The 57,671-nt window shown below is 68.5% G+C and carries 35 protein-coding genes and 1 rRNA gene (1 of these 36 running past the window's edge); 11 read left to right on the top strand and 25 right to left on the bottom strand.

Going from position 1 to position 57,671, the window contains the following annotated elements; genetic code table 11:
• From ACPEH8_RS16905 to ACPEH8_RS16885, 5 genes are all read right to left on the bottom strand, one after another.
• Positions 1-79, bottom strand: partial view of a helix-hairpin-helix domain-containing protein gene (locus ACPEH8_RS16905; RefSeq protein ID WP_017357134.1) — the 5' portion only. It extends 230 nt beyond the left edge of the window; the window shows 79 of its 309 coding nt (coding positions 1-79); its start codon is at positions 77-79; its stop codon lies beyond the left edge, outside the window.
• Between the two features lie 34 nt (positions 80-113).
• Positions 114-1,037 carry a ParB/RepB/Spo0J family partition protein gene (locus ACPEH8_RS16900; RefSeq protein ID WP_017357135.1) on the bottom strand — a complete coding sequence of 308 codons (924 nt, stop codon included), beginning with the start codon at positions 1,035-1,037 and terminating at the stop codon, positions 114-116.
• Positions 1,037-1,834, bottom strand: a complete 798-nt coding sequence (locus ACPEH8_RS16895; protein ID WP_017357136.1) for a ParA family protein — start codon at positions 1,832-1,834, stop codon at positions 1,037-1,039. The genes ACPEH8_RS16900 and ACPEH8_RS16895 overlap by 1 nt, the downstream gene beginning before the upstream one ends.
• A gap of 211 nt (positions 1,835-2,045) precedes the next feature.
• A complete protein-coding gene (gene rsmG, locus ACPEH8_RS16890; protein WP_153165125.1) occupies positions 2,046-2,684 on the bottom strand; it encodes a 16S rRNA (guanine(527)-N(7))-methyltransferase RsmG in 639 nt (212 codons plus the stop codon).
• A 60-nt stretch (positions 2,685-2,744) separates the two neighbouring features.
• Positions 2,745-3,344, bottom strand: coding sequence for a 4'-phosphopantetheinyl transferase family protein (locus tag ACPEH8_RS16885; protein ID WP_136006459.1), 600 nt, complete (start codon positions 3,342-3,344; stop codon positions 2,745-2,747).
• A 90-nt stretch (positions 3,345-3,434) separates the two neighbouring features.
• Here ACPEH8_RS16885 and ACPEH8_RS16880 point away from each other — a divergent pair, with 90 nt between their 5' ends.
• Positions 3,435-3,686 (top strand): GlsB/YeaQ/YmgE family stress response membrane protein, encoded by a 252-nt coding sequence (locus ACPEH8_RS16880; RefSeq protein ID WP_136006461.1) that lies wholly within the window; start codon positions 3,435-3,437, stop codon positions 3,684-3,686.
• 74 nt (positions 3,687-3,760) lie between these two features.
• On the opposite strand, the gene xth is transcribed toward ACPEH8_RS16880, so the two are convergent.
• The 4 genes from xth to ACPEH8_RS16860 all read right to left on the bottom strand — a co-directional run bounded on the left by xth (position 3,761) and on the right by ACPEH8_RS16860 (position 9,297).
• On the bottom strand, positions 3,761-4,528 hold the full coding sequence (gene xth / locus ACPEH8_RS16875; RefSeq protein ID WP_136006462.1) for an exodeoxyribonuclease III: 768 nt from the start codon (positions 4,526-4,528) through the stop codon (positions 3,761-3,763).
• A 47-nt stretch (positions 4,529-4,575) separates the two neighbouring features.
• Positions 4,576-5,991, bottom strand: a complete 1,416-nt coding sequence (locus ACPEH8_RS16870; RefSeq protein ID WP_017356016.1) for a coniferyl aldehyde dehydrogenase — start codon at positions 5,989-5,991, stop codon at positions 4,576-4,578.
• Positions 5,992-6,125: 134 nt separating this feature from the next.
• A complete protein-coding gene (locus tag ACPEH8_RS16865; protein ID WP_313217646.1) occupies positions 6,126-7,781 on the bottom strand; it encodes an MFS transporter in 1,656 nt (551 codons plus the stop codon).
• A gap of 88 nt (positions 7,782-7,869) precedes the next feature.
• Complete coding sequence (locus ACPEH8_RS16860) at positions 7,870-9,297, bottom strand: DcaP family trimeric outer membrane transporter (RefSeq protein WP_423667569.1); 1,428 nt, start codon at positions 9,295-9,297, stop codon at positions 7,870-7,872.
• A 328-nt stretch (positions 9,298-9,625) separates the two neighbouring features.
• Between ACPEH8_RS16860 and acs the strand changes: the two genes are divergently transcribed.
• The 3 genes from acs (at position 9,626) to mntP (ending at position 13,247) form a co-directional block, all read left to right on the top strand.
• Positions 9,626-11,569, top strand: coding sequence for an acetate--CoA ligase (gene acs / locus ACPEH8_RS16855; RefSeq protein ID WP_423667566.1), 1,944 nt, complete (start codon positions 9,626-9,628; stop codon positions 11,567-11,569).
• A gap of 101 nt (positions 11,570-11,670) precedes the next feature.
• Positions 11,671-12,336 (top strand): response regulator transcription factor, encoded by a 666-nt coding sequence (locus ACPEH8_RS16850; protein WP_153165127.1) that lies wholly within the window; start codon positions 11,671-11,673, stop codon positions 12,334-12,336.
• A gap of 332 nt (positions 12,337-12,668) precedes the next feature.
• A complete protein-coding gene (gene mntP, locus ACPEH8_RS16845) occupies positions 12,669-13,247 on the top strand; it encodes a manganese efflux pump MntP (RefSeq protein ID WP_017356021.1) in 579 nt (192 codons plus the stop codon).
• Positions 13,248-13,268: 21 nt separating this feature from the next.
• On the opposite strand, the gene ACPEH8_RS16840 is transcribed toward mntP, so the two are convergent.
• Both ACPEH8_RS16840 and ACPEH8_RS16835 read right to left on the bottom strand, forming a co-directional pair.
• Positions 13,269-16,721: a hybrid sensor histidine kinase/response regulator gene (locus ACPEH8_RS16840; RefSeq protein WP_136006467.1), complete on the bottom strand. Its 3,453-nt coding sequence runs from the start codon at positions 16,719-16,721 to the stop codon at positions 13,269-13,271.
• 63 nt (positions 16,722-16,784) lie between these two features.
• Positions 16,785-18,146, bottom strand: a complete 1,362-nt coding sequence (locus tag ACPEH8_RS16835) for a sensor histidine kinase (RefSeq protein WP_037591210.1) — start codon at positions 18,144-18,146, stop codon at positions 16,785-16,787.
• Positions 18,147-18,281: 135 nt separating this feature from the next.
• Here ACPEH8_RS16835 and ACPEH8_RS16830 point away from each other — a divergent pair, with 135 nt between their 5' ends.
• Positions 18,282-20,207, top strand: a complete 1,926-nt coding sequence (locus ACPEH8_RS16830; RefSeq protein ID WP_136006469.1) for a GGDEF domain-containing protein — start codon at positions 18,282-18,284, stop codon at positions 20,205-20,207.
• A 16-nt stretch (positions 20,208-20,223) separates the two neighbouring features.
• On the opposite strand, the gene ACPEH8_RS16825 is transcribed toward ACPEH8_RS16830, so the two are convergent.
• From ACPEH8_RS16825 to glyQ, 9 genes are all read right to left on the bottom strand, one after another.
• Positions 20,224-21,234: an OmpA family protein gene (locus ACPEH8_RS16825; RefSeq protein WP_423667563.1), complete on the bottom strand. Its 1,011-nt coding sequence runs from the start codon at positions 21,232-21,234 to the stop codon at positions 20,224-20,226.
• 10 nt (positions 21,235-21,244) lie between these two features.
• On the bottom strand, positions 21,245-24,601 hold the full coding sequence (locus ACPEH8_RS16820) for an Ig-like domain-containing protein (protein WP_153165130.1): 3,357 nt from the start codon (positions 24,599-24,601) through the stop codon (positions 21,245-21,247).
• The gene (locus tag ACPEH8_RS16815; protein WP_423667560.1) at positions 24,598-34,149 is read right to left on the bottom strand and encodes an SdrD B-like domain-containing protein; all 9,552 of its coding nucleotides are present in this window, start codon (positions 34,147-34,149) and stop codon (positions 24,598-24,600) included. Before ACPEH8_RS16815 ends, ACPEH8_RS16820 begins: the two co-directional genes overlap by 4 nt.
• Positions 34,150-34,376: 227 nt before the next feature.
• Positions 34,377-35,126, bottom strand: coding sequence for a response regulator transcription factor (locus ACPEH8_RS16810; RefSeq protein WP_136006477.1), 750 nt, complete (start codon positions 35,124-35,126; stop codon positions 34,377-34,379).
• 125 nt (positions 35,127-35,251) lie between these two features.
• On the bottom strand, positions 35,252-37,399 hold the full coding sequence (locus ACPEH8_RS16805; protein ID WP_423667557.1) for a S46 family peptidase: 2,148 nt from the start codon (positions 37,397-37,399) through the stop codon (positions 35,252-35,254).
• Positions 37,400-37,502: 103 nt separating this feature from the next.
• Entirely contained in the window at positions 37,503-41,345 is a 3,843-nt protein-coding gene (locus ACPEH8_RS16800) for a translocation/assembly module TamB domain-containing protein (protein ID WP_423667554.1), read from the bottom strand.
• Positions 41,342-43,126 (bottom strand): autotransporter assembly complex protein TamA, encoded by a 1,785-nt coding sequence (locus tag ACPEH8_RS16795; RefSeq protein ID WP_229296526.1) that lies wholly within the window; start codon positions 43,124-43,126, stop codon positions 41,342-41,344. Before ACPEH8_RS16795 ends, ACPEH8_RS16800 begins: the two co-directional genes overlap by 4 nt.
• A gap of 245 nt (positions 43,127-43,371) precedes the next feature.
• On the bottom strand, positions 43,372-45,546 hold the full coding sequence (gene glyS, locus ACPEH8_RS16790; protein ID WP_017356534.1) for a glycine--tRNA ligase subunit beta: 2,175 nt from the start codon (positions 45,544-45,546) through the stop codon (positions 43,372-43,374).
• Complete coding sequence (gene glyQ / locus ACPEH8_RS16785; RefSeq protein WP_017356533.1) at positions 45,543-46,454, bottom strand: glycine--tRNA ligase subunit alpha; 912 nt, start codon at positions 46,452-46,454, stop codon at positions 45,543-45,545. The genes glyS and glyQ overlap by 4 nt, the downstream gene beginning before the upstream one ends.
• A 198-nt stretch (positions 46,455-46,652) precedes the next feature.
• Between glyQ and ACPEH8_RS16780 the strand changes: the two genes are divergently transcribed.
• The 3 genes from ACPEH8_RS16780 to ACPEH8_RS16770 all read left to right on the top strand — a co-directional run bounded on the left by ACPEH8_RS16780 (position 46,653) and on the right by ACPEH8_RS16770 (position 50,191).
• Positions 46,653-48,491 (top strand): GspE/PulE family protein, encoded by a 1,839-nt coding sequence (locus tag ACPEH8_RS16780; protein ID WP_423667551.1) that lies wholly within the window; start codon positions 46,653-46,655, stop codon positions 48,489-48,491.
• On the top strand, positions 48,463-49,182 hold the full coding sequence (locus ACPEH8_RS16775; protein WP_136006483.1) for a glutamine amidotransferase: 720 nt from the start codon (positions 48,463-48,465) through the stop codon (positions 49,180-49,182). The genes ACPEH8_RS16780 and ACPEH8_RS16775 overlap by 29 nt, the downstream gene beginning before the upstream one ends.
• Positions 49,183-49,297: 115 nt before the next feature.
• Entirely contained in the window at positions 49,298-50,191 is an 894-nt protein-coding gene (locus ACPEH8_RS16770) for a BPSS1780 family membrane protein (RefSeq protein WP_136006485.1), read from the top strand.
• 105 nt (positions 50,192-50,296) lie between these two features.
• On the opposite strand, the gene tatC is transcribed toward ACPEH8_RS16770, so the two are convergent.
• The 4 genes from tatC to ACPEH8_RS16750 all read right to left on the bottom strand — a co-directional run bounded on the left by tatC (position 50,297) and on the right by ACPEH8_RS16750 (position 52,761).
• The gene (gene tatC, locus ACPEH8_RS16765) at positions 50,297-51,046 is read right to left on the bottom strand and encodes a twin-arginine translocase subunit TatC (RefSeq protein WP_136006487.1); all 750 of its coding nucleotides are present in this window, start codon (positions 51,044-51,046) and stop codon (positions 50,297-50,299) included.
• On the bottom strand, positions 51,043-51,552 hold the full coding sequence (gene tatB / locus ACPEH8_RS16760) for a Sec-independent protein translocase protein TatB (RefSeq protein ID WP_423667548.1): 510 nt from the start codon (positions 51,550-51,552) through the stop codon (positions 51,043-51,045). The genes tatC and tatB overlap by 4 nt, the downstream gene beginning before the upstream one ends.
• Before the next feature lie 15 nt (positions 51,553-51,567).
• The gene (gene tatA / locus ACPEH8_RS16755) at positions 51,568-51,798 is read right to left on the bottom strand and encodes a Sec-independent protein translocase subunit TatA (RefSeq protein ID WP_136006490.1); all 231 of its coding nucleotides are present in this window, start codon (positions 51,796-51,798) and stop codon (positions 51,568-51,570) included.
• 75 nt (positions 51,799-51,873) lie between these two features.
• Complete coding sequence (locus tag ACPEH8_RS16750; protein WP_136006492.1) at positions 51,874-52,761, bottom strand: lipid-binding SYLF domain-containing protein; 888 nt, start codon at positions 52,759-52,761, stop codon at positions 51,874-51,876.
• A 165-nt stretch (positions 52,762-52,926) separates the two neighbouring features.
• On the opposite strand from ACPEH8_RS16750, the gene hemH reads away from it, so the two are divergent.
• From hemH to ACPEH8_RS16735, 3 genes are all read left to right on the top strand, one after another.
• Complete coding sequence (gene hemH / locus ACPEH8_RS16745) at positions 52,927-53,889, top strand: ferrochelatase (protein WP_017357584.1); 963 nt, start codon at positions 52,927-52,929, stop codon at positions 53,887-53,889.
• On the top strand, positions 53,886-54,734 hold the full coding sequence (locus tag ACPEH8_RS16740; protein WP_017357583.1) for an alpha/beta fold hydrolase: 849 nt from the start codon (positions 53,886-53,888) through the stop codon (positions 54,732-54,734). The genes hemH and ACPEH8_RS16740 overlap by 4 nt, the downstream gene beginning before the upstream one ends.
• 379 nt (positions 54,735-55,113) lie before the next feature.
• Positions 55,114-56,856 (top strand): methyl-accepting chemotaxis protein, encoded by a 1,743-nt coding sequence (locus ACPEH8_RS16735; RefSeq protein WP_153165139.1) that lies wholly within the window; start codon positions 55,114-55,116, stop codon positions 56,854-56,856.
• A gap of 581 nt (positions 56,857-57,437) precedes the next feature.
• Here ACPEH8_RS16735 and rrf read toward each other — a convergent pair.
• Positions 57,438-57,552, bottom strand: a 5S ribosomal RNA gene (gene rrf / locus ACPEH8_RS16730).
• Positions 57,553-57,671 lie beyond the last annotated feature (119 nt).

Below are 57,671 nucleotides of genomic sequence, written 5' to 3'. Positions count from 1 at the left end.
CCTTCTCGCAGGCCGGCCCGACGTTCGGCAGGTCGGTCAGACGCAACAGATGATTGCGGTCGACCTTGGTGGGATTCATTGCAGGGGGGACATCCTCTGGCGCAGGTCGGGACTCAGCCCTTCTGTGCGCGGAGTCGTTCGAGCACGCCATCCAGCGTGTCCAGGTCGGTGTAATGGATGATCAGCTTGCCCTTGCCGCCACGGCCGTGGTTGATCGCCACGCGGGCGCCCAGCGATTCGGACAGTTCGGTTTCCAGCGATGCGATGTCGGCCTGCGGCGCACTGGCGGCCGGCTTCCTGCGCAGCGCACCGGGCACCTTGCCCGCCGCGAACTGCTGCGCGCGGTGTTCCACTTCGCGCACCGACCAGCCTTCATCGGCGGCTTCCTGGGCCAGCTTGCTGGCCAGTTCCGGCGCCAGCGTCAGCAGCGCGCGGGCGTGGCCCATTTCCAGCCGGCGGGTTTCCAGCAGCAGGCGGATGGCGATCGGCAGTTCAAGCAGGCGCAGCAGGTTGGACACCGCCGCCCGCGACCGGCCCACGGCCTGCGCGGCCTCGGCGTGGGTCAGGGCGAACTCGGTGATCAGCCGCTGCAGTGCTTCGGCTTCTTCGAGCGGATTGAGGTCTTCGCGCTGGATGTTCTCGATCAGCGCCATCGCGATGACGGTGCGGTCTTCCAGCTCACGCACCACCACGGGCACTTCGTCCAGGCCGGCCAACTGCGAGGCGCGCCAGCGACGTTCGCCGGCCACGATCTCGAAGCTGTCCGCACCGAGCTGGCGCACCAGGATCGGCTGGATCACGCCCTGCGAGCGGATCGAGTCGGCCAGTTCGCCCAGCTTGGTCTCGTCCATGTCGCGGCGCGGCTGGTACTTGCCAGGCTGCAGCTGCCCCACCGGCAGCTTGCGCAGGATCTCACCGGGCTGCGGCTCGATCACTGCGGCCGCCTGCACCTGCGTCACCGCCCCCTTCGGGCCCAGCAGGGCGTCGAGGCCACGGCCGAGGCCGCGTTTCTTGCCGAGGGCGGGCTTGGTGCTCATCAGGCGGTCTCCAGGGCCTTGTCGGCCTTATTGCGTTGTTGGTGGCGGCGGATGATCTCGCCGGCCAGGCCGAGGTAGGCGACGCCACCGCGCGAGGCACGGTCGTACCCGACGATGCTCTGGCCGTGGCTGGGCGCTTCGGCCAGGCGTACGTTGCGCGGCACGATGGTGCGGAACACACGATCACCGAAATGCTCGGTCAACTCGGCCGACACCGCATTGGCCAGGTTGTTGCGCACGTCGAACATGGTGCGCAGCACGCCCTCGATCTCCAGTGCCGGGTTGAGGTTGGCACGCAGCGCTTCAATGGTTTCCACCAGCGCGCTCAGGCCTTCCAGCGCGTAGTACTCGCACTGCATCGGCACGATCACCGAATCGGCGGCAGCCAACGCGTTCAGGGTCAGCAGCGACAGCGCCGGCGGGCAGTCGATCAGGATGTAGTCGTATTCGTCCCGGACCGGGGCCAGCGCGCGCTTGAGGCGCTGCTCGCGCTCGCCCTGGTCCATCAGCTGGATCTCGGCGGCGGTCAGGTCGATGTTGCCCGGCAGCAGGTCGAAGCCTTCCGGCGTGGTGACCCGGACGTCGGCAGCGGTGGCTTCGCCGAGCAGCAGATCGCAGGTGGACGCGGCGACTTCACGCTTGTCCACGCCGCTGCCCATGGTCGCATTGCCCTGGGAATCGAGGTCGACCAGGAGCACGCGCTTGGGTGCAGCAGCCAGGGAGGCGGCCAGATTGACGGCGGTCGTGGTCTTGCCGACGCCACCTTTCTGGTTGGCGATGGCGATGATGCGGGCCATGCGGGTGAGCCTCATCGGCAGGGAGTGGGACTGGTCATTATGCGTATATGGGGCGTGTCATGCACTGTGAGATGCGCCGCACCGGGCGCCCGAACGTCCCGGTGCGCGTGTTCGACGCACCCCGGGAAGGGCGGAGCGGCAACGGGGGCGGGCGCTGGCGCCGATGGAGCGGCGGGCGGCAGGCCACCCGGCCACGGTCACGCGTGCGGGCTCAGGGGCCGGCCACGACCACCAGATGCCGCTCGCCGGTCAGGCCCGGCACGTGCAGCGGCAGGACCTGTTCGACCGTCCAGCCGGCCGGCAGCTGGGCGATCTCGTCATGCGGGTACACGCCCTTCATGGCCAGCAGCCGGCCGCCGGGGCGCAGCAGATGGCCGCCGACATCGATGATGCCGGCCAGGGTGTCCATCGCGCGGGCGGTCAGCGCGTCATAGGCACCGGGTTCGGCCAGGGCTTCGGCGCGCGACTCGGCGACGCGGGCATTGCCCAGGCCAAGCTGGCGCACCGCTTCGCGCATGAAGCGGGCTTTCTTGCCGTTGCTTTCGACCAGGGTCACCTGCAGCTGCGGGCGCGCGATGGCCAGCGGGATGCCGGGCAGCCCGGGTCCGGTGCCCAGGTCGGCCAGGGTGCCGCGCTCCAGGTGCGGCTGCATCGCCAGCGAGTCGAGCAGGTGGCGGGTGACCATCTCCAGCGGGTCGCGGATGGCGGTCAGGTTGTAGGTGCGGTTCCAGCGGTCGAGCAGGGCGAGGTAGGTCAGCAGGGGCGGCGCCAGGGCGGCATCCAGCTCCATTGCGGCCAGGCCGCGCGCGAGCGCATCGGCCACGCCGGCCGGAAGGGTATGTTCGGTCATGGAGGGATTATCGCAGGTCGGCGGCATGGGCGACCGCGTCAACCAGCGTCCCCGCGGGCCTCACAGCGCGTGAAACGCCAGCGCCGCGCGGAAATCGGCGGCGGCCTGCCATTCGTGAAGGTGCCAGCGCGCGGGGTCACCGAGCTCGGGATCGCACCAGGCCAGATGCAGGGCGCCGTTGGCGTCCGGGGCCAGCTGCAGGCGGTGCAGGCCAAATGAGATGCCCTGCCCCTGCGCCTTGAGGATGGCTTCCTTGACGCACCACACGCGGAAGAACCACGGCGCGCGGGCGTCTTCCTCCAGGCCCAGCAGCCACGCCACCTCGGCCGGATGGAAGAAGCGCTCGATGATCTCGCGCATGCGCGGGCGCGGGCGCAGGGGCTCCAGGTCCACGCCCAGGCGCACCCCTTCGCCCAGCGCGACCAGCAGCAGGCCGTGGCTGTGGCTCCAGCCGGTGCCCAGGTGGGCCAGCGGCCCATGCAGTTCCGGGCGACCGCGCGAGTCGCGGTGCAGCGGCAGGCGGTCCGGGTCACCGCCCAGCTGCTGGGCCAGCAGCACCCGCGCCTGCGGCTCGCCACGGGTGCCGGGCACGTGCGGCAGCCGCCACACAGTGACCGGACCGAACCGCCACGGACCGTCCAGTGTGACCGGCAGGCTCATGGCTGTGCCAGGTGAGCAGGGCTGCACGACAACTTCACGGGCGTTGCCGTCAACTGGGCCGGTCGCACACGCAAACCGGGAGTCAACGCTATGGGCATCATCATCTGGCTGATCGTCGGCGGCATCGTGGGGTGGCTGGCCAGCATCATCATGAAGCGGGACGCGCAGCAGGGCATCATCCTCAACATCGTGGTTGGCATCGTCGGTGCACTGCTGGCCGGTTGGTTGTTCGGCGGTGGCATCAACGAAGCCATCACCCTCCGTACGTTCCTGTTCTCGCTGATCGGTGCGGTGATCCTGCTTGCGATCGTCAATCTGTTTACCCGAAAAAGCGTCCGTTAGCAGGTACCCACGTCGGGTGGGTATGCACGTCCCAACAAGGCCCGGCACCGCCGGGCCTTGTTGCATGGCCGGGATCAGCCCAGCTGTACCCAGGCCGGCGCATGGTCGCTGGGGCGGTCCCAGGTCCGCGGTTCGCGATCGATGCCCGACGCCAGCGCGCGCGCCTTGAGCGCGTCGGTGACCAGGGTCAGGTCGATACGCAGGCCCAGGTTGCGGCGGAAGCCGGCGGCGCGGTAATCCCACCAGCTGAACACGCCTTCCTCTTCGTTGTGCAGGCGGAAGGCGTCATGCAGGCCAAGCTGCAGCAGCTTGTTCAGCGCGCCACGCTCGGCGGTGGAGGTGAGAATGTGGTTCTCGTTCCACACCAGCGGATCGTGCACGTCGCGGGCGTCCGGGGCGATGTTGAAGTCGCCCATCACCACCAGCTCGGGGTAGCGCTGCAGTTCGTCGGCCACCCAGGCGTGTACCGCCTCGAGCCAGCGCAGCTTGTAGGCGTACTTGTCGGTGCCCACGTCCTGGCCGTTGACCACGTACAGGTTGATGATGCGCACGCCGTTGACGGTGCCGGCGATCGCGCGCTTCTGCTCGTCCTCGAAGCCGGGAATGCCGATCTGCACGTCCTGCGCCGGCTCGCGCGAGAGCAGCGCGACACCGTTGTAGGTCTTCTGCCCGGCAAACACGCTGCGGTAGCCCAGCCCGGCCAGCACCGCGTCGGGGAACTTGTGGTCCTCCATCTTGGTTTCCTGGATGCCGACCACGTCCGGTGAGAACGTGGTGAGCCATTGTTCCAGGTGCGGCAGGCGCACATTGAGTGAGTTGACGTTCCAGGAGGCGATTTTCATGGCGCCATTCTACCCGGGTACTGCCGGCTGCCGGCCGCCGGCCGGCATCAGCGCACCAGCGCCCTGAGCATGCCGGCGATCTTCGCGTACGGCGGCTTGAGCAGATCGCTGGCCGCCCAGCGCGACTGCCACAGGACCGGCAGCTGCTTGCTCATCGCATCGAAACCGGCGCGGGCGTGGTACGCCCCCATGCCGCTGGGCCCGACACCGCCAAACGGCAGGCCGTTGATGGCGAAGTGCAGGAGCGTGTCGTTGACGGTGACGCCGCCGGCCACGATCTGGTCGAGCACCCGCTCGACCGTGTCGCGCTGCTGGCTGAAGACGTACAGCGCCAGCGGCCGGTCGCGCGCCTGCACCCCGGCCAGCGCCGCGTCCAGATCCGGATAGGCGCACACCGGCAGGATCGGGCCGAAGATCTCCTCCTGCATCAGGTCCAGGTCGGCCGGCGGATCGAGCACGATGGTCGGCACGATCAGGCGCTCGCGCTCGGCCCGTGCCGGATCGACACTGGCCAGTTCGATCACCGGCACGCCGCGGGCGCGGGCCTGTTCCAGATACCCACGCAGGCGCTGGTACTGGCCGGCATGGATGATCCGGGTGTAATCGGAGGGATCGCTGAAATCGCCGTAACGCGCGCGCACCTGGGTCTGCAGCTGCTGCACCAGCTCACGCTGGCGGCGACCGTCGATGAGGATGTAATCCGGCGCTATGCAGGTCTGGCCGGCATTGAACCACTTGCCGGTGGCCAGCCGCGCGGCGGCCTTGTCCAGCGGGTAATCGCTGCACACGATCGCCGGCGACTTGCCCCCCAGTTCCAGGGTCAGCGGGGTCAGATGCTGCGCGGCGGCAGCCATGACCTTGCGACCGACGGCGGTGGAACCGGTGAAGACCAGATGGTCCAGCGGCGAGCCAGCCAGCGCAGACGCCAGTTCCGCGTCGCCCTGTACCACCGCCACACGGTGGGCCGGAAACACCTGGGCCAGCAGGTCCTGCAGGAACGCGCTGGTGCGCGGCGTGTGCTCGGAGGGTTTGAGGATGACGTGGTTACCCGCCGCGATGGCGGTGGCCAATGGAATCAGCGCCAGGTTCACCGGGTAGTTCCACGGCGAGATCACCCCGACCACGCCCAGCGGCACCGGACGGGTCTGCGCGCGCGCCGGCCAGAAGCGCCAGCCCACGCCGACCCGGCGCGGGCGCATCCAGCCGCGCAGGTGCCGCAGCAGGTGGTCGATCTCGTTGAGCACGGTCATGCCATCGGCGATCAGCGACTCATGGGTGGAGCGGTGGCCGAAGTCGGCCGAGATCGCCTCGGCCATCTGCGGCAGCCGGGCCTTCAGGGCTGCACGCAGGCGCTGCAGGTCGTCCCGGCGCTGGTCCAGCGACGGACGATTGGCCTGCCAGGCGCTGCGCAGGACGTTCAGGAGCGCCGGAAGCGCGGCGGGATCGGTATGGGTATCGCTCATGCCGCGACTATAGCGGCAGCCTGCGTGACGGCGGAGCGCTGTGCGCGGTTGCCGGCCAGCGGCCGGTCCTGCCGGGAAACGGACAGGGCCGCGATTCGCATCGCGGCCCTGTCCTCACGCCGTGGGGCTCACCGTTACTTGGTGATGTCCACGCCGCGGGTTTCCTTCAGGAACAACCCGCCCACCACGACCGTCATCAGCGCGATGATGATCGGATACCACAGGCCGTAGTACAGGTTGCCGGTACCGGCCACCAGCGCGAACGAAATTGCCGGCAGGAAACCACCGAACCAGCCGTTGCCGATGTGATACGGCAGCGACATCGAGGTGTAGCGGATGCGGGTCGGGAACAGCTCGACCAGGTAGGCGGCGATCGGGCCGTACACCATCGTCACGTACAGCACCAGAATCCACAGCATCAGGATGGTGCCGGGGATGTTGATGCGGGCGTTGTCGGCCTTGGCCGGGTAACCGGCCGAGGTCAGCGCGGTCTTCAGTTCCGCACCGAACGCATCGGCCTTGGCCTTGCCGTCTTCCTTGGTCAGGCCGGCGGCCTCGTAGGAGGCGACGCTGGCGCTGCCGACGTTGATCACGGCCAGCGAACCGGCTGCGGCAGGTTGCACTTCATACGGCACGCCGGCCTTGGTCAGTGCGGCCGTGGCGATGTCGCAGGAGCTGGTGAACTTGCGCACCGCCACCGGATCGAACTGGAATGAGCAGGTGTTCGGATCGGCCACGACCAGCGCCGGCGAGGTTGCACGGGCTTCTTCCACGGCCGGGTTGGCGAAGTGGGTCAGGCCCTTGAACACCGGGATGTAGGTGACAGCCGCCAGCAGGCAGCCGGCCAGGATGATCTTCTTGCGGCCGATGCGATCGGACAGCCAGCCGAAGAAGATGAAGAACGGCGTGCCCAGTGCCAGCGCCGCGGCGATCAGCAGGTAGGAGGTGGTGGCTTCAACCTTGAGCATGCTGCTCAGGAAGAACAGCGCATAGAACTGGCCGCCATACCAGACCACGGCCTGGCCGGCCGCGGCGCCGAGCAGCACCAGCAGCATCAGCTTCAGGTTGCCGCCCTTGAGGCTGTCGCGGAACGGGGTCTTGGAGCCCTTGCCTTCGGCCTTCATCTGCTGGAACAGCGGCGATTCGCTGAGCTGCAGACGGATCCACACCGAGATGCCCAGCAGCACGATCGACACCAGGAACGGAATGCGCCAGCCCCAGGCTTCGAACGCTTCGTTGCCCAGGAAGTAGCGGCAGGCCAGGATGATCAGCAGCGACATGAACAGGCCCAGCGTCGCGGTGCACTGGATGAAGCTGGTGTACAGGCCGCGCTTGTCCACCGGTGCATGCTCGGCCACATAAGTTGCCGCACCGCCGTACTCACCGCCCATCGCCAGGCCCTGGGCCAGGCGCAGGATGATCAGGATCACCGGAGCGGCAAAGCCGATCGAGGCGTAGTTGGGCAGCACGCCGACCAGGAAGGTCGAGATGCCCATGATCAGGATCGTGACCAGGAAGGTGTACTTGCGGCCGATGCGGTCGCCGAGGCTGCCGAAAAACGCCGCGCCGAACGGACGCACGAAGAAGCCGGCCGCGAAGGCCAGCAGCGCGAAGATCATGCCGGTGGTTTCGTTGACGCCGCTGAAGAACTGCTTGGCGATGATCGCCGCCAGCGAGCCGTACAGGAAGAAGTCATACCACTCGAAAACGGTGCCAAGGCTGGACGCGAAGATGACCTTCTTGTGGCCTTGGGTAAGTTCAGCTTTTGCAGGTACAGGTGTAGTGGACATTGGACGATTCCCCTCGGTAGTGCCGACTGTTCGTCGGCAATCGTTCTAGTTCTTCCGGCAGGTGCCGACCATCGGTCGGCACGCTCATTCAGAAGCTGTACTTCGTGGTGAACTGCAGGCGGTTGATGTCGCCCTTGCGGCCATCCTCGATCTCGCGGACGCCGTACATGTACTCGGCGCCGATATCGACCTTCGGCATCGGCGTGTAGAACACGTTGCCGCGGATGCTCTGCACGCTCTTGGTCACCAGGGGACCGAGCGAGCCGCTGTTGTCGTAGTCGCTGCGCGCATAGATCAGGTTGGTACGCAGCTTGGGGCTGAAGGCGTGGCGCCAGCCGACGTAGCCGGCCAGCACGCCGGTCGGGTCGAGCTCGTCACCGGCGATGTCGTAGGCGGTATCGGCCGTCACGCCTAGACCCACGTAGCGGGCGATGCCTTCGCCGCCACTGAGCTGGTAATGCAGGGTGTCGCTGTCGCCCATCACCCACTTGCCGCCCAGGGTCAGGCCGCCTCCGATCTTGTCGGCGTCGGCACGGGTGGCCTGGTTGTCGACCTTGAGCTGACGCACGATGCCGCCCACGCCAAAGGTGCCCCAGTCGCCTTTCCAGCCGTAGCGCAGGGTCAGGTCCGGCAGCGCGCCGCGGTCGGCGTTGCTGGCCGCGTTGGTCCACGCACCGGTGACCGGGTTGCGGGTACCGGTCAGCACGGTGGTTTCAGGGTTTTCCAGCGCGACGCTGAAGCCGCCACGGGTGTAGCGGATCTGTGCCTGGCGCACGAACAGCACACCATCGGTCGGGCCGACGAAGTCGACGGCTTCCGGCAGCGAGGCGGCGTCCATGAAGTTGGACCAGGTCTGGCCGGCCATCCAGTTGTTCCAGTACATGTACGCGTGACGCAGGGTCACACCGTAGGTATTGGTCGCGGTCTGGTTGCCCAGCGAGTTGCCGAAGAAGTCCATCTCGAAGAACGCACCGGACTTGTTGCCCTTGTCCGACACGTTGTCGATGCCCAGGTTGAAACGCGAGAACTTGGCGTGGGCGTTGAAGTCCACGTCGGACCGCTGGCCGCTGCCGCCGGCACCGGCCACCGGGGTCTGGCCCGGCAGATACAGCGCGCGGCCCGTGGCATCGTCGGCGAGCTGGCCGTCGCCGGTCTGGGTGGCCAGGAAATCGGCCTTGATGAAGCCGCCGATCTTGACGGTGGTGCCCGGCGCGGCGCCCGGGGTGATGGTGGTGACCTGGATCGGCTGCTTGCCTGCCGGCACGGTGGCCGTGGCCGGCTGCTGGGCCTGAAGGGTGCGGACCGCAGTGACATCGGTCTGCGCCTGGCTGATCTGGGTCTGCTGCTGCTGCGAGGTGGACAGCAGCAGCTGCACCTGGCGTTCGAGCTCGGCAACGCGGGCTTCCAGCTGCTTCTCTTTGGCGGTTTCGGCAAACGCCATGCCAGGCGCCACCAATGCGACCAGCAGGCAGGTCGCCAACGGCGTGCGCATGGTCTTCAACATACGGGTACTCATGTTGCCCTCTCTCCCGGGTGGCAAAGTGATCGCCGCGTGTGGGGTCACGGTCGAGCCGAGCGTGCGTCAGCCTGACGCACCCCGGTATTAGCCATTGGTAGTAGCCGCGACGTCGGCGCGGGCACCTGGAGGCCGCAGGAGGGCAGCAAGGTGCCGCAGGCAACCGGGTGGGTACCGGCTGTCTGTCGGTACGCCGACCGCCGCTGGTACGACCAAGGTCTAACCGTCCCGATAACGCGAAGGCGGATGGATGCGGCAAACTGAGGGGGATGAATCGCGGGTTATGCTGCGATCGCACAACCCAAGTCCTAGTGCAAGTGAGGGTGTCATGGCCGATATTTACCCCGTCAAGGCGGAGTTCGCCGCCAAGGCGCGCATTGACAAGAACACCTACCAGCAGCTCTACCGCGCGTCGGTGGAGAATCCCGACGCGTTCTGGGGCAAGGCCGCAGAACGCCTGGACTGGTATACCAAGCCGTCGACGATCCGGAACGTGAGCTATCAGCTCGACGATTTCCGCATCAAGTGGTTCGAGGACGGCGAACTCAACGCCAGCGTCAACTGCCTGGACCGGCAACTGGCCACGCGCGGCGACAAGGTCGCGCTGCTGTTCGAGCCGGACAGCCCCGATGCGCCCGCCCAGGGCGTGACCTACCGCGAGCTGTACGAGCGCACCTGCCGCCTCGGCAATGCCCTGCGCAACCTGGGCGTCAGGAAGGGCGACCGGGTCACCATCTACCTGCCGATGATCGTCGATGCCGCCGTGGCCATGCTGGCCTGCGCACGCATCGGCGCGATCCACTCGGTGGTGTTCGGTGGCTTTGCACCCAACTCGATCGCCGACCGCGTGATCGACTGCGGCAGCAAGCTGATCATCACCGCCGATGAAGGCCTGCGCGGTGGCAGGAAGATTCCGCTGAAGGCCAACGTCGACGCCGCCTTGAAGCTGCCCGGCACCACCACCGTGGAAACGGTGCTGGTGGTCCGCCACACCGGCGGCGCGGTGGACATGCAGGCGCCGCGCGACCGCTGGTTCCACGATGTGGTGGATCCGCAGCCGGCCACCTGCGAACCGGAGCGGATGAACGCCGAAGACCCGCTGTTCATCCTCTACACCTCCGGTTCCACCGGCAAGCCGAAGGGCGTGCTGCACACCACCGGCGGTTACCTGCTGTACGCGGCCTACACCCACGAAGCGGTGTTCGACCTGCGCGAGGACGACATCTACTGGTGCACCGCCGACGTCGGCTGGGTCACCGGCCACAGCTACATCGTGTACGGACCGCTGGCCAACGGCGCGACCTCGCTGATGTTCGAAGGCGTGCCGAACTACCCCACCACCTCGCGCTTCTGGGAAGTGATCGACAAGCACCAGGTCACCCTCTTCTACACCGCACCGACCGCGATCCGCGCGTTGATGCGCGAAGGCGAGGCACCGGTCAAGCGCACCTCGCGCGCCTCGCTGCGCCTGCTCGGCAGCGTCGGCGAGCCGATCAATCCGGAAGCCTGGCGCTGGTACTACGAGGTGGTCGGCGACAGCCGCTGCCCGATCGTGGACACCTGGTGGCAGACCGAAACCGGCGGCATCCTGATTTCGCCGCTGGCCGGCGCGATCGATCTCAAGCCCGGTTCAGCCACCCTGCCCTTCTTCGGCGTGCAGCCGGCCCTGGTCAACGCAGAAGGCGAGATCCAGGAAGGTGCCGCCGAAGGCAACCTGATCATCCGTGATTCCTGGCCGGGGCAGATGCGCAGCGTCTATGGCGACCACCAGCGCTTCATCGACACCTACTTCCGCACCTACCCGGGCAGCTACTTCACCGGCGACGGCTGCCGCCGCGACAAAGATGGCTACTACTGGATCACCGGCCGCGTGGACGATGTGATCAATGTATCCGGCCACCGCATCGGCACGGCCGAAGTGGAGAGCGCGCTGGTCTCGCACCCGAAGGTGGCCGAAGCGGCCGTGGTGGGCTTCCCGCACGATATCAAGGGCCAGGGCATCTATGCCTATGTGACCCTGATCGCCGACGAGACGCCCAGCGATGAACTGCACAAGGAGCTGGTCGCCTGGGTGCGCAAGGAGATCGGGCCGATCGCCGCGCCTGATCACCTGCAATGGGCACCAGGTCTGCCGAAGACACGCTCGGGCAAGATCATGCGCCGCATCCTGCGCAAGATCGCCGAGAACGCGCCCGACCAGCTCGGCGATACCTCGACCCTGGCCGATCCGTCGGTGGTGGCGTCGCTGGTGGAAGAACGCAAAGTGAAATAAGGGCCGCAGGCAGACCGTGGCAGCCCCCGGTTCCGGGGGCTGCCAGCCCGCTACACGCATTCCGTTCCCTCGCGTTACTCCTCCGCCACATGGCCCCCACCATGACCACCCTCCTGATTGCCGATGACCACCCGTTGTTCCGCGAAGCCCTTCGCGGGGCCGTGCAACGCGTGATTCCCGGCGTGCAGCTGTACGAAGCGGACAGCGTGGAAGCGCTGTACCTGCTCGCCGACCAGCACACCGATGCCGACCTGGTCCTTATGGATCTCAACATGCCGGGTGCACAGGGCTTCAACGCGCTCGTGCACATGCGCGCCCTGCACCCGCAGCTCCCGGTGGTGGTGGTGTCCGCACGCGAGGAACCCACGGTGATGCGTCGCGCGCTCGACCACGGCGCGTTCGGGTTCATTCCCAAGTCCGCCGACTCGGACACCATCGGCCACGCCCTGGGCACCATTCTCGATGGTGAGACCTGGGCGCCGCCGGAGGCGCACAACGTGCCGCCCACCGAGCGCGAGGAACGCGAGATCGGCCAGCGCCTGCGCGAACTCACCCCGCAGCAGTTCCGTGTGCTGCAGATGCTCGGCGTGGGCCGGCTCAACAAGCAGATCGCCTACGACCTCAACGTATCCGAAGCAACGATCAAGGCGCATGTCACCGCGATCCTGCGCAAGCTGGGCGTGACCAACCGCACGCAGGCGGTGTTGATGGCCGGCAAGCTGGCCATCGATGAAGAGCCGATCGTATTGCCGCCGGAAGAGGATTGAATCGCGGGGAGCAGGAGCAGCTGACCGACAGTCGGCGCACCCCGCTCTGCCCCTGACGCCTCGCGTTATAGCCAGAGCTATAAAACCCAGCGCTGCCTGCGCAATTGGCCGTGGATGCGCCACGCGGCGATGCCGGTGCTAAGCTTCGCGTCCCCTTGGGGAGTAGCCTGTTTCCTGCGATAGGAAACGCCCGTATCAACATACTCGGCCAGTGCGCCGTGGTGCGGGCAGCCATCTTGGTTGGCGAGACCAGCGGTCCGCGTGCGCAACGACAGGTTGGGCGCGAACGCGGTCCGTTGCTCGCAATCGCCCGACCTGCCGTGTACGTCCCCATGTCACCCCTTTCGATCCTGCTGATCGGCTTTGCCATGTCCACCGATGCCTTCGCCGCGGCGATCGGCAAGGGCGCCGCCATGCGCAAGCCGCGCCTCCCCGATGCCCTGCGCGCCGGCCTCATCTTCGGTGTCATCGAAGCGATCACCCCGGTGATCGGCTGGCTGCTCGGCCGCGCGGCGCTCCAGTACGTGGAGGCGTTCGACCACTGGATCGCGTTCGGCCTGCTCGGTGCGCTGGGCGTGCACATGATCATCAACGGCATCCGCCCGGACAGCGACGACGGACAGGACGATCCGGACAGGCACCACGGCTTCTGGCGGCTGGCCCTGACCGGCCTGGCCACGAGCATCGATGCGATGGCGGTCGGCATCGGCCTGGCCTTCCTGGACGTGAACATCGGCGTGATGGCGCTGGTGATCGGCCTGTGCACCTTCAGCATGGTCACCGCCGGCATCATGCTCGGCCGCGTGCTGGGCAACATGGTCGGCAAGCGCGCGGAGATCATCGGCGGCCTGATCCTGATCATCATCGGCGCCACCATCCTGTACGAACACCTCAGCGGCGCGATGGCCTGACCCGGCGCCGCTCACCCGCGGCTACATGTCGCCGCGGGTGTCGTGGAACGCCGCCAGGAAGGCACGCAGCGACGCCGGCTTGATCGGCTTGGTCAGCAACCGGTAACCCCGTTCGCGGGCCATGCGCTTGAGCTCGTCGCGTCCGTCGGCGGTCAGCAACGCGCCGGGAATCGCCCGGCCGGCCTTGTCGCGCATCGCCACCAGAGTGTCCAGTCCATCCAGGCGGTCGTGCAGGTGGTAATCCACCAGCATCACGTCCGGGCGCTCGGCCACCTTCTCCAGCGCCTGATCCACGGTGCTGGCGGTGATCACCTCGACCTGCCAGCGCCCCAGCAGCGCGCGCATGCCGTCCAGGATCTCCTGGTCGTTGTCCACGCACAGCACGCGCATGCCCGCCAGCGAGTCGGTCCGGGTAGACGGGCTGGCAACCGGCAGGGCCACCGCCGAGGTGGGCAGGTCCGGCGCATCCACCCGCGGCAACAGGATGGAGAACATGCTGCCGCTGCCGACCCGGCTGCGCGCGTTGAGGCGGTGGTCGAGCAGGCGGGAGATGCGCTGGCAGATCGACAGGCCCAGCCCCAACCCCTGCTCGCCCCAGTCGAACGGCTGCTGGTAGCGGTGGAACTCGTCGAAAATCTGCTGCATGTGATGCTCGGGAATGCCCGGACCGGTATCCCACACCTGCAGCTCCACTTCCTGCCCGCGCTGACGCACCGCCAGCACGATCCGCCCCTGCCGGGTATAGCGCAGCGCATTGGCCAGGAAGTTCTGCAGCACCCGGCGCAGCAGCCGGCGGTCGCTGCGCACCCAGGCCGGGCGCGCGAACAGATCCAGACGCAGGCCGCGGCCGGCGGCCACCGGCGAGTACTGGGCGGCCAGCTCGCGCATCAACAGGCTGACATCGAAATCACCGATCAGCGGGTGCAGGCCACCGGCATCCAGCCGCGATACGTCCAGCAGGCCATCCAGCAGCTCTTCGGCCGCGCGCAGCGAGGCATCGACGCGTTCGGCCAGATGGCGCTGCTCCTCGTTGTTCTGGTGGCTGTCGCGCAGCGCCGAGGCGAACAGCCGCGCGGCATTGAGCGGCTGCAGCACGTCATGGCTGATCGCGGCCAGGAAGCGGGTCTTGGACTGCTGCGCCACCTCGGCCTCGTGCGAGCGCTCGGCCACGCGCTGTTCCAGCGTTTCATTGGCTTCCAGCAGGGCTTTTTCGGCGTGCTTGTAATCGGTGATGTCGTTGTAGCTGGTGACATAGCCGCCGCCGGGCAGCGCCTGGCCGCGCATTTCGATCACCTTGCCATCGCTGCGGGTCCGCTCGAACACATGCGGTGAGCCGGCGCGCATGTAGCCGATGCGGCGGTTGATCTGCACGTCGATGTCGCCCTCGCCCAGCTCGCCGCGCTCGGCGTTGTAGCGGATCAGGTCGGCAACCGGGCGGCCCACGTACAGCATGCCGTCGGGGTAGCCGAACATCTGCTGGTAGCGCCGGTTCCACGCGGTCAGCCGCATGTCCGGATCGACCACGCTGACCCCGGCACTGATGTTCTCCAGGGTCGTGGAGAGGATCTCGCGGTTGAAGCGCAGCTCCTGCCCGGCTTCATCGAGCACCGCCACCACTTCGCCCAGGTCCATGCCCGAACCCCGCAGCAGGCTGGTCAGCAGCAGGCGTGCCGAGGCCGCACCGATCGAGGCAGCCAGCAACCGCTCGGTGAACTGCACCCACGCGCGGTCGGCTGGCGCGGAGGCCTGCAGCTCGCGGCCCATTGACTGTGCCTGCTCAAAGAACGAGCGACGCGCATGGCGGTCGCCGACCACCCGCGAGGCCAGCGCCAGCAGATCGCCGACGTGCACGTTGCCGGGCCACGCACCGGCCACCGAGGGCCGCTGCGCATAGGGGTCCAGGAACGGCGCGGCACGCAGGCGCTCGTCCACACCGGGGCGCCAGCGCACTGATACCAGCACCATCGCCGCCACGTTGACCAGCAACGACCAGAACGTGCCGTGCGTGAGCGGGTCCCAGCCACTCATGCCAAACAGATGCTGCGGCTGCAGCCAGCCGATCCCGAACGGGCCCTGCACCAGCCACGCCGCCTCCATCCAGCCGGCGTGGGTCAGCGCCGGCAGCAGCAGCGTGTACGCCCAGGTGCCGAAGCCCAGCAGCATGCCGATCTCCACGCCCTTGCGGCTGGCACCGCGCCAGTACAGCCCGCCGATCAGCCCCGGAGCGAACTGCGCCACTGCGGCGAATGCCATCAGCCCGTACGAGGCAAGGGTGCTGTCATTGCTGCTGCCGCGGTAATAGCTGTAGGCCGCCAGCGCCAGCAGCAGAATCGCGGTACGCCGGATCCACAGCACCCGCGAAGCCACATCGGCCGCTTCCTGGTGATCGCCGCTGCGGCGCAGCAGCACCGGCATCACCAGATCGTTGCTGACCATCGTGGCCAGTGCGATCGACGCCACGATGACCATGCCGGTGGCGGCGGAGAAGCCGCCCACGTAGGCCACCAGCGCCAGGAACTTGCGCCCTTCGGCCAGCGGCAGGGCCAGTACCATGCTGTCATCGGCCACGCTGCCGCCGGTGCCGAACAGGGTCACCCCGGCGGTGGCGATCGGGATCACCATCGCCGAGATCACCACCAGGTAGGCGCCGAACATCCAGCGCGCGCGGCGGATGTCGCGCACGTCGCCGCACTCGACCACCGCCACGTGGAACTGTCGCGGCAGGCAGATGATCGCCAGGAAGCTCAGCAGCGTCTGCGAGATGAAGCCGACCGGCGGCAGGCCGCTGAACAGGGTATGCGCAGACTCGATCACCGCGTCGGTGCGGTCGTTGAGCCACAGGTAGGCGAACAGACCCAGCGCGACCATCGCGATCAGCTTGATCATCGACTCCAGCGCGATCGCCAGCATCATCCCGTGGTGGTGCTCGGTGGCGTCCACCTGGCGGGTGCCGAACAGCGTGGCGAACAGCGCCATCAGCAGCGCCACGTACAACGCCGGATCAGTGAAGAAACCGGTGGGGCCGACGTTGCCGGTGAGCACCTGCAGGCTCATCGCGACCGCTTTGTACTGAAGCGCGAGGTACGGCACGATGCCGATCAGTGCGATCACCGCCACCAGTGCGGCCAGGCGCCGCGAGCGGCCGAACCGTGACGAGATGAAGTCGGCGATGGAGACCACGTTCTGGCTGCGCGCGATCAGCGCCAGGCGCTCGATGATGCGCCAGCCGAATACCCACAGCAGCAGCGGGCCCAGGTAGATCGGCAGGTAGCCGATGCCATTGCGTACCGCCGTGCCCACCGCGCCGTAGAAGGTCCACGACGAGCAGTACACCGCCAGTGCCAGGCTGTAGACCACCGGCCGCAGCCAGGGACGGTCCGGATACATCGGGCGACGGTCGCCCCACCATGCCACGCCGAACAGCAGCGCGGCGTAGGCCACCGAGACCAGCAGCAGGATCCAGCTGGAGACCACAGGATTGTTTCCGCGGGAGCAGCCCGCAGTGTAGCGGCTGCACGGCCCCGGACGCGCCCCGGATCAGCCCTGTGCCGCCGCCCGTGGGCGCGTCGGCAGCCGGATGCACACCTGCGTGCCGCGTCCCCTGGCGCTCTCCACGTCGATGTGCCCACCCGCTGCCTGCACCAGGCTCGCCGTCACCGCCAGACCGAGTCCGGTGCCCTGGCCCATCGGTTTGGTGGTGAAGAACGGCTCCAGGCACCGGGCGCGCACCTCCTCGCTCATGCCGTGGCCGCTGTCGCTGGCCCGCAGGACCACCTCGTCCACGCGCGACGGCTGCGTCACGGTCAGGCTGAAGTGCCCACCCTCCGGCATGGCCTGGTTGGCATTGACCGCCAGGCTGATCAGGATCGACTCCAGCTGGGCCGGATCGAAGTGGATGAGGCACTGCACCTGGCCGCTGTCCACCTCGCACCGCACGCCGGGGTGGAAGACCTGCTGCAGCATCGGTGCCATGTCCGAAACCACCGTGGCCACATCCAGCAGGCAAGGCCGGCTGTCTTCGAGCCGGCTGAAATCCAGCAGCCGCCTGCTGACCGCAGTCGCCCGCCGCACCGCGGAATCACCGCCCTGCAGGGCGGCCTGCAGCTCACTGCCCTGACTGCGCCGCGCTTTGGCGATGTAGCTCTGGATCAATGCCAGCAGGTGATTGAAATCATGCGCGATGCCACTGGCGAGGCGGCCGACGTTCTCCATCTTCATCGCATGCACCAGCTGGCCGCGCGAGCGCTCCTTCTCCTGCATCTCCAACTGCAGCTGATCGCGCTTGCGGGCCAGATCGCGGCCGTGGTCGCGTGCCACCTGCAGGCTTTCGCGCAGGCCGGTGACACTGTGGTGCAGCAGCCAGGCGGCCAGCAGCGTGCCGAAGACGCAGACCGCCAGGTCGTTCACGGCCGCCAGCAGCCGATCGGGGTGGAACATCACGCTGGACGCGTCCACCCACGCACCCACCACGATCAACAGGCTGATCCAGGCGGCCACCCCCGCCAGCGGGCGCCGCCCGAGCACGGCCGAGACCAGCATGACCGGCATCAGCAGCACCAGTTGCAGCCGCAACTGTGCGGCCAGGCCCCAATAGACATAGGCCGCCGTCAGCAGGAGCAGCTGGCCACAGACAAACACGGCAGCCGCACGCAGCGACCGCCCGGCCCGCTGCTCCCACAGGCACAGCCCGCACAGCAGCGCGTGCAGCGTGGCGATGACCGGGACCATCGGGTCCAGACCCACTCCCATCCGCAGGGCGGTCCAGCCGGCCATCAGCAGATGGAACAGGCCCACCAGGCACAGCAGGCCCCGCAGCATGGTCTCGGTACGCCGCCCAAGCGACTGTGGCGCGGTGGCAGGGCGCGGACCGGTCCGGGCGGTCGATGCGGTAGTGGACATGCGCGGCAGGCTCCAGGCCGGTGCGACGGCGACCGGCGGCAAGGAGGGTATAGTAGCCACGCACAAGCTGGCAGTACCGTCGCGGGCGCTCCGCATCGCCGCCGGCCTGCACTCGACCGGGAAGTCGTCGCTCCTATGCCCAAGTTGTCACGTGTCCGTCGCGGCGTGTCCGCGCTCGTCTGCCTGTTGTCGGTCGCTGCGCCCTGCGCACTGGCGCAGCATCCGATCAACAGCGCACCGCTGGTCGCCCAGGTCCAGCAATGCCATGCCCTGCTGACCAGCGCGCCACGGACATCGCTGCAGATGGCGCGTGCGCTGCTCGCATCGCCGTCGCTGCCGACCTCGATCGAGATCGGTGCCCTGGCGTGTCTGGGCGTGGCATTGCGCTCGCAGGGCCAGCTCGACCAGGCCGCAGACCTGCCGGCGCGGCTGCAGGCCGCGGCTGCCCGCCCCGATGCGAATCCCGAAGACCGGCTCCGCGCCCAGTCGATGGCCGCGCACCTGCTGTTGTGGCGCGGCGATCATGCGCAGGCACTGGAGCTGACCAATCTGTTCCTGGAAGAAGCCGTCCGCCAACGGGACGTGCAGGGGCAGATCGGTGCGCTGATGCAGATTGCCATGATCCGCGGTGATGCGATGGGCGACCCGCAGGGCGCACTGACCTATCTGCAGAAAGCCACCGCCCTGAACCAGCACATGCGACGGCCGCCCAACCCGGGCGATCTGATCCTGTACTACAACTACGGCTTTGCGCTGCTGCAGATGCATCGGCATGAAGAGGCCTCCACCGCGTTCACCCGTGCCGAAGCCATCGGCACGCGCCTGGGCGGCCAGGAGCTCTTTCTGCACCGCATCGTCAGCCATCGTGCCGAGATCCAGCGACTGGCCGGGCAGTTGCCCGAGGCTGAGGCGAAGTTCCGCAGCGTGCTGGACTGGCAGGCCGTGCAGGACCCGCAGGGCCACATCGTCACGTTGCAGCGGCTGGCGCGGCTGACCCTCGACCGGGCAGGGGCCGAGGCCGCGTTGCCGCTGGCGGAGCAGGCCCAGGCCGCGGCGGAGCGGGGTCGCTTCACCGACGAGGTCCGCGCCGGCCTGGATCTGCTCGGCGACATCCACACCCTGCGGGGCGAACGCGCCCTGGCCTTGCGGTACGCGCGCGAGGCCCGCGACATCGACCGCGCGCGCAGCAAGGGCGACACCCTCAACCAGCTCGCCCGGCTGCAGGCCACCGCGGAGCGCAGCATCGACCCGGCCGAGGTCAATGCAATGCAGGACCTGGGCCGCGTGCGCGTGCTGCGCAACAGCGCGCTGGTGGCGCTGCTGGTGGTGGTGGCCGTCGCCACCGTCATCGTGCTGCGCATGCGCCGGCAGCGGCGGCGCCTCACGCTGCTGAGCAGCACCGACATGGTGACCGGGCTGGTCAACCGCCGGGAAGCCGAGCGCCTGCTCGCCGCGGACCGGGCCAGGAGCGGTACCGAGCAGCGCAGCGTGGTGATGCTGGTGGAACTGGATGCGTTCAAGGCGCTCAACGAACGGCATGGCGAGGCCGCCGGCGACGCCGTGCTGCGCGCGGTGGGCCGGTGCCTGCGCCAGCACTGCGACAGCCATGACCGGATCGCGCGATGGAGCGGCGCCACTTTCCTGGTTGCGCGGCATGACACCGCCGCGCCGGCTGCGCAGGCGTTGGCCAGCCATCTGCGCGCGGCGATCGAGCGGCTGGTGGTGGACACGGGCCCCGGCCAGCACCTGACCCTGACCGCCAGCATCGGTATGGCACCCCTGCCCCTCTTCGCCGGTGCGCCGGACGCGCTTGACGACAGCCTGCGCGCGGCCGACCGGGCGCTGCAGAGCGCGCGCCGCAGCGGCCACAACGCCTGGGCCATGCTGTGGGGCGAGGACGCCGGCCGCGACGTCGATCTGTACAGCCTGCTGCACGACCCCGCACGGGCCATGACCTGCGGCTGGCTGTCGCTGGCCGGAAGCCGGCCGATGGCCTGGCTTCCGCCGCGCCCGGAGCCGGTCCGTTCGCCCGTGGATCAGGACGTACAGACCGGCACTTGATGTCCGGACCGACCGGTCAGCGCGTTACCTCGAACCGCACCTCGACCCGCCGGTTCGGCAGCAGGCATTCCAGCAGCGCCGCGCGTGGGCGCACGCCATCGCACTGCTGCACCTGCTGGGTATCGCCCCGGTACTCGTAGCGGATGCGGGCCGGATCAATGCCGCGGCCGATCAGCAGTTCGCGTACCGTGCGTGCCCGCCGTTCGGAGAGCGACTGGTTGGCGTCGAAGCCGCGGCCCTGCATGCGATCGGCATGGCCAACCAGGGTGATGCCCTGCAATTGCAGGCCTTCGTCGGCGATCCGGGCCAGCGCGCGGTCCACGCTTTCCAGGGAGTAGGTGCGGATGTCACGGTACGCATCGCGGTCGAACTCGAACAGCACATTGGCGACCAGCGGCCCCGGTGCGGCGGCGATGGCCGGCACGGCGCCGCACTGGCGGGCCAGCGCTTCTGCTTCGTTGACCAGTTCCTCGGCAATCTGGATGTACGGCTTGGAGTGCCGCCACTGCTGCTGGTTGAACTCGTTGCCGGCATGCACCAGCTCGACCTCGCCACAGGCGACCTGCTGCTGGGCGCAACTGAAGCCCGGCGCACCGTGCAGCACCCGCAGGCGCTGCCACAGGTCATCGCGCAGGTACTTGGCCTTGTTCACCAGCGGGGTGTCGATGGGCAGCGGCGAGACGCCCTGCTCCATGCCCACGATCAGCTTCTCCGACTCGGTGAGCGCCTGCTGCGGGAACGCGCTGCGGTCGTTGCGGCTGTACTCGTGGAATGACACGTCCAGCCAGCACTGCGCCTTGGACAGGTGGTAATCGCGGATCGGGCGGCCCCCATCGTTGAGCGCCTGGATCCGGCCCTGGGTCGCCTCGTAGGCGCCGTGGTCGGCATGGATCGCCTCGTCGGTGATGCGTTTCTGCTGCGGCAGCAGCTGTGTCTGCTGTGCACCGGCGGGCGCGACAACGCTGGCGAGCAGCGCGGCGGCGAGCAGCGAGGGGACAGCACGGTTCATCGGGGAAAGAGTGGTCATCAGGGCATCCTCAGCGTGCCGGGTCGCGGTAGCGGACGGGGTCCGGCCGGAAAAGGTCTTCATCGAACTTGAAGCGCAGGCGCAGGAACACGCCCTGCTGGGTGTACTCGTACCCGTTGAGGTCGCGGTCGCCGTCGAAGCCGGTCCAGTTGTAGCCGGCCGACAGCCACAGGTTCTGCCGCAGCAGGCGGCCGACCTCCATGCCGTAGGCGTACTGGTTGGCGCCGGCCTGCCCGCGGAAGGTGGAGGCAAGCACGCCGATGTCCCAGTTCTCGGTGATGTCGTACACCACCCGCCCGGACAGCAACACGGCCCGGAAGCGGCTGTTGACGCGCGCACTGTCGGTGTAGGCGAACTGGTCCTGCTGCCACTTGCCTGCCACGCGGCCGGTCAGCCACCACGGCCGCGACGGGTGCCAGTCAGCATGGGCCGAGACGATGTGCGCGCGGGTGCGCACGTCCTGGCTGGTGCCATCAACGGTGTTGCCGTCGGACAGGGTCAGGCCGCTTTCATCGCGTTCGAGCTTGTATTCGTAGCGCGCCAGCGCGTTGATCCGGTTGCGGTCGGTATCGCGGTAGGCGACGCCGAGCTGGAAGCGGTCCTGCAGCACATCGCCGCGGGCATCGTAGCGTGTGCTGAGCAGGTAGTTGCGGGCCAGCAGGGTCCAGTCACGGCTGAGCTTGCGGGCAAGCATGAACTGCAGCAGCGTGGTGTTGAAGGCCTCGTTGGTGGCCGTGTCGGGCACGTCCTCGGAGATGCGGTGCTCGGCCCGGATCGCGCCGCGCCACAGCGGATTGGCGCTGTAGTCCAGGGCCAGCGCCAGGCCGGTGCTGTCACCGGTGCTGCCGTCGATCACCTTGACGTGCTCGGCCGAACTGGCCAGGCGCAGGCCTTCGCGGATGTCCCAGGTGTTGCGGATGCCCGAGGCAGCCTGTACATCGCGGCCACTGATCGAATCGCGCAGGCGGTACTCGCTGAAGGTCTGGGTATCGCGCAGATAGCTGCTGTCGATACCGAACACCAGTGCGTCGGCCTCGCGGTCGGTGGTGGTGATGCCGTACGCGCTGGTCAGGCCGGTCTGCTTCTCGTAGCGGCCATACACCCGGCTGCGCTCGAACACCTGGTAGTCCAGGCCCGCGGCCAGACGCCGGCGATCTTCGCCACTGACGCTGTGCTCCACTTCCGCGCCCGCGCTGAGGCGGTCATTGAGGCGATAGCCCAGGCCAAACCGCGCACTGTCCGATTCGAGCTCGGTGCCCACCGGCAGGTCGCTGGTGATCGGGCTGCCGGTGCTGCTGCCGTTGATGACCATCAGGCCGGTCAGCGGGTCCAGCGCCTGCTGCCCGTACCCCAGCGCGCCACCGCCGGAACCGGTCGCAAACCCGCCGGTCAGGCCGCCGGCATTGCCGAACGGCACACCGGACGACCACGGCGAGGTCACGCCGATGGTCTCGCGGATGCTGCGCACGCCCAGGTCCACGGTCAGGCGGTCGGTGGCGCCGATGCGCACGCCGGCGCCACCCGCGTCGCGCTTGCCGCCGTCCGGATTGCGGTCCTCGCTGCGCAGGCCTTCCACATACAGTTCCAGCCGCGGGCCGACCCGGTAGGCAACGCGCGCGTTGTACTCGCCACGGCCGCCATACAGCGGGGCCGCCGGGTTGTTGAACGCCGGATCGGTGCGGGCGGCAAACAGGCGCGCGTCCAGCTTGTCGGCACGGTGCGCGAACTCCACACGCCAGGCATCGCCTTCAACCTCGCCGCTGATGTCCTTCAGGCCCTGCGAGGTGATCTGGTTGATCGAATTGGTGTTGACCTCGCTGCGGGTCCGCGCGAACTCGGCCACCAGCAGCGTGTTGGCCCCGAACCGGTAGCTCGCGTTGGCGCTGCCCATCTTGAACTCGGCATACGGGTTGCGGTCCTCGACCGCCGCCGCGCCGACTTCGAGCTGGTCGGTCAGTTTGACCTGCGCATCGGCGCCGACCACCCAGAACTTTTCGGTGCCCTGGTCCAGCTCATAGGTGATGCGCAGCGAGACCGGGTTGAGATCGCTGTCGAAGGCCGGCAGGAACTGATTGAGCAGGATGCGGCCGGAGAACGGCTCGAAGCTGTAGTCGACCAGCCGCGCCAGCGAGCGCACCGAGGTGATGCGCGTGGGCTGGTTGCGGTCGCGCACGATCACTTCCACGCGTTCGCTGCCTTCCAGCACGGCGTTGTTGCGCAGTGCGTAGGGCCCACTGCCCTGGCTGCGGAACTCCTCGATCACCTGGCGCAGCGAATCCTGCATCGCAAACACATTGCTGCGCACGCGCTCGCTTTCGAAGTGCCAGCCCAGGCCGGTGGCGGTCCGGTTGTAGGTACCCAGGCTGCGCTGCGGAATCGCGCCGCTGCCACCGATACCGGTGGCCGTGGCCAGGGTGTCGCCGGTCTGGAAGTCGCCGTACAGCAGGTAGCTGCGCCGGTTGTCGATGCGCACGTACAGGCGCTCGGCCGAGCGCGCATCGAAGCCACGCAGCGACGAATCGCCATAGACCGGATAGAACTCTTCAGGCTGGATATCGCGCAGCAGGCGGCCGCGGGTGTCCTTGTCCGAATCGTAGGCGGCGGTCAGCAGGTACTCGCCCTTGATGCGCCCCTTGACGAAGAACGCGGTACGCGCGGCCGCATTGGCCTTGCCGTTGTTGAACTGGCGCTCCCAGCGGCGGATGTCGCGGTCGAACGCGTCGTGGTGCTCCACCGGGGAGATCAGACCGGCATTGCTGCGCCGGCGGAAGTTGACCACGCCCTCGATCAGGCCGGTTGCCAGCAGCTCACGCATTTCCGGCAGGAAGCCGATGGTGCCCTGTGCGGTCTCGGCGCCGGCGGTGATGCGCAGCACCACGTCCTGCGGGTCGTGCGGCGCGAGCAGGTCGAACTCGGCCACGCCGTCCACTACCTGCAGCTGGATGCCGGGGGTGACCTTGTCGGCGTCGAGCGCGCCCGGTCCGAGTTCGTCGGTGCGCGAGCCCGGCAGGCGGATGCGGCCACCGCTGGTCTCGATCGTGGCGTAGGTGGTGCCGGCCAGCGCGCGGCCGGCGGCATCAAGCAGCTGCACGCGCACGTGCACCGCGCTCTGGCCATCGGCCGGTACGCCATCCCGGTCCAGCTCGACCAGGATGCGGTCGAGCGTACCGGGCACGGCGCTGTCCAGTGCACGCGGCGCGGCATCGGTGCTGGCAGGGCTGCGCGGGTACAGGGTGCTGGCATCGCCGAGAACCGGCGTGAAGCGGCCAGCGCTGCCCACGCTCTGCGCCATCGCAGGTACGGCGGCCAGGGCGCAGGCCAGCAGGCTCAGGCGCGGCAGGCGGTACAACGGGTGGGCGCGGCTCATGGCTGCACCTCCGTCGAAGCGCCGGCAGCGGGCGGGTTGGCTCTGGGATGCACGATCGGTCTCTGGTTGGCCGAGTCGGTCGCCTGTTGCGGCGCCCGCGCGGGTTTGCTGTCAAAGCGCAGCGGCGCCTGCCCGGTTTCGGTCTCCGGCGCACGTACCTCACCCTGGGTGCGGCGGGCCTTGACCTGCTCCAGCACCGGGTTGGCACAGCTGCCCTCGATGAAATCGGCGCGGTGCAGTTCGCCGTTCTTGAGATCCAGGAACAGGCTGTCGGCATCGCCCAGGTTGCGGTTGCTGCTGGTGGTCAGGCGCGCGCCGACCGGCAACGTGCTGGCATCCACCTTCAGCGTGTGGCTCTGCGGCGGCAGACCGCAGTAGCTGTACTTGCCTTCGGAGTCGCTGATCACCCACGTGCCGTCGGAGAAGTACAGCCGCACGCCCGGGATGCCCAGTTCTTCGCGGTCCTGCACATGGTTGTTGTTGCAGTCCATGAACACCTTGCCCAGCACGCAGGCCTGGTCGGTGAACACGCCACCGGTGACCCGCACGCGGTATTCGGCGCGGTTGGACGGGAGCGCACCGGGCAGCGGAGTGATGCTGCCGGTATCGATGCAGCCGCCGCTGAAGGCACAGCCGAACGCCTGGGCACGGTTGATGCCGTCGCCCTGCTGCGCACCCACGCCCACCCGCACGCGGTAGGTCAGGACGATCTGCCCGCCGACCGCGATCGGGCCGACATCGAAGCCCAGCAGCGGGCCCGGCTTGCCGGAGGGATCGGTCACGGCGCGGCCATCGGCACGTGCGGTGCCGTCGATGTAGGTGAAGCCGCGCGGCAGACGATCGATCACGTTGACCGTGCGCAGCGCGCTGCCCGCGGTCTGGCGGATGGTGATCGTGTACTGCACGGTGTCGCCGATCTCGGCGGTCTGGCGGTCGCCGTTCTTGCTGATGGCCAAGCCCGTTGCCACCGCAGTGTCCAGCGGCAGGTGGTTGTTGATGATCGCGGCGGTATCCGAGCCGGCGAACAGGCCCAGGTAGTACTGGGTCGGCAGGCCGACCGCACCGGTCGGCGCGAGACGGTTCGGCTGCACCTCATGGTTGGCACCCGCGCCGCCTGCCGGCGACAGCGAGCCACTCTGCGGCGGGATCAACGTGGACACGAACTGGTAGCTGCCCGGCGGCGTGACGGTGAGCTTGAATTCGCAACGGGCCGGCGCGGCCGGACCGAACGCGAACTGGTAGAAGCCCTCGCTGCCCACCGTCATCGAGATCGCACTGCCCTCGAGGCGATAGCCACCGCTGCCGGCATTGAGCACCGCGGTGCGCGGGTCGTAACCGGTGCACACGCCCACCGGGCTCAGGGTCACGATGGAGCCCGGGACCGGGTCACGGGTGGTGGCGTCGTAGACCACGCCCGACGGGTCCACCGGCAGGCTCTGCTGCGGCAGGTGCTGGCCGGGGCGGAGCACGACTTCCAGCTGGCTGATGCCATTGTCGTTGACCCGGCAGGCACTGACCCCGGCGCGCGCGATGGCGGTCGCCGCGTCGCAGGCTTCCAGGACCCCGGACAGGGACTCGCGGGTGACCGGATTGGGCCACAGGATGTTGGAGGTCGGATCGCGGAAGCGGATGTTCCAGGTCACGCCCGGCACCACATCGGCGAAGCGGTAGCTGCCGTCGGCACCGGTGGTGGTGGTCTTCACCACCTGCCCGGTGATCGGATCAACCAGTTCGACGCCCCACGACGGCAGGCGCTGGTCGCCCCCGTCGAGCAGCTGGTCATCGCTGCCGATGTCGTACCACACGGTCCCGCCGACCGACGCGGCCAGCTGCACGGCATTCGGCACGCGGCAGGCGTTGAACTGGATCGCCTCCACGCACGCGGGCAGCTGGGTCACGTCGCCATCGAACGCCGAGCGCTCGGCGGCGGTCGGCGCGCGGAACTCGTTTTCGCCACCGCCCTCAACCAGCACGGCGTTGTGCACGGTGCCGGCCTCGGCGGCGGCGGCACCGACCAGCGCCTGCACCGCGATGGTGTCCGGCGAGGTGGCACCGGCGGCCAGTACCTGCTGGCTGCGGCAGGTGAAGCGCGTGTCGCCCACCGCGCCGGTGCAGACCCAACCGGTACCGGTCGGGGCAGCGGCGAGGGTCAGGCCGGCAGGCAGGCGGTCGTGCACGACATATTCGCCGCGCGACGGCTGCTGTCCGCCATTGCGCACCTGGAGGGTGTACGCGGCGATGTTGTTGACGGTGAAGCGCGGGCTGGCGGCCGACTTGCTGACCAGCATGTCCGGTGAATCACCAATCTCGCCGAAGTTGTTGTCCAGCGAATCGCCGCCCAGCGGCAGCACGATCTGGCCGATGGTCGACGGTACGGTCTCGCGGCCGCTGGCCACGCCGGTGACCACGCCACCCACGGTGCCGGCACGGGTGATGCCATTGAGGGTCTGCGGCGGCTGGGTCGGCTCGGTCACCGTATAGGTGCCCGGGCGCAGGCCGTCGAAACGGTAGCGACCGTCGGCATCGGTGGTCAGCGTGATCGAGACCGGCTGGCCCAGATCGTCGGTGCCGGTCAGCACCACGGTGACGTTGGCGATGCCGCCCTCACCCGGATCGACCAGCCCGTTGTCGTTGCTGTCGTTGTAGACGCGCCCGGCGATGCTGCCGGTCGGAATCTCGCCAAAGTTGTTCTGGACCGACTGCTGGTTGACCCCCAGCACCAGGCCGGTGATGGTCGACGGCGTCGTGCCCGGCGCGGTCGCCGTGCCACCGGTGCTGCCGGCCACGGTACGGCCATCGCGGGTGCCTGTCGGCTGCTCCGGTTCGGTCACGGTGTAGGTGCCCGGCGGCAGGTCGCCGAAGCTGTAGTTGCCATCGGCATCGGTCACGGTGTCGCGGCTGATCGGATTGCCGACCAGGTCGGTGCCGGTCAGGGTGATGACGACGTTGGCCAGGCCGGTTTCACCCGGATCGACGACGCCATCGTTGTTGCGGTCGATCCAGACCTTGCCGCTGATCCCGCTGTTGAGCGGAATCTCGCCAAACAGGTTGTCCACCGAGGCGCTGCCCGGCGTGGACAGATCGATCGTGCCGATCCGGCTGGGCACCGTGGTCACCGGCGTGGCGGTCCCGCTGCTGACGCCATCGATGGTGCCGGCAGTGGTGATGCCGTTGCTGGTGCCGGTGGGCTGCTGCGGTTCAACCAGCGTATAGATGCCCGGGCGCAGGTCGGCAAAGGCGAAGCGGCCATCCGCATCGGTCTGCACGGTGCGCTGCACGCTGGCGCCGGTATCGTCGGTACCGGTCAGCTCGATGGTCACGCCCTCGATGCCGGTTTCGGCCGCACCCTGCTGCGTGCCGTTGTTGTCGGCGTCGAAGAACACCGTGCCGGACACGGACACGGCCAGCACTTCACCGAAGTTGTTGGCGAGCGACGCCTTGCCGGCCGGCAGCACGATCGCGCTGATGGCACTGGGCACGCTTGCCACGGGGGTGGCGGTACCGGCCGGGGTGCCGTCGATGGTCCCGGCGAGGGTGATGCCGTTGATCGTGGCGGCGCCATTGAACACCGGCTGCGCCACCTGCTGGGTCACCGTATAGGTGCCCGCCAGCAGATCGGCGAAGCGGTAGTGGCCGTCGGCATCGGTGGTGATGGCGGCAAGCGGCTGGCCCAGCGCATCGACCGTGCCGGCCGGCAGCTGTACCTGCACATTGGGCAGGCCCGGTTCGCCGGCATCCTGCACGCCATTGTTGTTGCGGTCCAGGTACACGGTGCCGGACAGACTGCCGGCGCGCTCACCGAAGTCGTTGCCGGTCGAGCCGGCCACCGGCAGGTTGACGATGTTGATCACGTTGCCGGGGGTCTGGCGACCCTCGGCCAGCCCGGTCGGCTGGGTCTCGGTGATGCGGTAGTCCTGCCCGGCCACGGCGCCGGGATAGCTGTAATGCCCATCGGCGTTGGTCAGCAGGGTTTCGCTGGTGTCGTCGCCGGTGCCGAACACACCGTCCGGACCTGCGCCCACAATGACCACCTGCACGCCGGGAATGCCGACGTCGCCGGCGTTGTTCTGGCCGTCATCGTTGCGGTCCAGGTACACCGTGCCACTGATGGGCGCGTTGGCCAGCTCGCCGAACAGGTAACCGGTGGCGTCCTGGCCGGCGTCGATACCGATGCCGGAGATCACGTTGGGCACGGCGGTGCTGCCCGGCGTGGTGGCCGTGCCGGCGGTGTGCTTGCCGTCCAGATACGCGGCCGGCTGGGTTTCGGTCAGCGTGTGGCCGGTGCCGGCCTGGGCCGGCAGCAGATCGTTGAAGCGGTAGGCGCCCGTGGCGTCGGTGGTCGCGGTCAGGCTGACCGGATTGCCGAGCACGTCGGTGCCGGTGAGGGTCACGATCACGTTGGCGATCGGGTTCTCGCCGCTGTCGCGGACGCCGTTGTTGTTGCCGGCGGCCACGTTGGAGAAATCCTCGTAGACAAGGCCGGCCAAGGAACCGAGCTTCTCGCCGAAATCGTTGCCGCTGGAGCCGGTCAACGGCAGCGTGGCGATGTCGATCCGGTTGCCCGGGTTCTCCGTCGCGTTGGCATACCCCTGCGGCTGCGTTTCGGTGATGCGGTAGTGCTGGCCGACGACCAGAGTGTCGAAGGTGTAACGGCCCTGCGCGTCGGTCTGCACGCTGACCGGCGGCAGATCGTCGGCGGTGCCGTAGACGCCGTCCGGGCCGGCGCCGGTCAGGGTGATGGTCACGTCCTGCAGGCCGCCGTTGGGCTGCGAGCCGCGGTCGCCGGCATCGCCGGCGTCGAAGTCGCCATTGCCATTACGGTCCAGATAGACATGGCCGGAGATGGCGGTGACCGCGTCTTCGCCGAAGTTGAACACGGTGCCATCGTCGCCGTTGGACAGATCGATGCCGGCGATGCGATCGGTGCTGGCGGCATCGCCGCCGGCACCGGTCGCCACGCTGCAGCTGGCGCATGCCACGCCGCCGATCAGGCCAGGATTGATCGCACTCGGACGGTTGCGGTAGCTGCCGTCCGGCAGCACTTCGCGCAGCGTGTAGATCTGCGGGTCCAGCCCCAGGAAGCTGTAGCTGCCATCGTTGCCGGTGGTACGGGTGGCCACGACAGTGCCGGTGGCATCGAGCAGTTCGAGGGTGGCATTGGCGATCGGGGCGTCGCCGGCGTCGCGCACGTTGCTGTAGTTGCCGTCCACATAGACGAAGCCGGACAGCGAGGGACGCCGCACTTCCGGGAAGTCGTAGCGCACCGCATCCACCCCCGCGCCCAGCGCGATGGTGGTGTAGACCGAGTCGGCGCTGCCGGGCGGCGTCACCGCCGCGAACACACCCCCGACCGACGGCGCCAGCGGACCGCTGGACGGCGGGGCGACCGGGCCGTTGGCGTAGGTCGGCGGCTGGGTCTGGGTCAGGGTATACCCTTGGGCGCCTGCCGGGGCCAGGTTCTCGAAGCGATAGGCGCCCTGCGCATCGGTGGTGGCATCGAGTGCAACGGCATTGCCGTAGGCATCCTCACCGCTGAGGTGGACGCGCACGCCGGAGATCAGCGGCTCGCCGCTTTGCAGGGTGCCCCCATTGGCACCGGCGCGGTCGCGGTCCTGGAACACCACGCCGGCCAGCGAGGAACGGAGCACGGTGTGGGTGGTGGTGTCGTCGTTGTTGCCCGGGTCCGGATCGAGCTGGTCGCTGGTGGCCTTGGCACTGTTGATGCCGGTGCCGTTGGCCGGAAGCGTGGTCCAGCGCGCGGGAATCAGCACGCGCACCTGCCCGTCCAGCGCCAGATCGCCCATCCGGCAGGTGACGGTGCGGCCCACCAGCAGGCAGTTGCCCAGGCCGGTGGTCTGCACGCCCGGGTCCGCGGTGGCACCGCGCTTCTGCCAGGTGATGGCCGCCGCGCCGCCGAGCACCTCAAGCCCATCCGGCAGGGTATCGGTGACAACCACGCCGTCGCCGTTGAGGGGGTTGGTCCCGGTGCGGTCGCGCGACAGACTGTGGCCGGGGCCGTAATTGACCACGTCCAGCACGAACCAGAACGGCTGGTGCAGGCTGACCGTGCCCGCCGCCGCCGGCAGGGCCTGGCTGGGATCGGCACTCGGGGCGAGCACTACGCTGGACTTGCGGATGGACAGGTCCGAGCGCGTGCGGATGCTGGTTTCCTGGGTGGCGGTGTTGTTGCTGGTATCGCTCTCGGCTTCGGCCGAGCGCGCGGTGACCGAATTCTTCAGCGTTTCGCCGGTGGCCGGCGGGGCGGTCATGTACTGATAGATCAGGTACAGGTAGCTGGTCTGGTTGTTGGTGATGACGCCTTCGTCGGTGGTGGTGACACCGGCGCTGGGCAGGGTGCAGGAAATGGTCTGCGGCCCGGTGCTGGGATTGGTGCTGCCAGCGGCCACCGAGCAGCGGGTGCCGACCGGTTCCAATGCACCCTGCGGGCCGGCGGCGGTGCCGGTGCGGCTGCCGACCAGGCTCACGCTGGCGCCCGGCGGCGGGGTGATGGTGTCGTCGATCATGGCGCGCGTGGCCAATGACGGGCCCGCGTTGCGCACGCTGATCTGGTAGTAGATGTAGTTGTTGACCTCCATCCCGGCGCGCGAGTCGAAGCCCAGCGGGTCCACCGCGCCGATGAAGTTCTGGTCGATCTTGTTGACGATCAGATCGACGCGACCGGCATCGAACGGCAAGGTCGCGTCCTTGCTGTCGTCGTCGGTGCGGTTGTTGTAATCGTAGGTCCGGCCGTTGGCGTCGGTGCCGCTGGACGGGTCCGGCGTACCGTCACCATCGAGGTCGAAGTGGAAACTGCCGGTATTGGTGAACTGGCGGCCGGTGTTGCCACTGTTGACGTTCGGGCGGATCTCCACCGTCATCGTTTCGGTGGAGTTGTTGGCCATGTCCTTCGGCGTGCAGGTCAGGCGCAGCGTGGCCGGCGCACTGCCGGTGTTGAACCAGGAGGTGCCACCGGGCGCCGGTGCGGAGCTGATCGACGGGTCATGTGTGGTCACCGTGCAGGCCTTGCTCGCCGCGTCCGAACCGGTACGCAGCGCGGAGAGCAGTACGAAACCGGCATCGTTGGCAGGCAGCGTGAACAGATCGCTGAAGACCACGCCACGCGCCGTCGACGGACCCCGGTTCTGGTAGGTGATGCGGTACGAGGTGTTGACGCCGGCACGCCCCGGCGTGCCCGAGGTGATGTCCTTGCGGGTGGTGGCGACATTGGCCACCGCATCGATCTGGACCCAGTCCGAGGCGGTGTTGTTGCTCTGGTCGATCTCGCCCAGCGCGCCGGGAATGGCCGGATTGATGCGCACACCGGCCGTGTTGCAGAAGCGGCCCGGCAGCAGCGGCTGCCCGCCGCAGACGCCGGCCGGCTGGCCCTGGCTGTCGAACAGCCCGCGATTGACGGTGAAACGCACGGTCGCGGTCTCGTTGCGGCCCAGTACGCTGGTTCCGGCATCGCACACCCACGCGCTGCCGCTCAGGCGGCAGTTCCAGCCCGCCGGGCTGGCGTTGCCGGTCACCGTGGTCACGCCGGTGACGAAGCCCGGAATCGGGTCGTTCACCACCACGCCGGGGGTGGCTTCGCCGTCATTGTGGATCAGCAGCGTGTAGGTCACCGAATCATCGCTGTTGCGGATGATGTTGTCGGCGTCGCCCGGCCCGTTGGTCTGCTTGGTGATCGACAGATCGGCACGGTCGTCGGTGGCGCGGCTCTCGCCGCCGGCACAGTCGTTGGTGTCGTTCGGATCGCGGTTGATGCCGCCGGCGGTCACCGGCTCGAGCGAGCCGCCGCTGCCGCCGGTGCAGGCGTCATTGCGCAGCGCACCGGCGGTGCGCGCCAGCGTCTGCAGCGCCAGAGCGGGCGCGCTGGCATTGACGGCCACCGGATAGCCGGTGACGAGGGTGCAGGCCACCGTCTGCGCCTGGCCGGCGGCCCACGCACGATTGACGCTGCAGCTCCAGCGCCCGATCACCACCGAGGTACCGGGGAGGATCGGCTGCCCGCTGGCATCGACCCACTGCTCGCCGGCCGCGAGCGTATCCACCACCTGCAGGTCGCCGGTGACCGCCCGTGGCCCCAGGTTCTGCACGCCAAGCGTGGACGTCATCATGCTGTCGCTGCGCACACCGGTGCCGTTCCACACCGGGACCAGCAAGGGCGAGCGGGACTTGCTCATGCGCAGGTCGGCGCCATCGGGAATGATGGTCAGGCCGACGGTGCCGCTGTTGTTGGCCGGCACGGGGTCCGGCGTGGTTGCGCTGATGTTCGCGGTGTTGCTGACCACCCCACTGCTGTTGGTGCCGGTCGAAGGCACCTGTGCGGTGATGGTGATGATCGCCTGCGCACCCGGCGCGAAGCTGCCGGCCAGGCTGCAGGTACGGACGCTCGCCCCGGCATTGCTGGTGCAGGTCCAGCCGGCCGGTGCCACGCCACCGGTGATCACGAAACCTTCCGGCATCGCGTCGGTCACGACCACGCCGGTGGCGGCGCTGGGGCCGTCATTGCGCGCGGTCAGGGTGTACGTCACCACCGAACCGGCCGCCGCCGGCGCCGGCGATACCGACTTGGACATCGCCAGATCCGCACCGGCGGTGACCGCCGTGGTGACGCGCGCGGCATTGTTGTCCGGCACCGCATCGGGCACGGACCCGGCGTTGACCACCGCGGCGTTGACGATGTTGCCGGTGCCGACATTGACCTTGCCGCGGAACTGGTAGCTGGCGCTCGCACCCACGGCCAGGGTGCCGTTGTAGGTGCCGTTCTGCGCGCTGAAGCTCCAGTCCGCGCCGTTGGGAGTGCCGACCAGCGTCACGTTCGGCGGCAGCGTGTCCACCACCCGGAAACCGGTGGTGACGCTGGGGCCGTTGTTCCTGACGGTGAGGGTATAGGTCACCTCGCCGCCGCCGATCACCGGATCGGGGCTGGCGGTCTTGCTCAGTTCCAGGTCGGCCGCGGCCTGGATGGTCGTGGTCTGGTTGGAACGGTTGTTGCCGACGTTGGTGTCACCGGCGAAGAACGGATCGTTGGCCTGCAGCGCCACGATCGGCGTGGTGGCCGGCGGCAACGCGGCGGCGAAGCCGATGGCCGCATGCAGGGTGATCGTCGCCGGCTGGGTCTGCACGGTGGTGACCGGCAGCTTGAACTGGTACGGCGCACCGGAGGCGCTCAGGGTCGGGTTGGTACACACCACGCGGGTGGTGCCGGCGCTGCCGGGCGATGCGCTGCAGCCGGCCGGCGCGGGGCTGCCCAGCGCCGTGCCGACCGGAAGGTCGATCAGCGTCACGCTGCCGGCAGCGGTGTCGTTGGCGCCGTTCTCGACTTTGACGTTGTAGATCACGGTGGTGCCAGCCGGTACCGGGTCGTAGCCGGTATCGGAGAAATCGGTGACCTGCAGATCGATCGCCCACGCAGACAATGGCAGGGCCAGCATCAGGGTCGCCAGGACGGCGCGCCAGCGGCCCATGCGGGCTGATGTGGCTGCGCGCTCGAACGGCGTCACCGCCGCGCAGATGGCTGCGCGATCGCTATGGCTGGACATGCGTTGTTCCCCTGTTCCGGTCTCTGCTGCTTTCAGAGGGAACCCGGCCGGAAGCGGCGATGACCGCAGGCTGGCACGATGCTCCCGTGACGTACGGCGACCTAGGCGCGCGCGACTGTCGTCATGGGCACGCTCAAGCGGGGCGCATTGTGCTGTTGCACCATCGGCAAGTCAGTGCCGTCCGCTCACGCTGGCTCACACTGCCTCACACGCGGGGGTGTCCGATCTCAGGCGGTCAGCAGATAGCCTTGTCCACGCAGGGCGCGGATGGGCAGTTCCAGCCCGGTGGCGCTGCGCACGCGGGCACGCAGCCGGTGTACGAGCACATCGAGCCGGTGCGGATCGAAATCCCAGGGCGTGTCGGTGATGCGCTCGATCAGGCGATCACGGGTAACCGGCTCACCGGACGCCTCGAACAGCAACTGCAGCACGCCCCGCTCCATCGCGGTCAACGCGAGGGTCTGCCGGGCCGGCGACTGCAGCGTCCAGCCATCGGACGACAGTTGCCAGGCCTGCTGCGCGTCCATGATCGGCGGCATGACAGGGCGGGGCGCGGACAGGCGGCGGCGCAGACTGAGCAGCCCGGCAGCCAGTACATCCAGATCCAGCGGCTTGACCAGGTAGACGTCGGCTCCCTGGGTCAGTCCATGCGCCATGTCGTGCGCACTGCCGCGACCGGTCAGCATGACAATGCCGATATCGCCGGCCTGGCGCAGATGGCTGGCCACCGCATAGCCGTCTTCGCCGGGCAGGCCGACATCGAGCACGACGATGTCGCAGCGATCGTGCAGCAGCGCGCGGTAGAGCGCCTCGGCACTGCCGAGTCCACGGGCCTGTGCACCGCGCCACTGCAGGTCGTCGAGCATCAGGTCGAGCAGTTCCGGGTCGTCCTCGACCACCCAGACAGTCAACCCGTCCAGTTCCTTCTGCGCCGCCGGCAGCGGTGCGCCGCCGCGGTTGTCCTGGTCTGCCGTCACGTGGCCGCTTGCCTTGCCTTCACCGGCCTGCAGTCTAGCTGCCGTCTGGAAACGCGCCAAATGCGACAAAAGTAGCGGCCGACATGTCGCCGGTCACGACGCGGGATCGTGACCGGCGAGGTGCCTCATTCCGCCGGCACGTCCATTTCCTTCAGCAGCTCGGGTGCCGGATAGACCTTGGCCAGCAGCCAGCGCAGGTAGCGCATGTCCACGTGCACAGCGCGCTTGTAGCGCGGATCGAACCACCAGCTGGCGCTGACCGACTCCCAATTGCTGTCGAAGTTCAGGCCGATCAGTTCGCCCCGGGCGTTGAGCACCGGCGAGCCCGAATTGCCGCCCGTGGTATCCAGATTGGTCAGGAAGTTGACCGTCTGGGTTTTCAGCACCGGATCGGCCGTGCTGCCGAAATCGCCCTTGGCGATCGCGGCCAGCAGCGGCTTGGGCGCATCGAACGGGTAGGCGTTGGTGTTCTTCTCCACGATGCCGGCAACGGTGGTCACCGGATCGAAATGCACCGCATCACGCGGCGACAGCGCCTCGACCTTGCCGTAGCTGATGCGCAGGGTGCGGTTGGCGTCCGGATACACCGCGCGGCCCTGCTTGGCACGCCACGCGAACAACGCCTGCATGTAGGCCGGGCGCAGGCGCAGCTGCTCGCCCGCACGGGTCTTGCTCTGGTCGTCCAGGCGCAGCTGGGCCGCCACCAGCGGGCCGGCCAGGTCGATCAGCGGGTCACGTGCCAGCGCTTTGCCGTCCTTGGCTGCTGCCAGGCGCGACAGTCGCTCGGCTTCGTCACCGAGCCGGGTGCCGGCATACAGGCCGTCCAGCGCCTTGGCCAGCGCCGCCGGGGTGCGTCCGAAGGCGGCGTCGAATTCCGGTACGCGCTGCGCATCCGGCAACTGCTGGTAGCGGCTCAGCAGCGCGGTCAGCAGCGCCTTCTCGACGGCCGGATCGTAGCGCCGCTGAACCTGCTTGAGCACGCCTTCGATCATCGCCAGGTCGCGCTGCTGGTAGCCGCTCTCGCGCTCGGCATCGGGCTTGGCCGATTCAACCCGCAGGCGTTCGAGCATCAGTGCCGAACGCAGCAGCTGGCTCTGGCTGGCCACCAGGTCCAGCAGCAGATCGCGCTCGCCGAACGAGGCGCCCTGCGACAGCGAGCCCAGCAGCGCATCGATGTCGCCGCGGTAGGTTGCATCGGTGGCGGCCAGCATCGCCGTCTCGTCGGCGGCACGCTGCGCCTTGGCATCGCTGCGCAGCAGGCCTTCCAGCTCACCGGCGGCGCGCTTGCGGTTGTTCTTCAACGACTGCAGCTGCGAGGCATAGCGGGTACGCGCCTGCGCATTCTGCGCGCTGGCCGCCTCGATGGTGTCGATCATCTGCTGGTACACCGCCACGCGGCGCGACAGCACCGCGTCGATCTGGCTGGCGAACTCGGCCGCCGTGCGGTGGCGGTAGGTAATGCCCGGATAGCCGGCCAGCATTGCGTAGTCACCGGTCTTCGGGCCGTCGATCGCCATTTTCAGGTGCGCCGGCGGCTGGTACGGCACGTTGTCCACGCTGTACGGCGCCGGCTTGCCGTCCTTGCCCACGTACGCGCGCAGCAGGGTGAAGTCGCCGGTGTGGCGCGGCCACATGAAGTTGTCGATCTCATCGCCGTAGTTGCCGATCGCGCGCGGCGGCGCGTAGACCAGGCGCACGTCGCTCAGTTCGAGCTGGCGGATGCGGTAGAAGTCGGTGCCGTAGTACATGTCGGCCACGCTGCAGCGCACGTTGCCGGCCTGCTCGCACTCGGCCACCAGGCGCTTGGTGGCGCGGTCCACGGCATCGAAGTAGGCCCGGCCGGTCTTGCCGCGCGCCTCGCGCAGCACCTCGTCGGTGACCTTGTCGAAGCCGGTGGTGACCAGCACGCGGAAGTCCGGGTTGGCCGGACGCTCGTCGCTGCGCCCCTTGGCGATGAAGCCGTCGTTGATCAGGTTGTGCTCGGGGGAGCTGTTGTACTGGATCACGCCCATCGCGACATGGTGATTGGTGAGCAGCAGACCGTCGCCGGACACGAACGAACCGGTACCCCCGCCGGCACGCACCACCGCACTCAACGGCGGCGCGGTGACGTTGGCCAGGTCGGCCGGATTGCCCTTGAAGCCGGCCGCCTTCAGCGGTTTGGCCAGATCCGGCAGCTGGGTCGGCATCCACATGCCTTCATCGGCATGGGCGCCGGCGGCGAGGGTCAGGCCGAGGGCCAGGGCGGCGGTAAGAGGCTTGCGTGGCGACATGGACACATCCGGTACGTCAGAACAGCCCGGGACCATAGCCGCTGCGCCGGGCGGGGGCAACGGCCGATGGTTGGGTCGCGCCGCGCAGCGCGCGGCACGCCCCCTATTTTTCCCGGCGCCAGTTCAGCGAGCCGCGGTTTTCCACGGTGCTCGATTCCAGTTCCAGATCGAAGCCGCGACGCAGCAGGTACTTCAGCGTCAGCACCGAACCGCTGCCCACCAGCGACACGCCGTAGCCGATGTACAGCTTGGGCGAGATGTACTTGCCCACGCCGATCACTGAACCGCCCAGCGCGCGCGACTGGCTCACCCCGGCATCGTCCAGGCCGAGCTTGGCGCCCAGCTGCGCGGCCAGCAGGCCGCTGCCGGCCGACAACGCCGCCGAGGCCGCGTTGACCTGCTGGGCCTGGTCGCTGCTGGCACCGGTGAGGCTGCGGCCCAGCACCAGGTAGGCCAGCGCTTCGGACTGCGACATCGCCGGTTCCGACCACACATCCACGCGCGGCGACTGCGCGCGGCCGGTGACGTCGATGCCGGCGGTGACATCGCCCACCCGGCGCTCGGCGCGGATGTTGATGCGCGGGTCGGAGACCGCGTTGTAGTTCCAGTTCAGATTGCCGCGGGTGATGGTCAGGTCCTGGCCGTAGGCCTTGTACCGGCCACTCACTTCCAGCCCACCGTTGGCCGTCATCTCGCGGCCGGGACGCGACCACACCTGCATCTTGCCGCCGAGCGCGCCCTTCAGCCCGAACCCGCTCATCTTGACCTTGTCGCCCAGGCTGACGGTCAGGTCCATATCCAGCGGCGAGGTCGGCGTTTCCTCCGGATCGACCGGATCCAGCACCACCACGTCCTCCGACACCGAGGTGCCGCGATCCAGGCGTTCCAGATCCAGGTCGGCCTCGGGCACATGCACGCTGCCGCGCAGCTGCATGGCGGTACCGGCCAGGGTGAAGTCGAGGTCCGGGTTGGCCACCACGCGCAGTTCGGGGGTATTGGCCAGCAGCACGTTCTCGCCGTGAATGTGCAGCTGCAGTGGCTGGGCATCGCCGAACCACGACAACCCACCGTCCACGTACAGGGTGCCCTTGCCCGAATTGGCCTGCGCGGTGATCTTGGCCGAGCCGTCCGGCTGGGCGGTGAAGCTGCCCTTGCCCTCGGCGAACGTCAGGCCGAGCGCCGGGAACTCGCCATTGAAGTTGCTCAGCGTAGCCTCGCCCCCCAGCGACGGCGTGCCGCGCGTCCCGCGCAGGCTGACGTGGCCCTCGATCAGCCCGGTGGGGCGCACGATGTCCGGCGAGAACAGCTCCAGCCAGTACAGACGCGACATGTTGAGGTACAGCTCGCCGTTGAGCGGCGCACCGGCATCCCAGCCGGTCTGCACCTTGGCATCCACGAAGCCGTTGCCCTGGAAGCCCACACCCAGCTTGGCGTTGATCTGCGCGGGCGTCATGTCCACGTTGACCGAAAACTGGTCGTAACGCACCAGTTCGCCACGGGCGTTGTCGCCCAGACGGATGCCGCCTTCCAGCGACGCGACCTTGACCGCACCTTCCCAGGCGTTGCCACGTGGCCGGATGCTGGCATCCAGGGTCAGTTCGCCGCGCAGGTAGATGCGGCGCCCCGACTGCGGCGGCAGCCACGGCTGCACCAGGGCCAGCGGCAGCGCATCGCCGCGCACCTGCAGGCCGTCGCGTGGCCAGTTGGCGCTGGCGCACAAGGCGCCGCCGGTGGCCGCGCCCAGGCAGGTGTCGCTGAGGGTGAACGCACTGCCCTGCACGCTGAAGGTGGACGGACCGCGCAGAGTCCAGGCATCGCCCTTGACCGGCGCGATGCGCAGCGAGGACAGATCGCCGCGCCAGGTCTGGCCCTGCTGGCGTACCCCGCCCTGCAGCGCCACCGCGCCCAGTTCATTGCGGGTCTGCGCGTCCACACGCAGGTTGGAGAGACTGCCGCGCGCATCCACGTTCAGCGTGTCCAGCAGCATGCCCACCTGCACCTTGCTGCCCTGCACCGCCAACGTGCCGCTGTCGCCCTGCCACGGCAGGCGTCCCTTGATGCTGATCGCCTCGGCGCTCCAGTCGTCCCAGCGCAGCCCGCTGCCGACCAGGTCGGCGCTGATGTCCGGCGCGGTGCGCGGCCCCTTCACCAGCACATGGCCACGCAGGCTGCCGCTGCTGCCCGGCAGCAGGTCGTCAAGCTGTACCGGTTCCAGCCGCGCGTCGATATCCAGACGATCGCCGACCGAGCCCGTGGCGGTGAGGCGGCTGTTGCCCAGCGCCAGCGCCACGTTGCCTTCGCCCTGTGTACCGCGCAGCGCGAACTGCCCTTTGGCATCCAGCGCGCGCTTGCGCAGCGTGCCCTTGATGCCCGGCACGTCCACGGTGGCTTCGTAGCTGCCGGGGGTACCGGCGGGGCTGTTGGCCGGCGGCGGCACCTGGCGCCCCTTGGACGCCAGCGCACCGGACAGGCGACCGTCCCAACCGGGCACGAAGTACCCAGGGTCAAAATCGGCGAGCTTCACAGCAGCATCCCAGTCCAGCTGCGGTGCCCAGGCCACGCGGCCGGTGACATCCAGCGCGCCGCCCGGGGTGCTGGCCTGCAGCTGTTTGATCAGCGCGGCCTGGTCGTTGCCGCGTATGTCGAACTGCAGGTCGGCGTTCTGCTTCTCGCGTTCCACCGAGGCCTTGCCTACCGCCGCCCATGCCTTCAGCGTGCCGGCCAGGCCCATCCGCGCCTCGGTCAGCGTCACCGGTACCGGGGCTGCCGCATCCGGTGCGGACGGGTCCGCGGCCGGTACGAAGGTCAGGTCATTGGCGACGATCGAGAAGCGCAGGCTGGCGTTCTCCCTGTCGGTGAAATCGGCGGTGCCTTCCAGCCGTGCCTGGCCGCCGAAGCCCTTGAGCTGCAGCGGTGCCACGGTCAGCACCTGATCGGCCAGGCCGACCTTGGACGGGGCCAGTTCCAGCGCGATGTCGCCCTGCTTGAAGGTGCCGCGCAGATTGGCCTGGCCGCCCTTGCCGTCGGCCTGCACGTCCAGCGCCATCGGCGTGCTGGCGCTGGCGTCCATGCCCGGCACCAGCAGCGCCAGGTCCAGCTCGCGGCTGCGTGCGCTGGCCTTCCACACCGGGTCGGTGCGGCCATCGAACACCAGGCTGGCCTGCAGCGGTGCCGGCGCGTTGCCGGCGATGGCCACTTCCATATGCCCCAGGTCGCCCCGCGCCACCAGCCCCAGACGCGCCGGCGTACGCCCGCGCGGCGCCGGCATCAGCGCGCCGATGGTGATGTCGGTGTCGTAGTCGCTGCGCGGCAGGTAATGGCCATCGACACGGAAATCGCCCATGTCGCTGTCCACCTTCAGTTGGGTGGCGCGGAACTCACCGTTGGCGATTTCGATTCCGCCGCGCACCTTGGCGATATCGATCAGCGGCTGCTGCGCCTGGGTGATGCGGAACCCGTCGATGATGATCGTGTCGGCCTGCATCGCCAGCGGCATCTCGATCTGCGGCAGCGAGCCCGGCCACGACGGCAGCTCGAACGGCTCGTCGCTCTTGGCCAGGTTCAGCGTGGCGTTCTTGATCTGCAGCGCGTCCAGCTGGAGTTTGCGCCCCAGCAGCGGCCGGATGTCCGGGTCCAGGTAGGCGCGCTCGGCGGTGAAATGGATGTCGTCGTAGCGGAACACCAGATCGTGCAGCACCAGCGGTCCGGCGACCGGGCCTTCGACCCTGCTCCAGGTCAGCGAGGCCCCCACCGGCAGCCGCGCCTTCACCTGGGCCAGCAGCACGTCGCGGCCGGCCACGGTCTGCAGCAGCCAATACAGCAGCAGCAGGGCCAGCAGCACCAGACCCAGTACCGTGAACCCGGACCAGGCCCAGAACCGGCGCTTGCGGTAGAAACGCACCCGCGGCGGTGGCGTGGTGGGCGCAGAAGGCGTCGGCGTACTCACAGGTCCGCTCCGATGTTCAGATACAGCTGGAACTGCGAATCGGGGTTGTTCAGGCCGTGCGCGATGTCCACGCGCACCGGCCCCACCGGTGATTTCCAGCGCACGCCGAAGCCCACGCCGGTATGCAGATCGATGGTGTTGTCGAACGCGCTGCCGGTGTCGACGAACACGGCCGCCCCCCACGGCCCACCTTTGAAGTAATGCTCGTACTCGGCCGAGCCGATCACCAGGTTCTTCGCGCCCAGCGCGTACTTGTCCGGGGCCGGCGTGCGCGGGCCCACTTCACGGAAGGCGTAGCCGCGGATGCTGCGGTCGCCACCGGCGAAGAAGCGCAGGCTCGGCGGCATGGCCACCAGGTCACTGGTCCAGGTGGTGCCACCTTCGCCGCGCAGGATCAGGCGGTCGCTGTCACCGAGCGGCACGTACCAGCGCAGCCGGACATTGGCCTGCACGAAACTGGTGTCCGAGCCGGCGCCCTCGATGCCGCCGCGCAGGGTCGCGCTGCCGCTGATGCCCCGGCGCGGGAACAGTTCATCGTCCACATTGACGTAGTCGGCCACCAGCTGCGGATACACCAGGGTGGAGGTGTTGTAGACCGCATCGGTGAACTCGGTACCCGACGCGTACCGCCAGCGCTCGCGCAGCGCGTTGACCGAGGCGATCGCAGTCCAGTGTTCGTTGATTTCACCGCTGCGTCCGGCGCTCAGCTTGAAGTTGCGCAGGTCGATGTAATCGGTCTGCTCGTCGTAGGCGCTGGCGGTGAAGGCATACCAGCCGTCAAGCCAGTTGAACGCGGGAATGCGGTAGCTGGTCAGCAGGCTCTTGCGCTTCTGCGCATAGTCCAGCTGGGTGTTCATCTTGTGGCCGCGGTTGTTGAGGAAACGCCGCTCGACGCCACCGCGCACACCGGCACCGCTCTCACTGCCGTAGCTCAGGCCGGCGGTGTAGATGGTGCGCTTGGCCCGGGTCAGGTTGACGTCCACCGGCACATCCCCGTTCCCGTCGGCCTGGTCCGGGCGCGGCTGGATGTCGATCACGCTGAAGTAGTCCAGCTTGGTCAGCGACTCGCGCAGCCGGTCCAGTTTGCCTTCATGGAAGTAGCTGCCCTTGTCCCAGTACACCAGCGGATCGAACAGCTTGTCGACGAAGTAGTCCTGGTGGAAGCGGATGTCGCCCATGTTGTAGCGGCGGCCGCTGTCCCAGGTCAGATCGATGTCGGCCGCGTTCTCGGCGCGGGTGATCTGCACCTGGCGCTGGGTGTAGTCCGCATCGAAGTAGCCGCGCTCGGCCAGGCGGCGGGTCACGACGATCTTGCTGGCCTCGTAGGTGGTGTGCTCGAAACGCTGGCCCTTGCGTGGCTTGAACTTCTCCAGGTCTTCCTGCAGGTACTGGTCGTACTGCGCCGGTCCGGTGATGTCGATGTGCTCGCGCCGCACCAGGGTCGGCGGACCCTTGTCCACGTGGATCACCACCCGCAGGGTTTCGCCCTCGCGCGGGCTGTCGACCTTGATCACCGGGTTGTAGTAGCCGAACGGCTCCAGCGCTTCGCGGGTCTGGCGCTCGGCCTGGGACAGCAGGTACTCCAGGCGCGACTCGCCCTGGACCTTGCCGATGGTGTCGTACAGGGACAGCGAGACCTCGATGTTCTCGATCATCTCGGCGTCGTCGCCCTTGTCCAGTCCCTTGATGTCCACTTTCTGGATGGTCCCGCGCGCGTGTGCCACCGAGGCGGTGGCCAGCGTCAGGAACATCAGTGGCAGAGCGATTTTCGTTGGCTGCATGCGGACAGCATAACGGGCCATCGCGGGCATGCGAAATCGGCGGGGGTGTTTCAGAACGACGGTGAAGGCCCCGTTAAAGTCACGCAGAAAGTCGCCTTTGTCATGCACCGCAGGATCGATACCTGCACGTCCTCGGACAGAAGCGTCCGCGACCGCACGCGCCCGTCCCCCACACACGACGAAGGCGCGAACAGCAGGAGCCGTCGCGCCTTCGGGATGGCTGCGGGGCGCAATGCCCCGTGGCCTCAGCTGGACAGGTGCTCGATCGCCGCCACGCTGCCCAGGCGATCGCCCAGACGCTTGAGCAGGGCCAGGCGGTTGGCACGCAGCGCGGGGTCCTCGGCGTTGACCATCACCGCATCGAAGAACGCATCCACCTGCGGACGCAGGCGGGCCAGGCGGTTGAGCACGCTGACATAGTCCTTCTGGTGCAGGCTGGCGTTGGTTTCCTCGATGGCCGCTTCCACCGCTTCGGCCAGTGCGCTCTCGGCCGGTTCGGCCAGCAGCGCGCGGTCGACCATGCCCGGGATGTCGCCCTCGGCCTTGCGCAGGATGTTGCGGATGCGCTTGTTGGCGGCGGCCAGCGCCTCGGCTTCCGGCAGCGCGGCGAACGTGCCGATGGCATCGATGCGGCGGTCGAAGTCGTACAGCGAGGCCGGCTTCAGGTCGGCCACCGCGTTGAAGTGCGTGGCCGGCACGCCCTTGTCGGCGTAGTAGCCCTTCAGGCGGTCGAGGATGAACAGGTGCAGGTCCGACGCCAACTGCCGCGCGTCAACCTCTTCAGACGGCTTGCTGGCGCCCACGGTGCGGATGCCTTCCTGCTCGGCCGCTTGGTTTGCACGCGCCGTCCTGAGCGCGGTGCCGACGCTGATCGAGTGATTGACACCGTCCAGTGCACGCTGCAGCAGCGCGTTCAGATCCAGGTCGAACCCGCTCTCGATCACCGTCCGCGCCAGCCCCAGCGCGTTGCGGCGCAGGGCGAACGGATCCTTGTTGCCGGTCGGCTTCAGGCCGGCGGCGAAACCACCCGCCAGGGTGTCGGCACGCTCGGCAATCGCCAGCACCTTGCCCAGCGGCGACAGCGCGATATCGTCGCCACCGAAGCGCGGCTGGTAGGCCTCGTCGATGGCCAGCGCCACCTCCGGCGACTCACCGCCGGCCAGCGCATAGTGGCGGCCGGCGATGCCCTGCAGCTCGGGGAATTCGTTGACCATGCGCGACTGCAGGTCGTTCTTGGCCAGCACCGCAGCGCGTTTGGCCAGCACCGGATCCACGCCCACCTGCGGCGCGATCGCCTCGGCCAGCGCGACCACGCGCAGCACCTTGTCGGCCACCGAGCCCAGCCTGGCCTGGTAGGTCACCGTCTTCAGGCCCTCGCCCATCGACGTCAGGCCCTGCTTGAGGTCTTCATCGAAGAAGAACTTGGCATCGGAGAAGCGCGGGCGGATCACCCGCTCGTAGCCCTTGGCCACTTCGGCCACATCCCTGGACTCGATATTGGCGATGCCGATGAATTTCTCGGTCAGCCTGCCGCCGGCATCGAGCACCGGGAAGAACTTCTGATTGATCTCCATCGTTTCGATCAGCGCTTCCTGCGGCACCGCCAGGAATTCGCGCTCGAAACTGCACAGCACCGCCGCCGGCCATTCGACCAGGTTGACCACCTGCTCCAGGTTGTCGTCGGTGATCCGCGCCTGGCCACCGGCCTGCGTCGCGGCGGCATTGACCGCCTCGACGATGCGGGTACGGCGCGCGTCGGGGTCGACCAGCACGAAGGCCGCCTGCAGCGAGCCAACGTAGTCGTCCGGCGACGTCAGCCACACGGTCTTGTCGTGCATGAAACGGTGGCCGCGGCTCATGCGGTCGGCCTTCAGGCCGAGCACCTCGGCCTCGACGATGTCGCCGCCGTGCAGCAGCACCAGCCAATGCACCGGGCGGGCGAAGCCGTAGGCGTGGCTGCCCCAGCGCATCGGCTTGGGAATCGGCATCGCCGCGATCGCCTCGCGCAGAATCTCCGGCAACAGCGTGGCGGTGCGCGCGCCCGGGGTGGTGGAGCGGTGCACGAAGCGCTCGCCCTTGGCATCGCTGGTGCGCTCCAGCGCGGTCCAGTCGATCCCGGCCTTGGCGGCGAAGCCCTGCAGTGCCTTGGTCGGCTGGCCGTCGGCATCCAGCGCGATGTTCAGATACGGGCCAAGCACTTCACTGTGCTGTTCGGGCTGCTCCACGGCCACGCCGGGCAGCAGCACCGCCAGGCGGCGCGGGGTCGACAGCGGCTTGGCATCGCCACGCTCGACGGCGACGCCGCGCCTGGTCAGGCCGTCCACAACACCCTCGAAGAAAGCCTGGGCCAGACCCGGCAGCGCCTTGACCGGCAGCTCTTCGGTACCCAGTTCGATCAGCAGCGGCAGCATCGTGCTCATGCCTGCACCTCCTTGGCAGCCACGGCTTCGAGGCGCTTGGCCTCGTACAGCCTGGCCACGGCCTGGGCCAGCGCGCGCACGCGCAGGATGTAGCGCTGGCGCTCGGTCACGCTGATCGCACGGCGTGCATCCAGCAGGTTGAAGGCATGGCTGGCCTTGCACACCTGCTCATAGGCCGGCAGCGGCAGGCCAACCTCGACCAGCGTCTGCGCTTCCTTCTCGCAGGCGTCGAAGCGATGGAACATCTCCTCCACGTCGGCGTACTCGAAGTTGTAGGTGCTCTGCTCGATCTCGTTCTGGAGGTACACATCACCGTAGGTCACCGGCGTGCCATCCGGGCCGTAGGTCCACACCAGGTCGTAGACGTTGTCGCAGTTCTGCAGGTACATGCACAGGCGCTCGAGGCCGTAGGTGATCTCGCCGAGCACCGGCTTGCACTCCAGGCCACCGGCCTGCTGGAAGTAGGTGAACTGGGTGACTTCCATGCCGTTGAGCCAGACTTCCCAGCCCAGGCCCCAGGCACCGAGGGTCGGCGATTCCCAGTTGTCCTCGACAAACCGCAGGTCGTGCACCAGCGGATCGATGCCCAGCGCCTTGAGCGAATCCAGGTACAGCTGCTGGATGTTGTCCGGGCTCGGCTTCATCGCCACCTGGTACTGGTAGTAGCGCTGCAGGCGGTTGGGGTTCTCGCCGTAGCGGCCGTCGGTGGGACGGCGCGAAGGCTGCACGTACGCGGCATTCCAGCTTTCCGGACCGATCGAGCGCAGGAACGTGGCCGGGTGGAAGGTGCCGGCACCGACCTCCAGGTCCAGCGGCTGGATCAGCACGCAGCCCTGCTGCGCCCAATACTGGTTGAGGGTCTGGATCAGGCCCTGGAAAGTGATCGGAACGTTGGAAGTCGCGGACATGCGGCGGATTCTTGCCTGCAGGAGGGGTGCGCTAGTATAGCGACGACCACGCGGACACCGCCCCGGCACGCCATCGGGCCGGACCGGCCGGCACGTCCGGCCGGCGGCACAGACCGCGTTGGCGCGTTCATGGACCGGTCCGGGGGGATACCGGCCACCCCATCACCGCGTGCACCGCACGCCATAAGGACCTCGGCAGTGGATCAGCGCCCACCGGTTTCATTCGTCCCCGGCCCGGACGCCACCGCCCCGCTGCTGCCGGGCCGGCTTGGCTTCGACCAGGTTGCCGCGGCACTGGTCGCCGACGGCCTGGTGGCCGACAGCGATCTGGAGCGCATCCGCTTCTCCGCCCAGGGGGCACGCAATGCCAGTGAAGTCCATCCGCTGGTGCTGCTGGCCAATCTCAAGCTGGCCGCGGCCGGCGGCGGCGAGCTGGGCCTGGAGCGCCTCACCGAATGGCTGGCCACGCGCACCGGCACGCGCTACCTGCGGGTCGATCCGACCCGGGTCGATGTGTCCTCGGTGACCGCCCTGGTCTCCCATGCCTACGCACGCCGGCACCGCTTCCTGCCGCTGGCGGTGGACACCGAACGGGTGCTGGTGGCCACCAGTGAGCCACTGGCGCAGGAATGGCTGCGCGACCTCCAGCACCTCACCCGGCGCCGGATCGAGCTGGCGATGGTCAACCCGCTGGACCTGCACCGCTACACGATGGAGTTCTACGGCGTGACCCGCTCGGTGCGCGGCGCGCGCGGCGATGTCCGCGGCGAGTCCAGCGGCACCCTGCCCAGCTTCGAGCAGCTGGTGGAGCTGGGCCGTGCCGGCGACGTCAATGCCGACGACCAGCACATCGTGCACATCGTCGACTGGCTGCTGCAGTACGCGTACGAACAGCGCGCCTCGGACATCCACCTGGAACCGCGCCGCGACATGGGGCGCATGCGCTTCCGCATCGATGGCGTGCTGCACAAGGTGTTCGAGGTGCCGCCGGCGGTGATGACCGCCGTGGTCAGCCGTATCAAGGTCCTCGGTCGCATGGACCTGGCCGAGCGCCGCCGCCCCCAGGACGGGCGCATCAAGACGCGGTCGCCAGGCGGACGCGAAGTGGAAATGCGCCTGTCGACCATGCCCACCGCGTTCGGCGAGAAGTGTGTGATGCGCATCTTCGATCCCGATGCGGCCTTCAAGAGCATCGACCAGCTCGGCTTCAGCCCGCAGGAGGCCGCCGGCTGGACCGCCCTGGTCGAGCGCCCGCACGGGATCGTGCTGGTCACCGGCCCCACCGGCTCGGGCAAGACCACCACCCTGTACTCCACGCTCAAGCGGCTGGCCACGCCGGACGTCAACGTCTGCACGGTGGAAGACCCGATCGAGATGATCGCTCCCGAGTTCAACCAGATGCAGGTGCAGACCAACATCGACCTGGACTTCGCCAGCGGCGTGCGCACCCTGCTGCGGCAGGACCCGGACATCATCATGATCGGCGAGATCCGCGATCTGGAGACCGCGCAGATGGCCGTCCAGGCCTCGCTCACCGGCCACCTGGTGCTGTCCACGCTGCACACCAACGACGCCGCCTCGGCCATCACGCGCCTGCTCGATCTGGGCGTGCCGCACTACCTGCTGGCCTCCACCGTCAACGGCATCCTCGCCCAGCGCCTGGTGCGCACGCTGTGCCCCAGCTGCAAGGTGCCGCACGTCCTCGGCGCCGAGCAATGGGCCGTGCTGGCTGATGCCGATGAAGCATTACCTCAGACCCCCACGCCATATGCACCGGTAGGTTGCATCGAGTGCCGCCGCACCGGTTACCTCGGCCGCGTCGGCCTGTATGAGCTGCTGCCATTGGGTTCGCGGCTGCGCAGGATGATCCGCGCGGACATGGATATGGCCGCTTTCAACCGCGCCGCGCGTGCTGAGGGCGTGCGAACCCTGCGCCGCGCGGGGCTTGAAAAGGTGGCGGCAGGGCTGACTACAATCGAGGAAGTCCTGTCCGTACTGCCACCCCCGGATGAATCCAGCCCCCTTCCTGATCATTGAAACCGGCCAGCCCGTCGCCTCGCTGCGACGCTACGGGCGCTTTCCGCACTGGATCCGCGTCGCCGCCGGGCTGGACGCCGACGAGACCGTGGTCGTGGACGTCGAGCATGGCGAGGCGCTGCCGGCGCACCAGCAGTTCGCCGGGGTGATCGTCACCGGGTCGGCCGCGTACGTCACCGACCATGCCGACTGGAGCGAACGCAGCGCCGACTGGCTGCGCACCGCCGTCCACGCCGGGCGCCCGGTGTTCGGCATCTGCTACGGCCACCAGCTGCTGGCCCATGCGCTGGGCGGCGAGGTGGCCTACAACCCGGCCGGGCGCGAGTCGGGCACGATCGAGCTGGCGCTGGACCCCACCGCCGACAGCGATCCGCTGTTCGCCGGCCTGCCCGCCCGCTTCCCGGCCCACGCCACCCATCTGCAGACGGTACTGCGCGTTCCCGACGGCGCAGCGGTGCTGGCCCGGTCGGCGCAGGACAACTGCCATGCCTTCCGCTGGGGCCGGCAGGCGTGGGGCGTGCAGTTCCATCCGGAGTTCGCCACCCACCACATGCGCGGCTACGTGCGCGCCCGTGCCGAGTGCATCCGCCAGCACGGCGGCTGCGCGCGCAGCGTCGCCCGCGCGGTCAGCGCCGCGCCGCTGGCCCGCCAGCTGCTGCGCCGCTTCGTCCGCCAGGCACGCCTGGCCTGAGCCGCTCGCGTCCCGGCATCATGCCTGCGCGGGCTTCAGGTCACGCGCGCGGAAAACAGGGATAATCGGGATTCACCGGGCGCCCGCGCCCCTCCCCCCCAGTTTTCGGAATGGTATGAGCGAGATTCGCAAGCTGCCGGCCTCTGCCGGCGCGGAATGGCTGCTGTCCGGTTTCTCCCTGCTGCGCAGAGCGCCGCTGGCCCTTGGCCTGCTCGGCGTGATCTGGGCGGTGGTCGCCCTGCTGGTGATGTCGCTGGCGGTGGTCAGCCCGGCGCTGAGCACGCTGGCACAGCTGCTCATGGCGCTGGCCGGCCCGCTGTTCTTCGGCGGCCTGGTGTGGGCCGTTCGCGAGGTCGACCTTGGCCGCAGCGCGCAGCCGGCGCACCTGCTGCAGGGCCTGTACGAAGGCCGTGCGCTGAACCTGCTGGCCTCGCTGCTGCCGCAGCTGGTGGCCGGCCTGTTCCTCGGCGCATTGCTTCTGATGCTGATCGGCAGCAGCGGCCTGCAGCACCTCAGCGAGGTGATGGAGCAGCTCAACACGATCAGCCAGTCCGGCGCGCAGCCGGACCCCGCCCAGATCGAGGCGCTGGCCGCCAGCCTGCCGGCCGGCCGCATCCTGTTGTGGCTGGCCCTGGTGGTCGCCACCTTCCTGGCGATGGCACTGGCCCTGTTCACCCTGCCGCCGCAGGTCATGTTCGAACACCGCAACGGCCTGCAGGCGCTGCGCTTGAGCCTGCGCGCCTGCCTGCACAACGTGCCGGCGATGCTGGTGTTCTTCCTGCTCTCGTTCGTGGCCGTGTTCGCCATCTACTTCGCGGTGATGCTGGTGGCGCTGATCGCCCAGCTCATCGGCGGCACCTTCCTGGCGCTGTTCGTGGCCCAGCTGCTGCTGATGGGCGTGGTCATGCCGGTGTTCGCCGGGGCCATCTACACCGCGTGGAAGCAGATGTTCGGCCAGGGCACGGAGCCGCCGCCGATGCCGGGCCCGAACAACATGTTCGCCGCCTGATACAGAAAACCCCGGCCTGCGCCGGGGTTTTTTTTGTCGGGCCTGTCACCCGGCACCGCCGCGCTGGCGTGCGCACCACGCAGTGGGGGAGGAACCTTGTCGTCGCTACTGCGGCGATGCGCCCGGCGCCGGGCGCGGCACCAGCCAGCGCGCGGCATGGATGCCAAGCTCATAGAGCAGGCACATCGGGATGGCCAGCATCAACTGCGACACCACGTCCGGGGGCGTCAGCACCGCGGCCAGCACGAAGATACCCACCACCGCGTACCCGCGGCCTTCCTTGAACTGCTGCGGGCTGATCCAGCCCAGCAGCGTCAGGATCACCATCGCCACCGGCAGTTCGAAACTGCTGCCGAACGCAAAGAAGATCGCCAGCACGAAGTCCAGGTACGCATTGGCGTCCGGGGTAATCGCGATGACCTCCGGCCGGAAGGTGGTCAGGAAGTGGAAGACCGCCGGCAACACCAGGAAATAGGCGAACGCACAGCCGAGATAGAACAGCAGCACCGACGACACCAGCAACGGCACGGCCAGCCGCTTCTCGCGCGCATACAGGCCCGGCGCCACGAAGGCCCACAACTGGTACAGCAGCCACGGCACCGCCACGAACACCGCCACGAAGAAGGTCAGCTTCAGCGGCGCGAAAAACGCGCCGGCCGGGTTGGTCGCGATCATCGATTGCCCGAGCGGCAACTTGGAGATCAGCGGTTCGGCCAGCCACGTGTAGATCTTCTGGCTGAAGGGCATCAGCCCCAGCAGCACCACGCCCAGCCCGAGCAGGGCACGGACCAGGCGCGCGCGCAGTTCGATCAGGTGGTCGACCAGCGAACTTTCAGGAGAGCTCGTCTCGCTCATCGCGGTGCCTCCGGCGGCGAAGGCGCGTCCGCGCGCGGCGCGCTGCCATCAATGCCCGGGGGCGAGGCCGCATCGTGCGTCGCGTGCGTCACCACGGCCGGATCAACGGCGTTCACGTCCTGCCCTGTCGCGTGCTGGGCCATGCTGGCCGGCGAACCCGGTACCGGCCCGGTCATCAACGGTGCGGCGGCCTCATCGGCAACGGCCTGCCCCTGCTGCCGGGCATGGCCACGCAGCTGCTCGGCTTCGCGCCGGACCGCCTCGCCGCTGGCGCGCAGTTGCGCTTCGGTGTCCTGCACCGAGGCCTGCACATCGTGGAACTGCCGCTTGATCTCTTCGGCGTGCAGTTCGCGCTCCAGCTCCTGCTTGACCGAGTCCCACTGGTTGCGCGCACGCCGGACCCACAGCCCGGCAAAGCGTGCGGCCTTGGGCAGGCGTTCGGGACCGAGCACGACCAGGGCCACTACCGCGATGACCAGCAGTTCACTGAAACCGATATCGAACACACCGACCGCCCGGGATCAGCGCGGGTCGCGGTCGTGCTCGGCCTGCGACGACTTGGCCGCGTCCTGCTGCGAGCGCGACGCATCGCCGAGCTGCGCGGCCGGCTTGTCGTCGTCGTGCATGCCCTTCTTGAATTCCTTGACGGCGCTGCCAAGGTCCTTGGCGCCGCTGGTCAGTTTCTTGGTGCCGAACACCAGCAGAACGATGACCAGCACGACCAACCAATGCCAGATGCTGAAACTGCCCATGAGCTGCTCGCGTTACGTAGTGATCAGACGGTTGAGCATAGCGCACCGGTGGTAAGCCGGCGCGCGTGACGAAAGTCAGTTGCCGTCCAGCGATTCAGTCCGGACTTCGCCTTCGCCGATCGGCTGGAAGCCCTGCTGGGGCGCGGGTTGCGCCGGCACGGCCTGCAGCGGCGCCGTGGTGGCACCGGCAGCAGGCGCGGGCGCGGCCCGTTCAGCCACGGCCGGGGCAGCGGAACGCGGCGCCGGGGCAGGCGCGGCACCGGCCGTGCCGCGCTTCTCGCGGGCTGAATAGGTGGCTTCTTCCAGACGGTCACGGAAGGCCACCACGTCGATCGACGGCGGCTCACCCACGCGGCCTTCAAAGACCATGCGCGGGGTGGTGTTGCTGCCGTAGGCGTCCAGGTTGGCGGCATCGTCGATCTGCAGCACGGCGCCATCCAGCGCCACGCCGGCGAACAGGCCACGCGCACGCGACCAGGACCAGATCTCGGCCTTCAGCTGGCCATCGGTGGCGGCGGCCGCGTTGCGCCCGACCGGACCGGCCGCGACACCGGCATCGGCGCCCAGGGTGAACTTGCCGTTGACGAGATTGTCCAGGCTGCGGTCGTTGCGGAACACCAGCACCACGTCCGAGGACTGCACGCCGGCCTGGAAGCCGATGCTGCCGCCGGTGAGCTTGACGAACACCGGGTTGGACCAGCTGCCATCGGGCATCTTCACCGACATCAGACCGTGGCCACGGCGACCACCGATGACCAGACCGGCCTTGATCGTGTCGGGAATGACCACGACCGCGCGGCCTTCATCCAGCAGCTTGTCGGGAATACCCTGCTCGGGAATGTCCTGGATTTCGTTGAGGACGCGCACCGCGTTGCGCGCACGCTGGTCCTCCTGTGGACCGGCCAGTGCCTGGGTCGACAACAGGCTGGCGGAGATCAGCAGTACTAGGCTCAGGCGGCGCATGGTGGGCTCCAGAAGTCGGGACACAGGAAGATAGAGCAAGTAACTGAAAGTAGAAGGTTTGCCATGAATCAGCAATGAGCGTCCCGGTCGAGAATACACGCCCTCGATGGGCACAATAGTGTCTATCGACCCCGACAATCGCGTAGACCTGCGAGAATAGCCCCCATGCTCGACGCACCCGACACCGCCGTGCTGGCGGTCAACCTAGGCACCCCCGAAACGCCCACCGCTCCGGCGGTCCGTCGTTACCTGGCCGAATTCCTCAGCGATCCGCGCGTGGTCGCGATCCCGCCGTTGCTGTGGAAGCCCTTGCTGTACGGGCTCATCCTGCCGTTGCGCAGCGGCCGCTCGGCGGCCAAGTACGCCCAGGTCTGGTTGCCTGACGGCTCGCCGCTGATGGTCCATACCCGGCGCCTGGCCGAGGCCATGCAGGCATTGATGCCCAACCTGCGGGTGCGCTACGCGATGCGTTATGGCGCACCGGCGCTGACGGCCGAGCTGGACCGGCTGGCCGCCGAGGGCATGCGTCGGATCGTGGTGCTGCCGCTGTATCCGCAGTATTCGACCACCACCACCGCCTCGATCGAGGACCAGGTGCGCGACTGGCAGCCGCGGCACCCGGGCGTGACCGTCACCCTGGTGCGCGACTACGCCGTCGATCCGGACTGGGTCGCCGCCGTCGCCGCCAGCATCCGCCAGTGGTGGGCGCAGCACGGCCGCGGCGAGAAGCTGGTGTTCTCCTTCCACGGCATCCCGCAGCGTCTGGCCGACGCAGGCGATCCGTACCCGCAGCGCTGCGAAGCCAGTGCGCAGGCGATCGCGCAGGCGCTGGAGCTGGGTGCCGATGACTGGCAATTGACCTACCAGTCGCGCTTCGGCCGCGAGAAGTGGCTGCAGCCGTACGCCGAACCCACGCTGTGGGCGATGGCTGAACGGGGCACGCGCCGCATCGATGTGGTGTGCCCCGGCTTTGCGACCGATTGCCTGGAAACACTGGAGGAAGTGGCCCTGGGGTTCACCGAAACCGTTGCGGCGCGCGGCGCCACCATGCGCTACATCCCCTGCCTCAACGATGCGCCCGAGCACGCCCTGGCGTTGTCGCGGCTGAGCATCGCCGCACTGGCATGAGCCTGCAGCCGTTCTCGATCGACGTCGCCGGCAGCGCGGTGGCGGGCCTGCGCGCGTCCGCGCCGCACGGCGCCCGCGTGCTGGCGCTGCATGGCTGGCTCGACAACGCGGCCAGCTTCGTCCCGCTGGCCGCCGAGCTGCCCGGCCTGGACCTGGTGGCGATCGATCTGCCCGGACACGGCCACAGCGCGCACCTGCCCCCCGGCACGCAATACAACACGCCCGGCGCGATCTGCCATGTGCTGGATGTTGCCGACGCGCTCGGCTGGGACCGCTTCTCCCTGATCGGCCATTCGATGGGTGCCGGCATCGCCAGCCTCACCGCGGCCGCCGCGCCCGAGCGGATCGAACGCCTGGTCGCGATCGAAGCGCTCGGCGGTCTGCGTGGGCCGGAGAATGAGACCGCGCAGCGCCTGCGCGACCATGTGCGTGCCGCCCGCGCCCTGCCGGGCAGGAACCTGCGCGTGTTCCCTGACCTGAGCACGCCCATCCGTGCCCGGATGATGACCAACCAGCTCAGCGAGCCCTGCGCGCGGCTGCTGGTGGAACGCGGCGTCAAGGCCGTGGACGGCGGCTACAGCTGGTGCAGCGATCCCCGCCTGATGCTGCCCACGGCGATGCGCCTGAGCGAAGCCCAGATCGACGATCTGTTGGCCGCCATTGAATGCCCCACCCAGGTGATCTACGCCACGCCGGCGCAGTCCTACTACCCCGAGCCCCTGCGCAGCCAACGCATTGCACTGCTGCGCGATGGCCGCCTCGCGGTATTCCCCGGTACCCACCACCTGCACATGGAGCATCCGCGACAGATCGGTGAGGTGGTCCGCGGCTTCCTGGCCGCCTGACCCCCGACACGTGCTGCCGCGCACATGCGGCGGCGTACTGCGACACCGTGTCGCACTCAATTTTCCCGGCGATCGACCGATACCGTAGGGGCAGGTGGGAGGAGTCCACCTGTGCCGTCGCATGCTCCGCCACCGCGAAGCCGCGCATCACCCACGGTTTCCAGGACCCTCATCGCCATGCCGTACTGGCCGTGCCATCGCCCACAGGACCGGGCCATGACGGGGGTGATCGCCACCGCCGACGCCGCGAGTGCGCCCTGCGTCCCCCATCGTCCCGCTTTCATTGCCGTGTCCCCTGCCCCTGCAGTGTGCGACGCGGCGTCTGCCTGTCCGCACGCGCCGTCGCGGCCCCCTGCTTCCTGCTGATTCCGGAGTCGTCATGTCTGCCCTTCCCAACACCCCTTCCCGCCCGCCGGATCGTGCGCGCAGGCTTCCCCTCACCATCGACACCGCGGCGCTGCTGGCCGCCGCCGCGCTGCTGGCAACCGCCCTGGCGATGGCGTTCTGGCACCGTCAGCCCGCGCCGTCGCTGGCCGCGGCCGTCGGCGCGGCCCTGGTGTGCGCGATGGCGCTGCGCCAGCGCCGACAGACCCGTGCGGCTGCCCTGGATGCACGGCGCGCCGCCGGGGCCGCTGACGACCTTGCCCGGCACCGCGCACGCGACGATGCCGCACACCGCGAGAACGCGCAGATCCGCCAGGCGCTGGATGTGTCACGGACCGCGATGATGATCGCCGACAACGACCACGTGATCCGCTACGTCAACCAGTCCGTGGTCACCCTGCTGCGCAACCAGCAGAGCAGCCTGCGCGAGGCCTTCCCCGATTTCGACGCCGATCATCTGATCGGCAGCAGCATTCATCGCTTCCACGTTGACCCCGATCGCATCCGCGGCATCCTCAACACCCTCAGCAAGGCCCATCACGGGCGTGTGCGGATCGGACCGGTGCACTTCGCCCAGGTTGTCACCCCGGTATTCGACGCACGTGGCCAGCGTCTCGGCTTTGCCGTGGAATGGCACGACCGCACCCAGGAGCTCCTGCTGGAGAACGCCGTGGCCGGCATCGTGGCCGCCGCCACCAAGGGCGACCTCGATCAGCGCCTGCCCGCCAGCAACAGCGGCGTCAGCTTCCTCGACAGTCTGACCGGTGGCATCAACCACCTGCTCGACAGCGTGGGCGGCACCGTCGGCGAGATCCGTCGTGTGCTCTCCGCGCTTGCCGAAGGCGACCTGGACCAGCGCATGCAGGGCGAGTTCGACGGTTCGTTCGCCGCCATGCAGCGCGATGCCAACGCGACCGCCGCCCAGCTCACCGCAATGGTCGAGCGGATCAAGCAGTGCACTGCGTCAATCTCGCTGGCCGCCAGCGAGATCGCCAGCGGCAACAGCGATCTCTCCGAGCGTACCGAGCGACAGGCCGCGCATCTGGAGGAGACCGCCGCGTCGATGGAGGAGCTGACCTCGACCGTGCGCCAGAATGCCGAGCACGCCCGCCAGGCCAGCGCGTTGGCACAGGGGGCACACGACGTCGCCAGCCGTGGCAGCGACGTGGTCGGCCGCGTGGTCACCACGATGGACACCATCCAGGGCGCGTCCACCCGCATCGCCGACATCACCCGCGTGATCGACGGGATCGCCTTCCAGACCAACATCCTCGCCCTCAATGCCGCCGTTGAAGCCGCCCGCGCCGGCGAGCAGGGCCGCGGCTTCGCGGTGGTGGCCAGCGAAGTGCGCATCCTCGCGCAACGCTCGGCCGATGCGGCCAAGGAGATCAAGCACCTGATCGAGGACGCCGCCACCCATGTTGCCGACGGCGCCCGCCTCGTGCAGGACGCCGGCCGGACCATGCAGGAGATCGTCAGCAGCGTGGGCGGAGTGAGCGGCATCATGGTCGAGATCTCCTCGGCATCGCAGGAACAGGCCGCCGGCATCGACCAGGTCAACCAGACCGTCGCCCAGATGGACGACGCCACCCAGCAGAACGCCGCGCTCGTCGAAGAAGCCAGCGCCGCAGCGCGTCTGCTGGAGAGCCAGGCCCGGGAACTGACCGACGCGGTTGCCGTGTTCCGCCACCAGGCGCAGACCGACACCGCACCGCAGGGAATGCGCAGCGCGGCGTGAACCGCGCACTGCGATGAGACGAGGAAACGGCGCCACGGGCGCCGTTTTTTTTTGGGGCGAGGGCGAGCGTTGAGCGCCCCCTTGATGTCCAGCAGGTGCCGACCGCCGGTGGGCACGGTCCGTCACCGCACGCAGCGCCCGCCGCTGCACGCCGTCGCCCCACCAGCGGCCAGTGGCGACCTGGGATCTGAGCGCATGGGCTGGGATCCGGGACTGCATCCCGATGTGGACCGGCGTCCGGTAGGTGCCGACCACAGGTCGCACCGTCCATCACCGCACGTTGCGCCCGCCGCTGCGCGCCGTCGCCCCACCAGCGGCCGGTGGCGACCTGGGATCTGAGCGCATGGGCTGGGATCCGGTACTGCATCCCGATGTGGACCGGCGTCCGGCAGGTGCCGACCACAGGTTGCACCGTCCATCACCGCGTGCAGCACCTGGGCGGCGATCCGGGGTGCCGCGTTCGAATGTGGATCGGCGGCGTACGGTCGATGTCCACCATAGGGGAGCGATACATCACCGCCGCAGGTAACGCACAAAGAAAAAACCCCACTGCGTGAGCAGCGGGGTTTTTGGGGTGTAAACCCTGGCGATGACCTACTCTCGCATGGCTTAGGCCACACTACCATCGGCGCAGCTGCGTTTCACTTCCGAGTTCGGGATGGGATCGGGTGGTTCCACAGCGCTAATTTCACCAGGGAGACGGTTGGAGCGTCGCCATCCAAACAACGGATATAGGCGCCTGCCTCTCATAGTTCTTGTGACGTAGCGTGCACTTGGATCTATCGACATGTCATGTCGGCCAAGGCAACTTGAGG

The sequence above is a fragment of the Stenotrophomonas sp. NPDC077461 genome, assembly GCF_049545475.1.
Classification (GTDB): domain Bacteria; phylum Pseudomonadota; class Gammaproteobacteria; order Xanthomonadales; family Xanthomonadaceae; genus Stenotrophomonas; species Stenotrophomonas nematodicola.
Note: the sequence above shows the minus strand (reverse complement) of the source record. Positions and strands in the feature narration are given on the sequence as shown.

Excerpts from the sequence above, each read along its gene's own strand:
- ACPEH8_RS16835 (WP_037591210.1), bottom strand. The coding sequence starts at position 18,146 with ATGTCCACTACCGCATCGACCGCCCGGACCGGTCCGCGCCCTGCCACC.
- rsmG (WP_153165125.1), bottom strand. The coding sequence starts at position 2,684 with ATGACCGAACATACCCTTCCGGCCGGCGTGGCCGATGCGCTCGCGCGC.
- glyS (WP_017356534.1), bottom strand. The coding sequence starts at position 45,546 with ATGAGCACGATGCTGCCGCTGCTGATCGAACTGGGTACCGAAGAGCTG.
- tatA (WP_136006490.1), bottom strand. The coding sequence starts at position 51,798 with ATGGGCAGTTTCAGCATCTGGCATTGGTTGGTCGTGCTGGTCATCGTT.
- ACPEH8_RS16825 (WP_423667563.1), bottom strand. The coding sequence starts at position 21,234 with ATGACCACTCTTTCCCCGATGAACCGTGCTGTCCCCTCGCTGCTCGCC.
- ACPEH8_RS16805 (WP_423667557.1), bottom strand. The coding sequence starts at position 37,399 with ATGTCGCCACGCAAGCCTCTTACCGCCGCCCTGGCCCTCGGCCTGACC.
- ACPEH8_RS16770 (WP_136006485.1), top strand. The coding sequence starts at position 49,298 with ATGAGCGAGATTCGCAAGCTGCCGGCCTCTGCCGGCGCGGAATGGCTG.
- ACPEH8_RS16900 (WP_017357135.1), bottom strand. The coding sequence starts at position 1,037 with ATGAGCACCAAGCCCGCCCTCGGCAAGAAACGCGGCCTCGGCCGTGGC.
- ACPEH8_RS16775 (WP_136006483.1), top strand. The coding sequence starts at position 48,463 with ATGAATCCAGCCCCCTTCCTGATCATTGAAACCGGCCAGCCCGTCGCC.
- ACPEH8_RS16795 (WP_229296526.1), bottom strand. The coding sequence starts at position 43,126 with ATGCAGCCAACGAAAATCGCTCTGCCACTGATGTTCCTGACGCTGGCC.
- ACPEH8_RS16815 (WP_423667560.1), bottom strand. The coding sequence starts at position 34,149 with ATGTCCAGCCATAGCGATCGCGCAGCCATCTGCGCGGCGGTGACGCCG.
- ACPEH8_RS16880 (WP_136006461.1), top strand. The coding sequence starts at position 3,435 with ATGGGCATCATCATCTGGCTGATCGTCGGCGGCATCGTGGGGTGGCTG.
- ACPEH8_RS16885 (WP_136006459.1), bottom strand. The coding sequence starts at position 3,344 with ATGAGCCTGCCGGTCACACTGGACGGTCCGTGGCGGTTCGGTCCGGTC.
- ACPEH8_RS16860 (WP_423667569.1), bottom strand. The coding sequence starts at position 9,297 with ATGAGTACCCGTATGTTGAAGACCATGCGCACGCCGTTGGCGACCTGC.
- ACPEH8_RS16865 (WP_313217646.1), bottom strand. The coding sequence starts at position 7,781 with ATGTCCACTACACCTGTACCTGCAAAAGCTGAACTTACCCAAGGCCAC.
- mntP (WP_017356021.1), top strand. The coding sequence starts at position 12,669 with ATGTCACCCCTTTCGATCCTGCTGATCGGCTTTGCCATGTCCACCGAT.
- ACPEH8_RS16750 (WP_136006492.1), bottom strand. The coding sequence starts at position 52,761 with ATGCGCCGCCTGAGCCTAGTACTGCTGATCTCCGCCAGCCTGTTGTCG.
- tatC (WP_136006487.1), bottom strand. The coding sequence starts at position 51,046 with ATGAGCGAGACGAGCTCTCCTGAAAGTTCGCTGGTCGACCACCTGATC.
- ACPEH8_RS16895 (WP_017357136.1), bottom strand. The coding sequence starts at position 1,834 with ATGGCCCGCATCATCGCCATCGCCAACCAGAAAGGTGGCGTCGGCAAG.
- ACPEH8_RS16830 (WP_136006469.1), top strand. The coding sequence starts at position 18,282 with ATGCCCAAGTTGTCACGTGTCCGTCGCGGCGTGTCCGCGCTCGTCTGC.
- ACPEH8_RS16850 (WP_153165127.1), top strand. The coding sequence starts at position 11,671 with ATGACCACCCTCCTGATTGCCGATGACCACCCGTTGTTCCGCGAAGCC.
- ACPEH8_RS16735 (WP_153165139.1), top strand. The coding sequence starts at position 55,114 with ATGTCTGCCCTTCCCAACACCCCTTCCCGCCCGCCGGATCGTGCGCGC.
- acs (WP_423667566.1), top strand. The coding sequence starts at position 9,626 with ATGGCCGATATTTACCCCGTCAAGGCGGAGTTCGCCGCCAAGGCGCGC.
- hemH (WP_017357584.1), top strand. The coding sequence starts at position 52,927 with ATGCTCGACGCACCCGACACCGCCGTGCTGGCGGTCAACCTAGGCACC.
- ACPEH8_RS16820 (WP_153165130.1), bottom strand. The coding sequence starts at position 24,601 with ATGAGCCGCGCCCACCCGTTGTACCGCCTGCCGCGCCTGAGCCTGCTG.
- xth (WP_136006462.1), bottom strand. The coding sequence starts at position 4,528 with ATGAAAATCGCCTCCTGGAACGTCAACTCACTCAATGTGCGCCTGCCG.
- glyQ (WP_017356533.1), bottom strand. The coding sequence starts at position 46,454 with ATGTCCGCGACTTCCAACGTTCCGATCACTTTCCAGGGCCTGATCCAG.
- ACPEH8_RS16740 (WP_017357583.1), top strand. The coding sequence starts at position 53,886 with ATGAGCCTGCAGCCGTTCTCGATCGACGTCGCCGGCAGCGCGGTGGCG.
- ACPEH8_RS16870 (WP_017356016.1), bottom strand. The coding sequence starts at position 5,991 with ATGAGCGATACCCATACCGATCCCGCCGCGCTTCCGGCGCTCCTGAAC.